The 56,388-nt window shown below is 67.2% G+C and carries 53 protein-coding genes (2 of these 53 running past the window's edge); 21 read left to right on the top strand and 32 right to left on the bottom strand.

The genetic code is table 11. The annotated features are described in order from the left end of the window. A protein-coding gene (locus tag ACFWAY_RS01845) for an MFS transporter (RefSeq protein ID WP_378451087.1) crosses the window boundary here: on the top strand, positions 1-1,345 show its 3' portion. 257 nt of this gene lie to the left of the window's left edge; only the last 1,345 of its 1,602 coding nucleotides appear in the window; the start codon falls outside the window, past its left edge; its stop codon occupies positions 1,343-1,345. 47 nt (positions 1,346-1,392) lie between these two features. On the opposite strand, the gene ACFWAY_RS01840 is transcribed toward ACFWAY_RS01845, so the two are convergent. Beyond that, positions 1,393-2,325, bottom strand: a complete 933-nt coding sequence (locus ACFWAY_RS01840; RefSeq protein WP_378451104.1) for a LysR family transcriptional regulator — start codon at positions 2,323-2,325, stop codon at positions 1,393-1,395. A 212-nt stretch (positions 2,326-2,537) separates the two neighbouring features. Here ACFWAY_RS01840 and ACFWAY_RS01835 point away from each other — a divergent pair, with 212 nt between their 5' ends. From ACFWAY_RS01835 to pyk, 4 genes are all read left to right on the top strand, one after another. Further along, positions 2,538-3,632: a tartrate dehydrogenase gene (locus ACFWAY_RS01835; protein ID WP_378451086.1), complete on the top strand. Its 1,095-nt coding sequence runs from the start codon at positions 2,538-2,540 to the stop codon at positions 3,630-3,632. 124 nt (positions 3,633-3,756) lie between these two features. Further along, complete coding sequence (dctA, locus tag ACFWAY_RS01830; RefSeq protein ID WP_378509660.1) at positions 3,757-5,187, top strand: C4-dicarboxylate transporter DctA; 1,431 nt, start codon at positions 3,757-3,759, stop codon at positions 5,185-5,187. Between the two features lie 35 nt (positions 5,188-5,222). Next, complete coding sequence (locus tag ACFWAY_RS01825; protein WP_378451084.1) at positions 5,223-6,353, top strand: glycerate kinase; 1,131 nt, start codon at positions 5,223-5,225, stop codon at positions 6,351-6,353. An 11-nt stretch (positions 6,354-6,364) separates the two neighbouring features. Beyond that, on the top strand, positions 6,365-7,888 hold the full coding sequence (pyk, locus tag ACFWAY_RS01820) for a pyruvate kinase (RefSeq protein ID WP_378509739.1): 1,524 nt from the start codon (positions 6,365-6,367) through the stop codon (positions 7,886-7,888). Here the strand turns inward: pyk and ACFWAY_RS01815 are convergent. From ACFWAY_RS01815 to ACFWAY_RS01800, 4 genes are all read right to left on the bottom strand, one after another. Beyond that, the gene (locus tag ACFWAY_RS01815) at positions 7,824-9,260 is read right to left on the bottom strand and encodes an amidase (RefSeq protein ID WP_378509659.1); all 1,437 of its coding nucleotides are present in this window, start codon (positions 9,258-9,260) and stop codon (positions 7,824-7,826) included. The two genes, pyk and ACFWAY_RS01815, sit on opposite strands and share 65 nt — an antisense overlap. After that, positions 9,257-10,729, bottom strand: a complete 1,473-nt coding sequence (locus ACFWAY_RS01810) for a sodium:solute symporter (RefSeq protein ID WP_378509658.1) — start codon at positions 10,727-10,729, stop codon at positions 9,257-9,259. Before ACFWAY_RS01810 ends, ACFWAY_RS01815 begins: the two co-directional genes overlap by 4 nt. Further along, positions 10,726-10,974 (bottom strand): hypothetical protein, encoded by a 249-nt coding sequence (locus ACFWAY_RS01805; protein WP_037230626.1) that lies wholly within the window; start codon positions 10,972-10,974, stop codon positions 10,726-10,728. The genes ACFWAY_RS01810 and ACFWAY_RS01805 overlap by 4 nt, the downstream gene beginning before the upstream one ends. A 151-nt stretch (positions 10,975-11,125) precedes the next feature. After that, complete coding sequence (locus ACFWAY_RS01800; RefSeq protein WP_378509657.1) at positions 11,126-12,076, bottom strand: Lrp/AsnC family transcriptional regulator; 951 nt, start codon at positions 12,074-12,076, stop codon at positions 11,126-11,128. 262 nt (positions 12,077-12,338) lie between these two features. Here ACFWAY_RS01800 and ACFWAY_RS01795 point away from each other — a divergent pair, with 262 nt between their 5' ends. Genes ACFWAY_RS01795 through ACFWAY_RS01785 form a run of 3 tightly spaced genes read left to right on the top strand, consistent with a single transcriptional unit; the run spans position 12,339 to position 15,936 of the window. Continuing rightward, the gene (locus ACFWAY_RS01795; RefSeq protein ID WP_378509656.1) at positions 12,339-13,481 is read left to right on the top strand and encodes an isochorismate synthase MenF; all 1,143 of its coding nucleotides are present in this window, start codon (positions 12,339-12,341) and stop codon (positions 13,479-13,481) included. Next, entirely contained in the window at positions 13,478-14,248 is a 771-nt protein-coding gene (locus tag ACFWAY_RS01790; RefSeq protein WP_378451079.1) for an SDR family oxidoreductase, read from the top strand. Before ACFWAY_RS01795 ends, ACFWAY_RS01790 begins: the two co-directional genes overlap by 4 nt. 35 nt (positions 14,249-14,283) lie before the next feature. Next, positions 14,284-15,936, top strand: coding sequence for a (2,3-dihydroxybenzoyl)adenylate synthase (locus ACFWAY_RS01785; protein ID WP_378509655.1), 1,653 nt, complete (start codon positions 14,284-14,286; stop codon positions 15,934-15,936). Positions 15,937-15,946: 10 nt separating this feature from the next. On the opposite strand, the gene ACFWAY_RS01780 is transcribed toward ACFWAY_RS01785, so the two are convergent. Genes ACFWAY_RS01780 through ACFWAY_RS01770 form a run of 3 tightly spaced genes read right to left on the bottom strand, consistent with a single transcriptional unit; the run spans position 15,947 to position 18,061 of the window. Beyond that, a complete protein-coding gene (locus ACFWAY_RS01780) occupies positions 15,947-16,765 on the bottom strand; it encodes an ABC transporter permease (RefSeq protein ID WP_378509654.1) in 819 nt (272 codons plus the stop codon). After that, a complete protein-coding gene (locus ACFWAY_RS01775; protein WP_378509653.1) occupies positions 16,725-17,570 on the bottom strand; it encodes an ABC transporter ATP-binding protein in 846 nt (281 codons plus the stop codon). The genes ACFWAY_RS01780 and ACFWAY_RS01775 overlap by 41 nt, the downstream gene beginning before the upstream one ends. Further along, positions 17,567-18,061 carry a MarR family winged helix-turn-helix transcriptional regulator gene (locus ACFWAY_RS01770; RefSeq protein WP_378451076.1) on the bottom strand — a complete coding sequence of 165 codons (495 nt, stop codon included), beginning with the start codon at positions 18,059-18,061 and terminating at the stop codon, positions 17,567-17,569. The genes ACFWAY_RS01775 and ACFWAY_RS01770 overlap by 4 nt, the downstream gene beginning before the upstream one ends. 99 nt (positions 18,062-18,160) lie before the next feature. On the opposite strand from ACFWAY_RS01770, the gene ACFWAY_RS01765 reads away from it, so the two are divergent. Further along, entirely contained in the window at positions 18,161-18,925 is a 765-nt protein-coding gene (locus ACFWAY_RS01765; RefSeq protein WP_378509738.1) for an NRDE family protein, read from the top strand. Between the two features lie 33 nt (positions 18,926-18,958). On the opposite strand, the gene ACFWAY_RS01760 is transcribed toward ACFWAY_RS01765, so the two are convergent. The 3 genes from ACFWAY_RS01760 to ACFWAY_RS01750 form a co-directional block, all read right to left on the bottom strand. Continuing rightward, positions 18,959-19,372 (bottom strand): HIT family protein, encoded by a 414-nt coding sequence (locus ACFWAY_RS01760; protein ID WP_378451075.1) that lies wholly within the window; start codon positions 19,370-19,372, stop codon positions 18,959-18,961. 75 nt (positions 19,373-19,447) lie between these two features. Further along, positions 19,448-20,869: an adenylosuccinate lyase gene (purB, locus tag ACFWAY_RS01755; protein ID WP_378509652.1), complete on the bottom strand. Its 1,422-nt coding sequence runs from the start codon at positions 20,867-20,869 to the stop codon at positions 19,448-19,450. Between the two features lie 22 nt (positions 20,870-20,891). Then, positions 20,892-21,521 carry a TetR/AcrR family transcriptional regulator gene (locus ACFWAY_RS01750; protein ID WP_005254889.1) on the bottom strand — a complete coding sequence of 210 codons (630 nt, stop codon included), beginning with the start codon at positions 21,519-21,521 and terminating at the stop codon, positions 20,892-20,894. Positions 21,522-21,620: 99 nt separating this feature from the next. Between ACFWAY_RS01750 and ACFWAY_RS01745 the strand changes: the two genes are divergently transcribed. Continuing rightward, positions 21,621-23,156, top strand: a complete 1,536-nt coding sequence (locus ACFWAY_RS01745; RefSeq protein ID WP_378509651.1) for an alpha/beta fold hydrolase — start codon at positions 21,621-21,623, stop codon at positions 23,154-23,156. Here ACFWAY_RS01745 and ACFWAY_RS01740 read toward each other — a convergent pair. From ACFWAY_RS01740 to ACFWAY_RS01715, 6 genes are all read right to left on the bottom strand, one after another. Then, positions 23,143-23,823 carry a DUF998 domain-containing protein gene (locus ACFWAY_RS01740; RefSeq protein ID WP_378509650.1) on the bottom strand — a complete coding sequence of 227 codons (681 nt, stop codon included), beginning with the start codon at positions 23,821-23,823 and terminating at the stop codon, positions 23,143-23,145. The genes ACFWAY_RS01745 and ACFWAY_RS01740 overlap by 14 nt on opposite strands. A gap of 89 nt (positions 23,824-23,912) precedes the next feature. Beyond that, positions 23,913-24,503, bottom strand: coding sequence for a PepSY domain-containing protein (locus ACFWAY_RS01735; RefSeq protein ID WP_378509649.1), 591 nt, complete (start codon positions 24,501-24,503; stop codon positions 23,913-23,915). 96 nt (positions 24,504-24,599) lie between these two features. Then, complete coding sequence (locus tag ACFWAY_RS01730; RefSeq protein WP_378451070.1) at positions 24,600-25,013, bottom strand: DUF1707 domain-containing protein; 414 nt, start codon at positions 25,011-25,013, stop codon at positions 24,600-24,602. 56 nt (positions 25,014-25,069) lie between these two features. Further along, positions 25,070-25,357, bottom strand: coding sequence for a PLDc N-terminal domain-containing protein (locus tag ACFWAY_RS01725; RefSeq protein WP_378451069.1), 288 nt, complete (start codon positions 25,355-25,357; stop codon positions 25,070-25,072). A 101-nt stretch (positions 25,358-25,458) separates the two neighbouring features. Continuing rightward, complete coding sequence (locus ACFWAY_RS01720) at positions 25,459-26,625, bottom strand: pyridoxal phosphate-dependent aminotransferase (protein WP_378509648.1); 1,167 nt, start codon at positions 26,623-26,625, stop codon at positions 25,459-25,461. 23 nt (positions 26,626-26,648) lie between these two features. Further along, positions 26,649-27,557 (bottom strand): LysR family transcriptional regulator, encoded by a 909-nt coding sequence (locus tag ACFWAY_RS01715; protein WP_378451067.1) that lies wholly within the window; start codon positions 27,555-27,557, stop codon positions 26,649-26,651. 130 nt (positions 27,558-27,687) lie between these two features. Here ACFWAY_RS01715 and ACFWAY_RS01710 point away from each other — a divergent pair, with 130 nt between their 5' ends. After that, the gene (locus ACFWAY_RS01710) at positions 27,688-29,076 is read left to right on the top strand and encodes an MFS transporter (RefSeq protein ID WP_378509647.1); all 1,389 of its coding nucleotides are present in this window, start codon (positions 27,688-27,690) and stop codon (positions 29,074-29,076) included. After that, positions 29,073-29,825, top strand: coding sequence for a 3-hydroxybutyrate dehydrogenase (locus ACFWAY_RS01705; protein WP_378509646.1), 753 nt, complete (start codon positions 29,073-29,075; stop codon positions 29,823-29,825). Before ACFWAY_RS01710 ends, ACFWAY_RS01705 begins: the two co-directional genes overlap by 4 nt. A gap of 80 nt (positions 29,826-29,905) precedes the next feature. On the opposite strand, the gene purD is transcribed toward ACFWAY_RS01705, so the two are convergent. Further along, on the bottom strand, positions 29,906-31,159 hold the full coding sequence (purD, locus tag ACFWAY_RS01700) for a phosphoribosylamine--glycine ligase (protein ID WP_378451064.1): 1,254 nt from the start codon (positions 31,157-31,159) through the stop codon (positions 29,906-29,908). A gap of 137 nt (positions 31,160-31,296) precedes the next feature. Between purD and ACFWAY_RS01695 the strand changes: the two genes are divergently transcribed. Further along, positions 31,297-32,385 carry a serine hydrolase gene (locus tag ACFWAY_RS01695; RefSeq protein WP_378509645.1) on the top strand — a complete coding sequence of 363 codons (1,089 nt, stop codon included), beginning with the start codon at positions 31,297-31,299 and terminating at the stop codon, positions 32,383-32,385. Next, complete coding sequence (locus ACFWAY_RS01690; RefSeq protein ID WP_378509644.1) at positions 32,382-32,855, top strand: ArsR/SmtB family transcription factor; 474 nt, start codon at positions 32,382-32,384, stop codon at positions 32,853-32,855. The genes ACFWAY_RS01695 and ACFWAY_RS01690 overlap by 4 nt, the downstream gene beginning before the upstream one ends. A 21-nt stretch (positions 32,856-32,876) precedes the next feature. Here ACFWAY_RS01690 and ACFWAY_RS01685 read toward each other — a convergent pair whose 3' ends face one another. Further along, positions 32,877-34,205, bottom strand: coding sequence for an FAD-binding protein (locus ACFWAY_RS01685; protein WP_378509643.1), 1,329 nt, complete (start codon positions 34,203-34,205; stop codon positions 32,877-32,879). A gap of 244 nt (positions 34,206-34,449) precedes the next feature. Here ACFWAY_RS01685 and ACFWAY_RS01680 point away from each other — a divergent pair, with 244 nt between their 5' ends. Next, positions 34,450-35,610, top strand: coding sequence for an ABC transporter substrate-binding protein (locus ACFWAY_RS01680; protein ID WP_378509642.1), 1,161 nt, complete (start codon positions 34,450-34,452; stop codon positions 35,608-35,610). Between the two features lie 84 nt (positions 35,611-35,694). Here the strand turns inward: ACFWAY_RS01680 and ACFWAY_RS01675 are convergent, their stop codons facing one another. From ACFWAY_RS01675 to ACFWAY_RS01660, 4 genes are all read right to left on the bottom strand, one after another. After that, the gene (locus ACFWAY_RS01675; protein WP_378509641.1) at positions 35,695-36,492 is read right to left on the bottom strand and encodes an SDR family NAD(P)-dependent oxidoreductase; all 798 of its coding nucleotides are present in this window, start codon (positions 36,490-36,492) and stop codon (positions 35,695-35,697) included. Positions 36,493-36,612: 120 nt separating this feature from the next. Further along, complete coding sequence (locus ACFWAY_RS01670) at positions 36,613-39,177, bottom strand: ATP-binding cassette domain-containing protein (protein ID WP_378509640.1); 2,565 nt, start codon at positions 39,175-39,177, stop codon at positions 36,613-36,615. A gap of 4 nt (positions 39,178-39,181) precedes the next feature. Then, the gene (locus tag ACFWAY_RS01665) at positions 39,182-40,051 is read right to left on the bottom strand and encodes a branched-chain amino acid ABC transporter permease (RefSeq protein WP_378451057.1); all 870 of its coding nucleotides are present in this window, start codon (positions 40,049-40,051) and stop codon (positions 39,182-39,184) included. 107 nt (positions 40,052-40,158) lie between these two features. Beyond that, on the bottom strand, positions 40,159-42,093 hold the full coding sequence (locus ACFWAY_RS01660) for an FAD-dependent oxidoreductase (protein WP_378509639.1): 1,935 nt from the start codon (positions 42,091-42,093) through the stop codon (positions 40,159-40,161). Between the two features lie 107 nt (positions 42,094-42,200). Here ACFWAY_RS01660 and ACFWAY_RS01655 point away from each other — a divergent pair, with 107 nt between their 5' ends. From ACFWAY_RS01655 to ACFWAY_RS01630, 6 genes are all read left to right on the top strand, one after another. Further along, positions 42,201-42,896: an alpha/beta fold hydrolase gene (locus tag ACFWAY_RS01655; protein WP_378509638.1), complete on the top strand. Its 696-nt coding sequence runs from the start codon at positions 42,201-42,203 to the stop codon at positions 42,894-42,896. A gap of 79 nt (positions 42,897-42,975) precedes the next feature. Further along, complete coding sequence (locus ACFWAY_RS01650) at positions 42,976-44,013, top strand: ABC transporter substrate-binding protein (RefSeq protein ID WP_378509637.1); 1,038 nt, start codon at positions 42,976-42,978, stop codon at positions 44,011-44,013. Further along, on the top strand, positions 44,010-44,789 hold the full coding sequence (locus ACFWAY_RS01645) for an SDR family NAD(P)-dependent oxidoreductase (protein ID WP_378509636.1): 780 nt from the start codon (positions 44,010-44,012) through the stop codon (positions 44,787-44,789). The genes ACFWAY_RS01650 and ACFWAY_RS01645 overlap by 4 nt, the downstream gene beginning before the upstream one ends. Positions 44,790-44,855: 66 nt before the next feature. Beyond that, a complete protein-coding gene (locus tag ACFWAY_RS01640) occupies positions 44,856-46,019 on the top strand; it encodes an ABC transporter ATP-binding protein (protein ID WP_378509635.1) in 1,164 nt (387 codons plus the stop codon). Continuing rightward, positions 46,019-47,719, top strand: a complete 1,701-nt coding sequence (locus ACFWAY_RS01635; protein WP_378509634.1) for an ABC transporter permease — start codon at positions 46,019-46,021, stop codon at positions 47,717-47,719. Before ACFWAY_RS01640 ends, ACFWAY_RS01635 begins: the two co-directional genes overlap by 1 nt. A gap of 45 nt (positions 47,720-47,764) precedes the next feature. Next, positions 47,765-48,529: an SDR family NAD(P)-dependent oxidoreductase gene (locus ACFWAY_RS01630; protein WP_378509633.1), complete on the top strand. Its 765-nt coding sequence runs from the start codon at positions 47,765-47,767 to the stop codon at positions 48,527-48,529. 67 nt (positions 48,530-48,596) lie between these two features. Here ACFWAY_RS01630 and ACFWAY_RS01625 read toward each other — a convergent pair whose 3' ends face one another. The 9 genes from ACFWAY_RS01625 to ACFWAY_RS01585 form a co-directional block, all read right to left on the bottom strand. Further along, positions 48,597-49,628 (bottom strand): NADP-dependent oxidoreductase, encoded by a 1,032-nt coding sequence (locus ACFWAY_RS01625; RefSeq protein ID WP_378509632.1) that lies wholly within the window; start codon positions 49,626-49,628, stop codon positions 48,597-48,599. Between the two features lie 16 nt (positions 49,629-49,644). Beyond that, on the bottom strand, positions 49,645-50,646 hold the full coding sequence (locus ACFWAY_RS01620; RefSeq protein WP_378509737.1) for an MBL fold metallo-hydrolase: 1,002 nt from the start codon (positions 50,644-50,646) through the stop codon (positions 49,645-49,647). Positions 50,647-50,657: 11 nt separating this feature from the next. Next, complete coding sequence (locus tag ACFWAY_RS01615) at positions 50,658-50,993, bottom strand: EthD family reductase (protein ID WP_378451100.1); 336 nt, start codon at positions 50,991-50,993, stop codon at positions 50,658-50,660. A gap of 74 nt (positions 50,994-51,067) precedes the next feature. Beyond that, positions 51,068-51,676 (bottom strand): TetR/AcrR family transcriptional regulator, encoded by a 609-nt coding sequence (locus ACFWAY_RS01610; RefSeq protein ID WP_378451099.1) that lies wholly within the window; start codon positions 51,674-51,676, stop codon positions 51,068-51,070. Positions 51,677-51,765: 89 nt separating this feature from the next. Continuing rightward, positions 51,766-53,268 carry a class I adenylate-forming enzyme family protein gene (locus ACFWAY_RS01605; protein WP_378509631.1) on the bottom strand — a complete coding sequence of 501 codons (1,503 nt, stop codon included), beginning with the start codon at positions 53,266-53,268 and terminating at the stop codon, positions 51,766-51,768. A gap of 73 nt (positions 53,269-53,341) precedes the next feature. After that, on the bottom strand, positions 53,342-54,409 hold the full coding sequence (locus ACFWAY_RS01600; RefSeq protein WP_378509630.1) for an NAD(P)-dependent alcohol dehydrogenase: 1,068 nt from the start codon (positions 54,407-54,409) through the stop codon (positions 53,342-53,344). Positions 54,410-54,424: 15 nt separating this feature from the next. Next, positions 54,425-55,186 carry an SDR family NAD(P)-dependent oxidoreductase gene (locus ACFWAY_RS01595; RefSeq protein ID WP_378451046.1) on the bottom strand — a complete coding sequence of 254 codons (762 nt, stop codon included), beginning with the start codon at positions 55,184-55,186 and terminating at the stop codon, positions 54,425-54,427. Positions 55,187-55,223: 37 nt separating this feature from the next. Then, the gene (locus ACFWAY_RS01590; protein ID WP_378451045.1) at positions 55,224-55,985 is read right to left on the bottom strand and encodes an SDR family NAD(P)-dependent oxidoreductase; all 762 of its coding nucleotides are present in this window, start codon (positions 55,983-55,985) and stop codon (positions 55,224-55,226) included. Then, a protein-coding gene (locus tag ACFWAY_RS01585; RefSeq protein ID WP_378451044.1) for an acyl-CoA dehydrogenase family protein crosses the window boundary here: on the bottom strand, positions 55,982-56,388 show its end. It continues 796 nt past the right edge of the window; only the last 407 of its 1,203 coding nucleotides appear in the window; its start codon lies beyond the right edge, outside the window; it ends in the stop codon at positions 55,982-55,984. Before ACFWAY_RS01585 ends, ACFWAY_RS01590 begins: the two co-directional genes overlap by 4 nt.

Here is a 56,388-nt window from a genome sequence, read left to right as displayed (position 1 = left end):
GTATGTGCTGGGTCTGCTCGGCTACGCAATCGGTGCGTCGGCGATGGCACTCGCACAAAGCCTCATCGCGATCGTCATCTTCTGGGCTGTGCTGGGTGGAATCGGCGCGTCACTCCTGTTGCCCGCGATGCAGTCCCTCATCCACGGCAACTTCGAAGGAGACGCTCAGAAGAAGGTCTACGCCCTGGTCGGGGCGGCGGCCGCGATCGCCGCTGCCGTCGGACCGCTACTCGGAGGTTTCATCACCACCTACCTCTCGTGGCGCATCGGATTCGTGCTCGAGGTCGTCATCATCGGGGTCGTGCTGTCCGGCATCAGACTCATCCGCGACGTCCCGTACACCGGACCGCGCGGCATCGACACGGTCGGTGCCGTCCTCTCCGTTCTGGGGATGGGCGGCATCGTGCTGGGAATCCTGGTGTGGCAGGAAGGGGGCGAATCCGTTGCCGCGCTCCTGGTGACCGGTGCGGTCGCGCTGGCCGGGCTGGCCTACTGGCTCGTGCGACGCAAACGTGGCGGGAAGCCGGCACTGCTGGACCCGGATCTGTTCCGCTCCAAGATCTTCCGGCTGGGCATCAGTGGGCAGATGCTCCAGCAGATCGCCCTGGGTGGCACGATGATCGCATTGCCGATCTACCTGCAGATGGTACTCGAGTACAACGCGATGCAGGCAGGCCTGTCCCTCGCACCCCTCTCCCTCAGCATGTTCGCAGTGGCGTTGCTCGCGGGCAAGAAGGCGGCCGATCGGCGCCCGAGCAGCATCATCCGGTGGGGATTCGTGCTTCTCACGATCGGGATAGCGGTGCTGATCCCGATCGTGCCCCGGGCCGAGTTCGGCTGGGGCCTCCTGATCCCCCTGATGGTTGCCGGATCGGGGTTGGGTTTGCTGGTGTCTCAACTCAACAACTACACGCTCGCCCCGATCGAGGAGGAGCGGATCAGCGAAGCCGCCAGCGTCAATTCTGCGGCGGGATCGTTCGGTCTGTCGTTCGGGCTGGCGTTCGCCGGCGCCATCATGCTGGCAACGCTGTCCCTCACCTTCACGGCGATGGCGGAATCGAGCACCGTGCTCCCGCCGGCAGAGCAGCAACAGGTCGCGCAGGTGCTCGAGGACGACGCCCAGGTCATGAGCAACACCCAACTCGAACAACTGCTGGTCGACCAACCCCCGGAGATTCAGGACGAGATCATCCGCATCAACACGGACGCACGACCCCTCGCCCTTCAGGTCGCACTGCTCATCCCCATCCTCGCCGGCCTCATCGGGGTGTTCAATTCGTTCCGCATGAGGCGCATACCGGATCCCAGCCCGCAGAATTCCGGTGAAGGGACAGACCTGGGCTGAGTCCCCCAACGCGTCGAAACCGCACGGGTCGTGGGCACGACCGTCGTTCAGGAGTCTTGCGGGTTCTCCGCTGCGGGTGCTTCCCAGGCGGCCACTGTGCGTCCTGCGTACTTTCGTGCCTCGTCCATGAGCGTCCGTGCCGGTGGCGTGAGGTGGGTTCGGCGGCAGACTGCGGCGACGTGCAGGTAGGACTCGGGGACGATGCGGTGCACGGTGGCGCCGGCCTGCCTGGCCGACGGCGCCCACGACGACGGCATGACGGCCTGCCCGAATCCGCTGAGCACCATCGGCAGGATCGACGTCCGGTGGGCGACCTCGGCGACGATGGTGGCTGCGACGCCGCTGGCGAGGACCTCGTCGACGAGGGTTCGCATCAACGATCCACGCTGCGAGACGATCAGGCGGAAGCCCGACAATTCCGATCTCCGAATCTCCGGGCGGGCCGGCGTTTCGGCGCCCGGCCCGGAGATGAGGATCAGCGGCTGGCTTTCGAGCGCGACGACGTCGAGTTCGGGGGCACGCACTGCGGCGGGTGAACCCAGGATCCCGACCTCGCAGACGCCGGTGCGCACGGCGTGCAGAACCTCTTCGGGAGTGAACGCCGCCTCGGCATTGACGGTGACCGACGGATAGGTGCGGCTGAAGCTCGTGAGGATCGTGGTGAGGGGTTCGATCCCGGGTGACGGCATCGTGATCAGGTCCACGCGACCGGAGCGCAGCCCTTTCAGCGCATCGACGGACGCCTTCGCGTCCTCGAGATCGCGCAGCACCACGCGGGCAGGACCGACGAGCGTTTCGCCGGCGTCGCTGAGCACCAGCCGGCGCCCGACGCGGTGGAAGAGCGGTACCCCGAGTTCCCGTTCGAGCGCGGATATCGACTGGGACAGCGAGGGCTGCGCGATCAGCAGTGTTTCCGCTGCGCGGTTGATGCCTCCCTGATCGACCACAGCCAGGAAGTACCGCAACTGACGCGCATCCATCCGAACCCCTTCATTTCCGTCGATCTGCGCCGAACCCTCGACTGTGACCTCGGCGGCCTATGCGTGGACACTCACTCTACCTGCGAAAACACAACTCGATTAGGTGAAACCTATAAGCCGGATCGACTCTTGGTCATGGACGCTGCGCGATTGTGACGGGTTAATGAATGCATCACACACTGTGACGAGCACAACACGATGGAGGCAACGACATGGCACCGCAGACGTTCAAGATTGCATCGATCCCCGCCGACGGCGTCGGCAAGGAGGTCGTCGCTGCCGGACGGCGCGTGCTCGACGTCCTCGCAGAACAGTCCGGTGGGCGTTTCGCCTTCGAGTGGGAAGAATTTCCCTGGGGATGCGGGTACTACGAGCAGACCGGGAAGATGATGGCCGACGACGGCCTCGACACCCTGAAGGCATTCGACGCCATCTACTTCGGAGCGGTCGGATGGGAGAACGTCCCCGATCACATCAGTCTCTGGGGGCTGCGGCTCAACATCACCCAGAACTTCGACCAGTGGGCCAACGTGCGGCCCGTGAAGTTCCTCCCCGGTGTGCAGTCGCCGCTGCGCAAGGCCGACGACACCGAACTCGACTGGGTCGTCGTCCGGGAGAACAGCGAGGGCGAGTACGCCGGCCTCGGTGGACGCAACCTCAGCGGCCGCGGACCGGGCAACGAGGTCGCGCTGCAGACCGCACTGTTCACCGAGAAGGGCTGCGAGCGCATCATGCGGTTCGCGTTCGACCTGGCCCGCACCCGCACGGTGAAGAAGGTGTCCAGCGTCACCAAGTCCAACGCCCAGCAGTACGGCATGGTCCTGTGGGACGAGGTCTTCAACCGCGTCGCCCTCGACTACCCCGACGTCGCGACCGAAAGCGTCCTCGTCGACGCCATGAGCGCGAAGTTCATCCTGCACCCGGAGGACCTGTCCGTGGTGGTGGCGTCGAATCTCAATGCCGACATCCTCTCGGACCTCGGCTCCGCGCTGGCGGGAAGCCTCGGCATCGCGGCAAGCGCGAACCTCAACCCGGAGCGCCGCTTCCCGAGCATGTTCGAACCCGTCCACGGTTCCGCACCCGACATCGCCGGCCAGGGCATCAGCAACCCGATCGGCGCGATCGCCAGCGCCGCCCTGATGCTCGACCACTTCGGGCTGCACGACGAGGCACGCCGCGTCGAAGCCGCCATCGAAGCCGCCACCGCAAGCGGAGCACTGACCCGCGACATCGGCGGCTCGTCGGACACCGACGCCGTCACCGAGGCGATCGTGCACGCTCTGCAGACCGCTCTGACCCCAGCCTGACCCCAGCCCGCCTGCGCAGCCGGCCCGACTCGGCAGGATCTGCCGGGTCGGGCCCCCTCGAACGGTCGGTAACTCTCGGCCACCCCGTCTTCACACCTGAACACTCTCACCCGAGGTGAATGTCATGGAAATACCCAGCAGCGCAGCGAGTTACCAACCGGCGACTGTGAAGAAACCGTGGTACAGGCAACTGTACTTCTGGGTTCTCATCGCGATCGTGCTCGGCATCCTGGTCGGGTGGCTCTGGCCGGACACCGGCGAGGCGATGGAGCCGATCGGCACCACCTTCATCACCGCGATGAAGATGCTGATCTGCCCGATCGTGTTCCTGACGATCGTCGGCGGGATCGCGAGTGTCGCGGACCTGAAGAAGGTCGGGCTGACCGGAATCAAGGCGCTGACCTACTTCCAGGTCGGAACGATCCTCGCACTGCTCACCGGCCTCGTCGCGATCAACCTCTTCCGCCTCGGGGACGGGGTGAATGCCGATGCCGCCTCGCTGGAAACGACCGACTCCGCCAACAAACTGATTCAGACCGGTGAAGAGAAACAGTGGTGGGAGTTCATCACCCACCTGGTCCCGGACAGCGTGTTCGGCCCGTTCGTCGAGGGCGACATCCTCCAGGTCATTTTCCTCGCCGTCATCTTCGGTGTCGCCATCAACGCGGTGGGACAGATCGCCGCCCCGATCCGGGACGCCGTCGAACGCCTCACCGCGGTGGTCTTCAAGGTCCTGAGCTTCATCATGAAGCTCGCACCCCTCGGTGCGTTCGGCGCCATGGCCTTCGCCATCGGCAAGTACGGTGTCTCCACCCTCACCAGCCTCGGCAGCCTCATCCTGCTGTTCTACGCCACGTCCGCGTTCTTCGTCTTCGTGGTCCTCGGATCGGTGATGGCGTACCTGCGGCTCAACATCTTCCGGATGCTCGGCTTCTTCAAGGAAGAACTCCTGCTCATTCTCGGTACCTCCACTGCCGAGCCCGCGCTGCCCGGTTTGATGCGGAAGCTCGAGTACGCCGGCGTCAAGAAGCCCACGGTGGGTCTCGTCGTGCCCACCGGCTACAGTTTCAACCTCGACGGGGCCGCCATCTACCTCTCCCTCGCGGCGCTGTACATCGCGCAGGCCACCAACACCGACCTGTCGATTCCGCAGCAACTCGGCCTCCTCGGCGTCATGCTGCTCACCTCCAAGGGCGCCGCGGGTGTCGCCGGAGGCGGATTCATCGCGCTGACAGCAACATTGAGCACCCTCGGCACCATCCCTGCGGCCGGCATCATGCTCATCTTCGGTATCGACAAGTTCATGTCCGAATGCCGCGCCCTGGTGAACTTCATCGGCAACGCCGTCGCCACCCTGTTCGTCGCCAAATGGAACCACGAACTCGACGTCGACCGCGCCCGCCGCGTCTTTTCCGGCGAGGTACTTCCCGCACCCGACGGTGACGTCGAGAACGACTTCGACATGGAGATCCTGGAACAGGAACCACGGCCTGAACGGATCGACCACGAGCGACTCGACGCCGCGACAACGCCCGCGCACTCCGCACAGCGATGACCGCACCCCGCACTGCACGCGAGAAAGGAAGGCCGATGAGGGTTCTGGTTGCCCCCGACAAGTTCAAGGGCTCCCTCTCCGCAGTCGATGTCGCCGAACATCTCTCGGCCGGACTCGCCTCGGCGGGAATCGAGAGCAGGCAACTTCCTCTCGCCGACGGTGGCGACGGCAGCGTCGACGCGGCGGTGGCAGTCGGGTTCACTCCGCACCCGGTCACCGTCGCCGGTGCCACGGGAACACCCCAGCGCGGACGCATCGCAGTCAACGGCACCACAGCGGTGGTCGAAGTCGCCAACACCTGCGGACTGGCCACCCTCCCCAGCGGGCGCACCGCTCCCCTCGACGCCTCCAGCCTCGGGGTGGGGCAGGCCATCGGGCACGCCCTCCGCCACCACCCGCGTCGCCTCGTCCTCGCCCTCGGCGGCAGCGCCGGCACCGACGGCGGGATGGGGATGCTCGCCGCCCTCGGGTTCACGTTCTCCGACACCACGGGACGACCCCTGCGGGCGTGCGGGCGAACTCTTCCCGACGTCGCGACGATCGACTCCTCCCGCGCGGTGAACCTGTCCGGAATCGAGATCGTGATCGCCGGCGACGTCACCAACCCGCTGACCGGACCGAACGGTGCCGCCGCCGTGTACGGCCCTCAGAAGGGCGCCGACCCCGCGGCCGTGCGCTACCTCGACGCCGGCCTCGACAACCTCGTCGAGGCGTTCACCCGCAGCGGCTACCCGCAGTCGCGTGCGGTGGCGAACTCCCCCGGCGCAGGCAGCGCCGGTGGGATCGGATTCGCCGCCATGATGCTCGGTGCACGTATGGTCTCGGGCGCCGAATACTTCCTCGACCTGCTCGATTTCGACGGCTACCTCGCGGGAATGGACCTGGTGATCACCGGCGAGGGAAGCATCGACGAGCAAACCGAACACGGCAAACTCCTCGCCGTCCTGGCCCGCCGCGCCCACCCGGTCCCGGTGATCGCCGTGGCCGGCCGCAACACTCTCGCCCGAAATCGTTGGGCACCTGCCGGTTTCGATCACATCCACGCCCTCGGCGACTACACCGACCGGAACACCGCCACCGACCCGGAGCTGACCGGCGAACTCCTCACCCACATCGGGCGCGACATCGGCCGCGGCTCACTTCTGCACACCGAAGGACCACTGTGACTCTCACCGACATCCATTCGCCACTCGCTGCCGATGTCGACGCGGCGTCGCTGCTGTCGCCGCGCCGGGCGAAGATCGTCTGCACCCTCGGGCCTGCCACCGCTACCGACGAACGCACCCGCACCCTCGTCGAAACCGGGATGGACATCGCCCGACTGAATTTCAGCCACGGCGACCACGCCGACCACGCAGCCAACTACCGGCGCGTCCGTGCCGCAGCCGACAGCACCGGCAGGGCCGTCGGAATCCTCGCGGACCTGCAGGGACCGAAGATCCGCCTCGGCCGCTTCGCCGACGGCGGGGCGGTGTGGGCGGCCGGGGAACAGGTCCGGATCACCGTCGAGCAGTGCGAGGGCACCCACGACCGGGTCTCGACCACCTACAACCAACTCGCCCAGGACGCCCGGCCCGGTGACCGCCTACTGGTCGACGACGGCAAGATCGCACTGACCGTGCTCGACGTCGACGGCAACGACGTGGTGTGCCGGGTGACCGAGGGCGGCCCGATCAGCAACAACAAGGGCGTCTGTCTGCCCGGGATGAACGTCTCCGTTCCCGCGCTGTCCGACAAGGACATCGACGACCTCGAATTCGCCCTGCGGCTCGGGGTGGACCTGGTCGCCCTGTCGTTCGTGCGCGCCCCGTCCGACATCGACCGCGTCCACGAGGTGATGGACCGGGTCGGCCGGCGGGTGCCGGTGATCGCGAAGATCGAGAAGCCCGAAGCCGTCGACGACATCGAGGCGATCGTGCGTGCCTTCGACGCGGTCATGGTCGCGCGCGGCGATCTCGGGGTGGAGGTCCCCCTCGAGCAGGTGCCGTTGATGCAGAAGCGCATCGTGCAGATCGCACGGGAGAACGCCCGACCGGTGATCGTGGCGACGCAGATGCTCGAGTCGATGATCGAGAATTCCCGTCCCACCCGGGCCGAGGCGTCCGATGTGGCCAACGCGGTCCTCGACGGCGCGGACGCGGTGATGCTGTCCGGTGAAACCTCCGTCGGTGCATACCCGATCGAGACGGTCGCGACGATGGCGCGGATCCTCTCCGCCGTCGAACGCGAGTCCACCACCGTTCCCGCCCTGACGCACATCCCTCGTACCCACGGCGGTGTGCTCTCGTTCGCCGCCCGGGACATCGGCGAGCGCCTGAACGCCACCGCGCTGGTGGCGTTCACCCAGTCCGGGGACACCGTGCGACGCCTCGCCCGGCTCCACACCCCGCTGCCACTGCTGGCGTTCACCCCGGTACCCCAGGTACGCAACGAACTCGCCCTCACCTGGGGCACCGAAACCTTCCTCGTCGACCCGGTCGAGTCGACCGACGAGATGATCCGCCAGGTCGACACCGCGCTCCTCCGGCTGGGCCGCTACCGGCGCGGCGACCTCGTCGTCATCGTCGCCGGCTCTCCCCCGCACACCGTCGGATCCACCAACCTCATCCACGTCCACCGGGTCGGCGAGGACGACTTCACGACGGGCGAGACGCTGCTGCCCCGTCGAGCAGATGCGGGCGTATGGCCCCGACGGGGTTGAGCCGCTCGTAGGCCCGCGCCACGTCGAGCAGGAACAGGTCGTTGCCCGGGGCGGCAACGATCTGCACACCGACCGGCAGACCGTCGGCGCTGAATCCGGCGGGAACGGAGATCGACGGGCATCCCAGGACCGTCACGGTCAACGCCGACGTCATCCAGTCGAGGTAGTCGTCGCAGCGACGACCGTCGACCGCTGCCGGGTACTCGAGTTCGGCGTCGAACGGGAGCACCTGCGACACCGGCATCACCAGGATGTCGTGGTGGGTGAAGAATTCGACGGCGCGATACTGGATCTCCGCCTGTGCCACCATGGCTTTCGCGACATCGTCGGCGGAAAGCCGGTCTGCCTGCCGGATGTTGTCGAGCAGCGACGGCTTCAGCAGGTCGGGGGTGGCGTCGGCGCGGTCACCGAGGTCGATCTTGAACCGCCACGCCCGCAGCGTGCGGAACACCCACTCGGCGTCGGGAATCGACGGTGCGTCCTCGGCCACCACCGCACCCGCGGCGGCGAAGATCGACGACTGCCGGTCGTGGATCTCGCGGACCGGCGGGTCCACGGGGAAGATGCCGTTCAGATCCGCGGACACCGCGACGCGCAGACCCTGCAGGCCGGCGACACCGAGGCGCGGCGCGAGGGCATCGGCGCTGAGCGAGCTGCGGATGCGCGCGTCGGGTCCGGAGATCACCGACAGCAGCAGTTCCAGGTCGTCGACGTTCCGGGCCATCGGCCCCTGCGTCACGAGTGAGTCCCACGGGGCGCTGTTGGGCCAGCACGGTACGCGGCCCGGCGTGGGGCGCAATCCGACGACGTTGCAGAACGACGCCGGGTTGCGCAGCGAACCGCCCATGTCGCTGCCGTCGGCGAGCGCGACCAGTCCCGCACCGAGCGCGGACGCGGCGCCGCCGCTCGAGCCACCCGCGCTCTTGGTGGGGTCGTACGGGTTGGTGGTGGTCCCGAAGACGGGGTTGAACGTGTGCGAGCCGGCGGCGAATTCGGGGACGTTGGTCTTGCCGATCGTGACGGCCCCGGCCGCGATGACACGTTCGGCGATCAGCTCACTGGTCTCGGGCACGTTGTCGACGAGGAGCGGTGAGCCCGCGACCGTGGGGAAACCGGCGACGTCGTGAGTGTCCTTGAACGCGAACGGCAGTCCGTGCAACGGACCCACCGGGCTTCCGGCGGCCGTCTGTGCGTCAGCGGTGGCAGCGGTGGCGTGCGCGCGGTCCAGGTCGAGGCTGACGAGCGCGTTGACCGTCGGATTCACCTGCGCGATCCGATCCGTGTGCAGGTCGAGCAGCTCGCGGGCCGAGATGTCCTTGCTACGGAGTGCGGCGAGCATCTCTCGCGCGGTCGAGTAGTGATCGATGGTCATTTCGAGGTCCCCAGGATCGAGGTGGTGGCGGGAAGGTCTTCCGACGGCGCGGGGGTCGGGGTGCGGGGACGGGTGGCGCGGACGACGGCCTCCACGACGGCGATCACCGCGAGGTTGAGGACCAGGCCGCAGATGCCGGCGTCGATGTTGGCGAGGTTCAGGTCGAAGACGGTCATCACGATGACGGTGAGCATTCCCACGACGAGACCGGCGAACACGGACTGCTTGGCGAGCAACGGCTTCTCGGGCAGGGCCAGCGCCAGACCGGGAGCCAGCTGGCTGAGCCCTCCGAACGTGAGCAGCAGCAGATTGGCCAGCAGATCGGGGCGCGTCAGGCCGAGCACCAGAGCCGTGGTGGCAGCCGCGATCACGACCAGGTGGTTGAACCGGAGCTTCGTGCGCTCGCTCTGAATCTTCACCAGGTTGTGCGACGCCAGCGTCGAGATGCCGATGCAGATGGCACCGGCAGGCAGCATCGCGGCGGAGGCGGCGGCGATCGCGATCAGTCCGAGCGCCCAGTTCGGCAGGGCTCCCCCAGCCAGCGTGAGGAGGACGGCGTTACTGCTGGTGTTGGGATTCAGCGCGAGGATCCCGACGAAGCCCAGCATGATCGGGAGAATCATGACCACCTGGTACATCGGCAGAAAAGTGTTGTTGGAGCGGATCACTCGACCGTTCTTGGCGGCCAGCAGCGGCGGCCACAGATGCGGGGTGGTGAGGAACCCGCAGCCGATCGCGGAGATCAGCAGGCTGGTGGTCCACCAGACCTTGTCGTAGTCGCCGGGGTTCACGGTCAGCATCTCGCTGTGGGTCTGGGCGATCTGGCCGAACACGTCGCCGATGCCACCGGCGAAGTGCAACGGGATCACGATCGACAGCACCACGACGGCGAGCAGGATCAGGACGTCCTTGACATAGGCGGTGCGCGCGAGGCCGTGGATGCCGGCCCACAGCACGAATCCGACGACGAGGACGGTCGCGACGATCATGCTCAGCGTGCCCGAACTCGCGCTGCCGGTGACGAGACGGACGATCAGACCGAGACCGGTGATCTGCAACTGCAGGTACGGCAGCAGGAAGATGATGCCGCACAGGGCGACGAGCCGCCCGAGGAGCGGGCTGCGGTACCGGTCCGCGAAGAAGTCGGCCTGGGTGATGTAGCCGCGGTCCTTGCTGAGCTTCCAGATCCGCGGTCCGATGAAATACAGGGCCACGTAGCCGAGCGGGATGTACGGGATGGCGTAGGTGGCGCCGATGCCCGCGGTGAATGCGATACCGGCGACACCGAGGAACGTGAACGTGGTGAACGATTCGCCGGCCTGCAGGAAGAAACTGGTGACCACACCGAAGTTCCGCGTGCCGACCGTCCACTCGCTCAGGTTCTGAGCCCGTTTCCGGCGCCCACCGACCGCGATCACGGCCAGACCGATCATGCCGGCCAGGGTGATCCACAGTGCCGAGTTCGTCATAGCGTCGCCTCCTCGTGCGGCCGGACGAGGCCGAACTCCACCGCCGCCAGCGCGGGCAGCAGGAGGAGCACCCAGGCCGAGCACCAGACGAGGAGCCGGGGCATCCCCAGCCACAGATCGGCCGTGTTCACAAACGGCAGCCACACGGCGGTGACGAGTGCGAGCACCGGGGCAACCGGGACGAGCAGCAGCCAGCGGCGCTGCGGCGAATCCTCGATCGCCCCGAGAATGGCGTCTCGTTGCATGCTGTTCCTTCTTCCATCCGGGGAGTAGAGGAAGCATGCGTGGTGCGGATCACAGCACTCAACAGCTGGACGAGGTTCGGCGAAATCGGCCACCAACCTGTCGGAGATCGCAATCAGGTGCGCCGGAGGAGCCGCCCGATGTCGAAATCCGTCACATCGCCCGGCCGCTGCGCTTGACCGCCTGCACCACCATGTTGGTTTCCAGCGCCGCCGCGTCCGCCACCCACGGCGCGGTGGTGATGTAGTCGTAGAGCACCGACTCGTCCGGGGCGGCGATGTTGGCGACCACCTGGTACTCGCCCGCCGTGCCGGCGGCGTACCGCACGTACGGCATCTCGAGCATCCCCCGGACGAGCGGTTCGATCCGGTTGCGCTGGGTCTTGATGAACAGCATCGCCTCGGCACGCAGCCCGAACAGGGCCGGATCCACCACCACCCGAAGGCTGATCGCGCCCTCGGTGAGCAGCGACTGGACCCGTCGCCGGGCCGTCGCCTCGGACACACCCGAGGTCCGGGCGAGCGCCGTGGTGCCCACCCGCCCGTTCTGCATCAGTTCGCGGATGATCGTCCGGTCGACGGGGTCGCGGGTGCCGCGTTCGAGGTCGGTGAGGAAGGACGCCGGAGGCGCCACCCCGCCGATCGCTTCCTTCTCGGCGGGGGTCAGCACCCCGGCCTCCCATTCACGGACCGTACGGAAGTACCGCAGCACGGGGTCGGTCCAGCTTCGGACGACGCCCATCGTCGCGGGCAGTTCGTCCATGACGAGCTTGGGGAGGCGGTCCCGGGACACGTGGATTTCGGCCACGCAGTCGGCGGTGCCGGTGAGGATGTACACGAAGATGCAGTCGCTGCGCTGAGCGAGGGCGCTCGCCGCCACCCGCACCGTTCCCGGGGAGCACTGGAGGCGGACGATCGCGGTGCCGCCGCTGTTCGCGACGGCGGTGACGGCCACCCGGCCGGACTCGAGGAGCGCGATGCCGTGCCGGGTCACGTTCCGTTCGGGTTCGCCGAGCGCCTGGGCGATTCGGCTCCAGGAACACCGCCCGTCGACCTGGAGGGCAGCGACGATCCGCTGATCGAGCGAGAACCTGCGTTCGGTCATTGCAGAGACCTGCCCTCCGTGCCACGTGTGCATGCGATGTTAGGCCAGTCGATGACGGTGAGAATCCCGATCCGGTTGCAGGCGATATTGCACCCTCGCGTCGAGACTCGAAACCACTGGCCTGCAGGGAGATACGCCTCGCTCTGGAACCACCGACCGAGAAGCGGACCCGCCAAAGGTTAGGCTAACCGTATATGGTCGATGCGTGAGGGTACGCATCGCCACGCGCACCGCAGTTGTCCGCTATGAGAGGTGAGCACACATGGAATCGACTGCCGTTGCCGAGTCCGCAGGGACTTCGGCGGACCTCCCGCCGGGCACGCCGTTCGTTCTGTCCCGCCCGCACGGCACCGTGATCGCCGACGGCGTCCGCACCGGTTACGACTCCGCCAGCGCCGCCGCCGCGGCCCTCCGGAGCGGCGCCGCGACCTCGGTGGTCGGCGCGCTCGCCTTCGACCCGTCACATCCCGCCGCGCTGATCGCACCACAGACGCTGCATCATCACCCGGGAAGCTGGACCCCTCGTCCGCAGGCCCTCCCGCACGTGCGCGCCGGCAAGTCGATTCCCCCGGAGGACGAGCACGTCGCCCGGGTCGCCGCCGCCATTCACGTGCTGCGGGAACCCGAGGCCACACTGCACAAGGTGGTGCTCGCCCGATCGGTAGTCCTGCACACCGACGAACCGCTGCATCCGCACGCTGTGCTCGCGCAACTTGTGGCGAACGACCTCGGCGGCAACGGCTTCAGCGTCGATCTCAGCGCCGCAGGCACCGGCTGGGCGGGACGGCACCTCGTCGGGTCGAGTCCCGAAGTGCTCATCCGTCGCCGCGGCGACACCGTGACCTGCCATCCTCTCGCCGGCTCCGCTCCCCGGCACACCGATCCGGAGATCGACCGGCTGACCGCGGAGAACCTCGCGTCGTCGGAGAAGAATCTGCGCGAGCACGCCCTCGTCGTCGAAGCACTGCGAGCGAGCCTCGAACCGTTCTGCACCGAACTCGACATCCCGGACCGGCCCACCCTCACCAGCACACCGCAACTGTGGCATCTCGGCACGCCCGTGTCGGGACGGCTGCGGGACCGCTCGGTGACCGCACTGGACCTCGCCGTCGCCGTGCACCCGACCCCCGCCGTGTGCGGCACCCCCACCGACGCCGCGCGGGCGCTGATCGGCGAACTCGAGGGCGACCGCGGCTTCTACGCCGGCGCCGTGGGCTGGGCCGACGCCGACGGTGACGGCGAATGGATGGTCACCATCCGGTGCGCGCGGATCGACGCCGACCGCACCACCGTCACGGCGTACGCCGGCGGCGGCATCGTCGCCGCATCCGAACCGGACGACGAACTCGCCGAGACCACAACCAAACTGGACACCGTCCTCACCGCACTGGGGCTCCCCCGATGAGCGGCACGACACTGGTCGTCGGGGCAGCCCAGGGCATCGGGCGGGCCACGGCCGTCACACTGTCGCGGTCCGGCCACCGCCTGGTGCTGCTCGACCGTGACGCCGACGGCCTCGCCGCCACCGCGGCACTGCTCGACACCCCGCCGCTCGGCATCGCCGTCACCGACATCCGCGACACCGTCGCCGTCACCGACACCGTCCGCCGGATCGAGGACGAGCACGGTCCCGTCACCGCACTCGCACACGTGGCAGGTGTACTCGAGACCGGCTCGGTTCTCGACGCCGATCCCGCGAGCTGGCAGCGCGTGTTCGACGTCAACGTCACCGGCCTCGTCAACGTGCTGCGGGCGGTCGGCACCGGAATGCGTGAGCGTGCAGCCGGTTCCATCGTCGTGGTCGGTTCCAACGCCGCGGGCGTCCCCCGTACCGGAATGGGCGCGTACGGCGCGTCCAAGGCCGCCGTCTCGATGATCGTCCGGGTGCTCGGCCTCGAACTGGCCGAATACGGGATCCGCGCCAACATCGTCGCCCCCGGCTCGACGGACACCGCAATGCAGCGTTCGCTGTGGTCGGACCCCGCCGACGACACCGGAGCGCGCGGAGCGATCGACGGAGACCTGGGCACGTTCAAGGTCGGTATCCCGCTGGGCCGCATCGCCGACGCCGCCGACATCGCGGACTCCGTCGAGTTCCTCCTGTCGGAGCGGGCGCGTCACATCACCATGCAGGCGCTCTACGTCGACGGCGGCGCTACCCTCCGAGCCTGACGACCCGAACAGCCATGCCCGTGAAAGGACTTTCGATGACCACGAGCGTTCGCGCTCCCCTGGAGAGCACCGTCGGCTATCCCGCCGACCTCGCCGCACGCTACCGTGACGCCGGGTACTGGACGGACGAGACGTTCCAGCAGTTCCTGGAGGTCCGCGCCGAGCAATTCGGGGACGCGATCGCCGTGACCGGACCGGATGCGTCCGGGGTCGACCGTGCCCTCACCTACCGGGAACTGTCCGACCGCGCCGACCGGCTCGCCGCCGGGCTGCAGTCGTCGGGGGTGCAGCCCGGCGACCGCGTGGTGGTGCAGCTGCCGAACATCGTCGAGTACGTCGAGGTGATCTTCGCGGTCTTCCGACTGGGCGCACTGCCGGTGTTCGCGCTGCCCGCGCACCGCGCCCAGGAGATCTCCTACTTCTGCAGCTTCACCGACGCCGCGACCTACGTCGTCACCGATACGCACGCCGGATTCGACTACCGCACACTCGCCCGCGACGTGGTGTCGTCCGCCGAGAATCCGCCGAGGATCATCGTGGCCGGGGACGCGGAGGAGTTCACGTCACTCGACGAACTGCGGGCGGCGGAACCGATCTCGGACGAGCCGGCGGTGGGTCCGGAATCCGTGGCGTTCCTGCAGCTCTCGGGCGGAACCACCGGGGTGTCGAAGCTGATCCCGCGTACGCACACCGACTACCTGTACTCGGTGCGCGAATCGGACCGCATCTGCGGCATCGACGAGAGCACCCGCATGCTCGTCGTTCTGCCTGCGGCGCACAATTTTCCGATGAGCTCACCGGGCATCCTCGGCGTACTGCACGCCGGCGGTCGCGTGGTGCTCGCGCCGGATCCGAGTCCCGACACCGCGTTCGCTCTCATCGAGCGGGAGGGCGTCACGCTTGCGTCGCTGGTGCCGCCGCTCGCGTTGGCGTGGCTGGCCGCCAGTGGTCGCACGGAACGGGACATCTCGAGCCTCGAGGTGCTGCAGGTGGGCGGTGCCAAGTTCAGCGCCGAGGCGGCGAAGCGGGTCCGCCCCGAACTCGGGTGCACGCTGCAGCAGGTCTTCGGGATGGCGGAGGGACTGGTCAACTACACCCGGCTCGACGACCCGGAAGACACGATCGTCACCACCCAGGGCAGACCGATCAGCCCCGACGACGAGGTCCGGGTGGTCGACGACCACGGCGAGCCCGTCCCGAACGGCACGTCCGGCCATCTGCTCACCCGCGGGCCGTACACCATCCGTGGGTATTACCGGGCTCCCGAACACAATTCGACGGCCTTCACCGAGGACGGCTTCTACCGCACCGGCGACATCGTCCGGCTCACGGACGACGGCTACCTCGTGGTCGAGGGCCGCGCGAAGGATCAGATCAACCGCGGTGGCGAGAAGGTGGCCGCGGAAGAGGTCGAGAACCATCTACTCGCACACCCCACCGTCGCCGACGTCGCGGTGGTGTCGATGCCCGACCCGTATCTCGGCGAGCGGAGTTGCGCGTTCGTCGTGGTCCAGGGTGAGCAGCCGAAGGCCGTCGAACTCAAGAAGTTCGTCCGCAGCCGGGGACTCGCCGAGTACAAGGTGCCGGACAAGGTGGTGTTCGTCGACGAGTTCCCGGTCACCGGCGTCGGCAAGATCAGCAAGTCCGACCTGCGCCGGGCACTGGAGAAGACGTTCGTGACTTCGTAACCCGACCCGGCTATCGGGACAGTCTCCCCAGCAGCGCGGACGCGACGGCGATCCCGAGCACCGCGGCTGCCACAAGGACCCCGAAGTCCAGCCAGTAGTTCGTCGGCTGGCCGATCAGCAGCCCCCTGAGTGCGGACACCTCGTAACTCAGGGGGTTGACGCGGCTGATCGCCTGGACCCACCCCGGCATGAGTTCCACCGGGTACAGCGCGTTCGACGCGAAGAACAGCGGCATCGTGATCGCCTGCCCGATCCCCATCAGCCGGTCACGTTTGAGCACCACCCCGGCGATGGCCACCGACAGGCACGAGAAGAACGCCGCTCCCAGCACCACGACCACGACGACACCCAGAAGGCGCACCGGATTCCACGTCATTCCGACGCCGAGCAGCGCAGCCACGACCACGACGACCACGGCCTGGGCCACCGCGCGGACACCGGCCGCGAACGCCTTACCCGTCACGAGAGCGGCACGCGGAGTGGGTGTCACGAGCAGTTTGGTCAGGACCCCGGCATCGCGTTCCCAGATGATCTGGATGCCGTAGAAGATCGCGACGAACAGCGCCGACTGGGCGATGATGCCCGGCGCCAGATAGTCCAGGTAGGGGACGTCGCCGGTCGGGATCGCGCGGATGCGGCTGAACGTCTCCCCGAAGATGACCAGCCACAGGATCGGCTGGATCGCACGGGTCACCAACTCCGTTCGATCGTGGCGGAGCTTCTGCAGCTCGACCAGGCAGAACGTGACGATCCGCGACAACAACCGGAGCACACCCCGGGTCGGCGCTTCAGCCCATACGGCGGGCAGTGCGGCGGGCGCTACGGACATCCCGGAGCCCTCCCTTCTCGTCGGCGGTGAGACTGTCACCGGTGAAGTGGCGGAAGACATCGTCGAGCGTCGCGTCGGGCCCCAGTTCGGCGACGAGTCCGGACGGGGAACCGACCGCCCGCAATTCGCCGCGGTGCATCAGTGCGACCCGATCACACAGCGCCTCGGCCTCTTCCATGTAGTGGGTGGTGAGCAGGACCGTCATCCCGTACTGCTTCTGCATCTCGGTGACGCGGGTCCACACCGAATCCCGCGCGACCGGATCGAGCCCGACCGTCGGTTCGTCGAGCACCAGCAACGACGGCCGGTTGACCAACGCCTGCGCGAGTTCGAGGCGCCGGACCATGCCGCCCGAGAAACTCGACGCCACCCGGTCGGCGACATCGGAGAGATCCACCATCTCCAGCACCTCGTCCACCCGGCGCCGGCGTTCGGACCGGGGTACGTCGTAGAGGCGGGCGAACCACGACACGTTCTCACGGGCGGTGACCGCGCCTTCGATCGACAACTGTTGCGGCACATACCCGAGCAGCCGTCGCACGGCCATGGCCTGGGTGCGCACGTCGAACCCGAAGATGCTCACGTCACCGCCCTGCAGCGGAAGAAGCGTGTTGAGCAGTCGGATCGTGGTGGTCTTCCCCGCCCCGTTGGGGCCGAGAAGGCCGAAGCACTCCCCCGCCTCGATCGCGAGGCTCAGGTCCTTCACCGCGGCGTAGTCCCCGAACGAGTACGTCACGTGCGACAGTTCCAGCGCGTCGTGGGACGGCCGCTGTCGTGCGGCGGTCTGCGCCTTGCGGAACATCATCTGACGACCTCCTGATCGCTCTGCCCGGCCTGATCCGGGTGGAGTGCTCCGGCGAGGCGGGTGATGGCGGGAATGGCGGATTCGATGGCCTGCCTGTCCGCGCGGCTCAGTCCGTCGAATGCGGCCGCGACCTCGATGTTGCGGCGGTCGCGCCAGCGCTCGACCTGCGACCGCGCCTCGTCGGTGAGCGCCAGGCGGGCAACGCGGCGGTCGGACTCGTCCCGCACCCGTTCGACCAGCCCGGCGTCGGTGAGTTGCCGCACAAGGGTGGAGACGGTGTTCGCCGCGAGGCCCAGGGCCGCCGCGGCCTCCGCGACGGACGTGCCGGGCCTGCGGCGGAGCAGGCGCACCAACTCCACCTGCGACCCCGTCAACGGTGTCTCCGGCCACGGCCGCCCGACCCGACGGCGCGTGTGCCGGCGCAGCAATCCGATTGCGGCGAAGAGCTGTTCGGCAGGCGCCGAGTGGTCGGGTGCCTCGTTCTGTGCCATACATTCAATATAGCTCTGTTTCAGAGGTATTACGAGGGCGGCTACGCTCGGGCGTGCAACCGAGTTCGGATGACCGAGGGTAACGAGGGAGACATCTGCATGTGCCTGGTCCTGTTCGCCTGGCATACCCGCCCCGATCTCCCCCTCGTCGTCGCGGCCAACCGCGACGAGTTCTACGCCCGCCCCGCCGAACCGCTGAGCAGGTGGGACGACGGGTTCGTCGCGGGCCGCGATCTGCTCGCCGGCGGCACCTGGATGGGCATCGCCGACTCCCTGCGATTCGCGGCCGTCACCAACGTCCGCGACGGCGCCCCCGCGACCGGGACACGGTCCCGCGGTGCCCTGCCCGTCGACTTCCTCCGCGGCGGGCTGTCACCCGCCGATCACGCCGAACAGGTGGCGGCGACGGGCGCCGAGTACGGCAGCTTCAACCTGCTCGTCGGCGACCCCACGGAACTGTGGTGGGCCACCAACCGGCCCCACGGCCGACGGCAGCGGGTGGAACCCGGCGTCCACGGCCTCTCCAACGCCGAACTCGACACGCCGTGGCCGAAGGTGACCGGCGGCAAGCAGGCGTTCGCCGCCGCCCTCGCCGCCGACGACGGCAGCCCCGAGGCAGATCCGGGGGCATACTTCGACGTGCTCGCCGACAGCGACCCCGCACCGTGGGAATCGCTGCCCGACACGGGCATCGAACCCGAACTCGAACGCGCCCTCTCGTCCCGGTTCATTCACTACGGCGAATATGGAACGCGGGCGTCCACGCTGCTGCGGGTCCGGCCGGACGGCACCTTCGACATCACCGAACGACGGTTCGACGAGAACGGCCCCACCGGCGAGGTCCGCTTCCCCGCACGTGAGTGACAAAGTGTGCTCCCGCACGCTTTGCCACTCACGTCAGGTGAGGGAGGAACGGATGACGCCCGCCGTCTGATCGAGCGCGATCCGGCTCGGCGACTTCGGCATTCCGCGCAGCCCGAACCCGTCACCAGCAGTCCGGGGAACCACATGCAGGTGGACGTGGAACACCTCCTGGCCGGCGGCGATCCCGTCGGCCAGGAACAGGTTGACGCCCTCAGCCCGCATCGGCCCGTGGCGCAGCGCGGTCGCGATGCGCTGCCCCACCGCGAACACCGCCGCGCCGTCGCCCGGGTCGAGGTCGGCGAGCCCGCTCGCGTGCCGCTTCGGGACCACCAGCAGGTGTCCGGACGTCCACGGCCGGATGTCCATGAACGCCATCACGTCGTCGTCCTCGTGCACGACACTGGCGTCGGATCGACCCGACACGATCTCGCAGAAAATGCAGTTCACGGGGTAGGCACCTCCGGTGCTTGTGCGCCTTTTCGGTAGTCCCCGCTACCAAAAAGGCGCACGGGCGCTACGCGCCTACAGGATCGGGGACGGCTGGTAGGCGGCTGCCTCGGGGTCGGAGTCGACGAGCTTCTGCACCTGCGCGACGACCGTGGCGGCCTGCGCTTCGGCGGCACCGATGAATGCCTTCTTGTCGGCGAGGGCCTCGTCGAGGGCGGCCCGGTCGAGGGGCAGGCGGTCGTCGGCGGCGAGGCGGTCGAGGAGGTCGGGCTCCCTGCCTTCCTCGCGCATCGCCAGCGCGACGGCGACGGCGTGTTCCTTGATGACCTCGTGCGCCGTCTCCCGGCCCACTCCGGCCCGCACCAGGGCCATCAGGACCTTGGTCGTGGCGAGGAACGGCAGGTACCGGGTGAGTTCCTTCTCGATGACGGCGGGGTAGGCGCCGAATTCGGCGAGCACCGTCAGGAACGTCTCGATCAGTCCGTCGATCGCGAAGAACGCGTCCGGCAGCGCGACGCGGCGCACCACCGAGCAGAACACGTCGCCCTCGTTCCATTGCGCGCCCGCGAGCTCGGCGCCCATGGACGCGTACCCGCGCAGCACGACCTGCAGTCCGTTGACGCGCTCGCAGGAACGGGTGTTCATCTTGTGCGGCATCGCGGACGACCCGACCTGGCCGGGCTGGAAGCCCTCGGTGACCAGTTCGTGGCCGGCCATCAGGCGGATGGTGTGCGCGAACGACGACGGCCCGGCCGCCACCTGTACCAGCGCGGACAGCACGTCGTGGTCCAGCGACCGCGGGTACACCTGGCCGACGCTCGTGAACACGTGGGAGAAGCCGAGGTGCTCGGCGACCTTCTGCTCCAGCGCCTCCAGCTTGGACGCGTCGCCGTCGAGGAGGTCGAGCATGTCCTGCGCGGTGCCCATGGGGCCCTTGATGCCGCGCAGCGGGTAGCGGTCGATCAGCTCGCGCAGCCGGGTGAGCGCGACGAGCAGTTCGTCGGCGGCGGACGCGAACCGCTTGCCCAGCGTGGTGGCCTGCGCCGCGACGTTGTGCGACCGGCCTGCCATGACGAGGCTGCCGTACTCGGCGGCCCGCTCGGCCAGCCGGGCCGCGACCGCGACTCCGTGCGCGTGCACGTGCTCGAGCGACCGCAGGATCTGCAACTGCTCGACGTTCTCGGTGAGGTCGCGGCTGGTCAGACCCTTGTGAACCTGCTCGTGCCCGGCGAGTGCGTTGAATTCCTCGATGCGGGCCTTCACGTCGTGGCGCGTGACGCGCTCACGGTCGGCGATCGAGTCGAGGTCCACCTGCTCGAGCACCCGCTCGTAGTCGGCGAGCGCCTCGGCCGGCACGTCGATCCCGAGTTCCGCCTGGGCACGCAGCACGGCGAGCCACAGCTGACGCTCGAGGACGATCTTGTGCTCGGGCGACCACAACTCGACGAGTTCGGGGCTGGCGTAACGGTTGGCAAGGACGTTCGGGATGCGGCTCACGAGTCCTCAGTTTACGGCGGTCCTACAGCTCGACGTGGTCCGGCCGGTCCAGGGCCGGCGCGACGACGTCGACGACGTCGAGCAGCATGGCCCGGGCGAGGGCCCGCAGGTCGGGGTCGTGTTCGCCGAGCGCGGTCACCAGGGCTCCGTCGACGACGGCGACGAGCCGCCGGAGTTGCTCCTGCCGGACGTCGCGGTCGGAGCGTCGCAGGGCCTCGGTGAGTACGTCGTCGAGTTGCGCGCGCAACCGCAACTGCACCTCGCGCAGTTCGGGGCGACGCGCGCAGGCCGTGAACCGCTCGTACCGGGAGATCAGCCTCTCGCGGCAGTCCTCACTGATCAGGGCCGGTCCGACGAGGAGATCGAGGAGGAGGTCGACGGTGGATTCGCGGCCGCGGCGCCGGTGCGTGACGTCGTCGACGCGACCGCGCATGACCGCGAGATCACGGTTGCCGTTGCATTCGACGGCCTTCGCGATCAGGTCGTCCAGCGACTCGAAGTAGTAGGTGGTCGACGCGAGCGGAAGGTCGGCCCGGGTGGCCACCGAGCGGTGCCGGACCGCGTCGAATCCGCCCTCGAGCAACAGATCGGCGGCGGCCTCGACCAGCGCCTGTCGGCGCCGTTCGCCCTTCGGAGTTGCCGCAGATGACACCAATTCATCCTGCCAGCCGCGGGCGCCGAACCAGGGCAAATTGGACGACAGACCGCGAAGTATATGGGCGGTCGAGACCACCCGCGTAGCGTCGGGACCATGCGGGTGTCGGTGCGGATGCTGGCCCTGGGATGTGCGGCGATCGCGCCGCTCGGACTGGTGTCGGCGTGCGGATCCCGGGGTGGCCCCGCACCGGATCCGGACACCTCGTCAGCGGCCACGTACACCGCCGCGGCGTGCCCGTCCCCGAACGTCTCCGGGGTGCCGCAGCTGGACCTCGGACCCGGCTTCAGCTGCGGCACCCTGACCGTGCCGGAGGACCGATCGCGTCCGGACGGCCGCCGGATCGAACTGGCCGTGACGCGACTGGCTGCCGCGTCTCCGACCCCGCGACCCGACCCGCTCGTCTATCTGACGGGAGGTCCGGGCGGGCCCGCGCTCGCGAGCGCCGCCCAGGTGGAGCCGCTCGGGCTGAACCGCGACCGCGACGTCCTGTTCCTCGCCCAGCGCGGCACCATGCACTCCGACCCGTTCCTGCCGTGCCCCGAGATCGACGAGTTCCAGTCGGCTCAGACGGGTCTGAGTCCGCTCGATCCGGCGACCGCGCCGCAGGGCGTCCAGGCCACCCGGTCGTGCCGCGACCGCGTGGCCGGCGGCGGCCACGACCTGGGCGCGTACGACACCACCGCGAACGCCGCCGACGTCGCGGATCTGCGGGTGGCGCTCGGCCTCGACGAGTGGAACGTCTACGGCGTCTCGTACGGCACCGACCTCGCGCTGACTCTGCTCCGCGACCACCCGGACGGCATCCGCAGCGTCGTACTGGACTCGGTGGTGCCGACGCAGAGCAACATCATCGAGGGCTTCTGGCCGGGCGCCGCCGAGGGATACCGCGCACTGTTCGACGCGTGCGCGGCTCAGCCGGCATGCGCCGCCGCCTACCCCGGACTGCAGGACGAATTCACCAGGACCGTGAACCGGTTGGCCGCCGCGCCGCTGACCGTCGAACTGTCCGGCAGGCGCGTCGTCCTCGACGGGTACACCTTCGCGAATCTGGTGATCCAGCAGAGCCTGGCGCCGGGGAACTACGCCGGACTACCCGCGCTCATCCACTCGACCGCCACCGGCGATGGCGTCCCGGCCGCCACCGCGCTGCTCGGCACGGTGACACCGCCGGGCCTCATCGGCTACGGGCTGACGTTCGGGGTGTTCTGCGGTGAGCAGACGTCGTTCACCGACAGTGAGCAGGTTGCCGCCACCGCGAAGCGGGCGCTCCCGGACTTCCCGGACCCCGTGCTGTCGCTGGTGCCGCAGGCGGCCCGGATCTTCGACGACTGCGACGTCTGGGACGTGCCCGCATCCGACGCCCGCGTGCACGAGCCCACGGCGAGCGACGTGCCGACGCTGCTCCTCACCGGGTCGCTCGACGCCGTCACCCCGCCGTCGCGGGCGCGCACCGCGGCCGAATCCCTGTCTCGGTCCGAGGTCCTCGAGTTCCCCGGACTGGGCCACGACGTGCTGCAGTCCTCGGACTGCGCCCCGGCCGTCACGGTCAGCTTCCTCGAGAAGCCGGCCGGCGGCTCCGACACGAGTTGCCTCGCGCGAGTACAGATGCCGGCCTTCACGACCGGATGAGCACCGGAGGCCGGCAGGCGAGGCGACGGAGCCGCAGGGCCATCGTCACCAGCGCCGGGAACGTCAAGATGAGCAGGGTGCCGCGCTGGAGAAGACCGGCGACGTCGTGCAGCGGGGCACCCTCCGGCATCGCGAACCGGCCCAGCATCACGAAGCATCCCAGGCCGAGCACCCCGGCGACCCCGACGTACCGTGCCAGGCCGCGCCATCGCGGATCGGCGGCGAACCGGCGCGACAGCACCACCAGTGCCAGGGCGCTGCAGGAGAAGAACGTGACCCCCGCGATCACATGGTTGCCGGGGTCGTACGCGTTCCCGGCCGCGTCCTCCCGCAACGGAAACATGGCGGCGAGAACCAGTCCCACCGCCGCGCCGCCGAGGAGAGCCGGTCCCGCCCAGCCGAACCGCGTCGCCGCGATGCCGCGGTGCAGTCCGACCGCGAAGATCGTCAGTAGGGCAGCGAACAGCACGAAGTTCGCCTGCTGGATCCACCCGCTCGGGTCGGCCTCGAGAGCACTGACGGGTTCGGCGATCGGGCTGTAGTCGTCTCGCAGGAACGTCTCCTGGAGGACGAACCCGACGGTGAAGACGAGCGGACCCGCCACGCCCGCACCGGCAGCCCACCGCTGGAAGCCGGGACGCGACATGAGAACTGACGTAGTGACCATGGCATCGACGCTAGAGCGGCGTCACCACAAGGACATCGGACAATTCACCCATCTCGCGCCGAGCGGACCATGGGTCGTTCTACCCACGCTCAGTTGTCGGGAAGGACGGCTCCGGTGGAGGCGTCGACGTTCACGTCGTAGTCCCAGCCCTTGGCGTCGCGGATGTGAATGTGCCACACCGTCTTACCGTCCCGGTGTTGCTCCTCGGCGTTCGCGACCGTGCCGCCCGGGACCGTCGCGACCGCGATCTGCTCCGCCTGCTCCTGGGTGACCGCCCCGCCGGCGGGAGGAGCGGGTGCGGGTGCAGGTGCCGCGGTGGTCCCCCCGTTCTGGTTCTCGGGCACCACCGCGCCGGTCGCCGCATCGACGTCGACGTCGTAGTCGTAGCCCCGTGTGTCGCGGATGTGGACGTGCCACACCGCCTTACCGTCCCGGAGTTGTTGCTCGGAGTTCGCGACCGTGCCGCCCGGGACTGCCCCGATCGCGATCTGCTCCGCCTGTTCCTTGGTGATCGCTGCTGCCGCCACCGTCCCGGTGGACGACGTCGTCGTTGCAGCAGCCGTCGTCACACTGGTGGTCGACGAGGTGTCACCGCTGTCGGAACCGCATCCGCCCAGCAGCAGCGCGGAGGCCGCGACAACTGGGATCAGGCTCGCGCATCGCACAATTCTGGTGGTCATCGTGGCTCCTCGATCGCTCGACGGCGTCAACCTGCCTGTCAGAGTACGGGAGCGACAACCGACCTCGCGGTAGTTTTCACTTCGGAGCCCAGGGCGTCACCACGCCCGGCACGACCGCCTGCCGAAGCCACGCCGGGCCAGCACCAGCCAGACGATGGGCAGGAAGACGAGCGGGGGGACGCGGACCAGGGCGACCCACAGGATCGCGGCGAGCACGGCCACCACGAACACGAGAACACGCAGTGCCGCCGCCTCCCGTCCCGGATCGCGGCGCACACGCTCGGGTTCGGCGCCGAAGCGCGGCTTCTGGGGCAAGTCCGCGAAGAGCGGCGCGAGGTCGGCGGCGGTCTTGGCGAGGTACGCCTGGCGCACCCTCGCGTCGAACTCGTCGGTCTCGAGCCGTCCGGCTGCGAAATGTTCCGCGAGTGCCGCCGCGGCTTGCTCCCGTTCCACGGTCCCGATGCGGACTCCGCCGGGAACGGGTGGCTGTGGATGACTGATGTCGCTCATGTCGTCGCCTCAGGGCCGGTGTGTAACACTGTAATCCTAGCCACAGTGTAGGCCTTCTACTCCTGGTCGTGCCCGTGGAAACCTTCCCGGCGCTGCTCCTCGGCCCGTTCCCGGCACCGCCGCACGAACTCCGCCTCCTCCGGGTCGGCGGGCAGCCGATCACCCTGGTCCTTCTGCGGCCGTCCGGCGACGAGCCACAACACCGAGCCGACGAGCGGAAGCAGCAGCACGATCACCAGCCAGCCCTCCTTCGAGAGGCTTCGGAACTGGTCGTCGTCGGTGGTGATGGCGTCGGCGAAGCACAGAACCCACAACACGAATGCGAACAACGCGATGTACAGCATCGCCGTTCTCCTTGCCTGGCACGCCCGAACACGCAGTGCGCCCAAGTCCATCGAACAACTGCTGCGGCGGCGCCGCAAGAGCCGTGGTCGGGCAACTCCGGCTACAGCCAGCGACCCAGGCGCACCAGTGATTCCCGGACCTCGGCGGTGGAGCCGGCGAACGACAGCCGGACCGTCCGGTCGCCGTGGACGGTGTCGAAATCGATGCCCGGGGCCAGTGCCAGACCGGTGTCCTGCAGCAGTCGTGAACACCATTCCGTCGACGTCGTGCCGTGGGATCCGCCGAGCAGGTGCCCGATGTCGGCGTACACGTAGAACGCGCCGTCGGCGGGCGCCAGGTCCGTGATGCCCAGTTCCGGGAGACCGGTGAGCAGCAGCTCCCGGTTGACGGCGTAGCGCTGGACGTGGCCGTCGAGCTCGGCCCTGGATTCCTCGGTGAACGCGGCGATCGCCGCGTACTGGGAGATGGCCGGCGGGCACACCGTCATGTTCGAGGCCAGGCGCTGCAACGGCCGGCGCAGTCCCTCGGGGACCAGCATCCAGCCCAGCCGCCAGCCCGTCATCGAGAAGTACTTGGACACCGATCCGACGACGACGGATTCGCGCGACGTCTCCCACGAGCTGGTCATCACCTGCTCGCCGTATCCGATGCCGTGGTAGATCTCGTCGGAGATCAGCAGCGTCCCGTGGTCGTCGCACCAGCGGGCGAGGGCGGCCAGTTCGTCGGGGTCGATGACCGTGCCGGTGGGGTTGGCGGGGCTGGCGACGATCAGTCCGGCCGGCGGTTCGGGCAGGGCGTCGAGCATCGCGACCGTCGGCTGGAAGCGGGTGTCTGCTCCGCAATCGATCTCGATGACGGTGCAACCGAGCGCGGCGAGCGTGTTCCGGTAGGCCGGGTAGCCGGGGCGGGCCACCACGACGGTGTCGCCGACGTCGAAGGCGGCGAGGAACAGCAGCGTGAACGCACCCGAGGATCCGGTGGTCACGACGACGTCCTCGGCGTCGACGTCGATACCGGACTTGGACGAGTGGTACCCGGCGATCGCCTCCCGCAGCGGCAGGATCCCGAACGTCTCCGTGTAGCCGAGCAGGTGCCCGTCGAGCACTTCCCGCGTGGCGCGGAGTACCGGCTGCGGCGCGGGCGTGGACGGCTGCCCCGCCGCGAGCGTCAGCACGTCACCGTGGGTGCGCTGACGTTCGGTGGCCGCCTTCCACACGTCCATCACGTGGAAGGTTTGGATGTTGGACCGCTGGGATTCGGGACGCACCCCTTGACGCTAGCGTGACGCGCTCACTGCCCCGCCAACGCGTCCCGCTGCGACTCCACCGTCTCCCGGATCGCCCCCACCACCGCCGCGACCTCCGGTCGGCGCAACGACTCGGGTCGCGCCACGAGCCAGTAGGCCAGCGTGGCCTCGACCTGCCCGGGTAGCACCCGCACGAGGTCGTCGTGGCGGTCGGCCATGAAGCATGGCAGCAACCCGATACCCGCCGACGCCCGGGTTGCCTCGACGTGTACGAACACGTTGGTCGACGTCACCGATTCGCGCATGGACACGGTGAGGCGGCGTGCGAGGTCGAGTTCGTCGACCTGCAGCATCGAGTCGATGAAGTAGACGAGTGAATGATCGGCCAGATCTCCCACCTGCCTCGGGGTGCCGTGTTCGGACAGGTACGACTTCGCGCCGTACAGGCCGAGGGTGTAGTCGGCCAGCCACAGCGCCTCCGCACGGTGCACCTGTGGCTTGCCCACGACGATCTCGATGTCGAGCCCAGAGCGATGTTGCGAGGCCCGGCGGGTGATCGCGACGATCTCCACGGACACCTCGGGGTGTCTGCTGCGGATCAGCGCGCCGGCGGGTGCCGCGATGTAGGCGCTGAACCCGTCGGTCGCCGATACCCGGACCACGCCCTTCAGGTGGTCGGCGCGGCCGGGTTCGGCGACGAGTCCGTGGACGGCGGCCTCCACGCGTTCGGCCGCGGTCAGCGCCTGCCGCCCGAGGTCGGTGAGTTCCCACCCGCCGGCGGCCTTCACGAGTACCCGGCCGCCGAGGCTTTTCTCCAGACTCGCGATCCGACGCGAGATGGTCGTGTGGTTGACACCCAGGTCGTCGGCGGCGGTGTTGAAGCGGCCGGTCCGCCCCACTGCCAGCAGTACGAGCAGGTCGTCGGCGCTGGGCATGGCTGTTCCGGAGGTCATTTCTGCATATTTGCACATGCCGACTGCAGGTTGCGTCATTGTGTGCGCACAAATATGCATCAATACTCGGCAGGACAACGAACTGTGTCCCCAATCACAACGGGGTACGGAGTGTAACGAGGAGCGACAGATGAGCGTCGACGAAACACCGCACGTGAAGGAAGCCCCGCCATCCGGGCTGAAGAAGGTGGTCGGCGCCTCGATGGCCGGCACCGTGGTCGAGTGGTACGAGTTCTTCCTCTACGGGACCGCGGCGACTCTCGTGTTCAGCAAGGTCTTCTTCGCGGCCGGAGGCAATGAACTCGACGGGATCATCGCGGCGTTCGTGACCTACGCCGTGGGCTTCGTCGCCCGGCCTCTCGGCGGCATCGTGTTCGGTCACTTCGGCGACAAGTTCGGCCGCAAGCAACTGCTTCAGTTCAGCCTCGTCCTCGTCGGCGCGGCCACGTTCCTGATGGGCTGCCTGCCCACCTACGGCCAGATCGGCTACTGGGCTCCCGCCCTGCTCGTCACCCTCCGTTTCATCCAGGGATTCGCCGTCGGCGGCGAGTGGGGTGGCGCGGTGCTGCTGGTGGCCGAGCACAGCCCGAACCGCTCCCGCGGCTTCTGGGCGTCGTGGCCGCAGGCCGGTGTACCCGCGGGCAATCTCGTCGCGACCGTCGTCCTGCTGATCCTGACGACGACGCTGTCCGATGCGGCGTTCCTCAGCTGGGGCTGGCGCGTGGCGTTCTGGCTGTCGGCCGTGATCGTCCTCGTCGGCTACTACATCCGCACGAAGGTCACGGACGCTCCGATCTTCATCCAGGCGCAGAAGGAAGCGGAGCACATCAAGGAGACGTCGTTCAGCGTCTTCGAGGTGCTCAAGCGCTACCCCCGCGGCGTGCTGACGGCAATGGGCCTGCGTTTCGGTGAGAACGTCATGTACTACCTGGTGGTCACGTTCTCGATCACCTACCTCAAGGTCGTCGTCCACACGGACACCGCGCAGATCCTGTGGTGGATGCTGATCGCACATGCCGTGCACTTTGCCGTGATCCCTCTCGTCGGGCGGCTCTCCGACACCATCGGCCGGCGTCCCGTCTACATGATCGGCGCCCTGACCGCGGGCACGTGGGGCTTCTTCGCCTTCCCGATGATGAACAGCGGGCACAACGCCGTCATCCTCGGAGCGATCATCATCGGCCTGGTGTTCCACGCCTTCATGTACGCCGGCCAGCCGGCGATCATGGCCGAGATGTTCCCGACGCGCATGCGGTACTCGGGTGTCTCCCTCGGCTACCAGGTGACGTCGATCGTGGCCGGTTCGCTGGCGCCGATCATCGCGGCCAGCCTGCTCAGCAAGTACGACTCGCCTGTTCCGATCGCGATCTACCTGGCGATCGCGTGCCTCGTCACCGTCGTCGCCGTCATCGTCGCCCGGGAGACCAAGGGCATCTCGCTCGAATCGGTCGACGAGGCGGACGCCCAGATCCTGGCGGACGAGAAGGCTGCCGGCGCGAAGGACGGGGTCCCCGCATGACCGAGCAGAACCTGAGCGGACGCACGGCGCTCGTCACCGGCGGTGCCAGCGGGATCGGCGCAGCCTGCGCCCGGACGCTCGCGGCACGCGGAGCCCACGTCACGGTCGCCGACCTCGACGACGTGGCCGCGAAGAGCCTCGCCGACGAAATCGACGGAACCGCGTGGCACGTCGACCTCCTCGACACCGATCCGCTCACCGAGCTGCGGCTCGAGACCGACATCCTCGTCAACAACGCCGGGATCCAAACCATCAGTCCCATCGAGGAATTCCGCCCCGAAGACTTCCGGCGCATCCAGACGCTCATGGTCGAGGCGCCGTTCCTGCTGATCCGTGCCGCCCTGCCGCACATGTATTCCACCGGATTCGGGCGCATCATCAATGTGTCGTCCGTGCACGGACTCCGCGCGTCGGCGTTCAAGGCCGCGTACGTCACCGCCAAGCACGGACTCGAGGGACTGTCGAAGGTGACGGCGCTCGAGGGCGGCCCGCACGGCGTCACCAGCAACTGCGTCAACCCCGGTTACGTACTGACACCGTTGGTGCAGAAGCAGATCGCGGACCAGGCACAGGTGCACGGCATCAGCGAGGCCGACGTGATCGAGAAGGTGATGCTCACCGAGAGCGCGATCAAGCGACTGGTGGAACCGTCGGAGGTGGCGTCACTCGTCGCGTGGCTCGCGTCCGCCGACGCAGGCATGGTCACCGGCGCCTCCTACACGATCGACGGAGGATGGACGGCCCGGTGACGTGACGAAAAGGCGTGCACCCCTGGAATATCCGGGGGTGCACGCCTGTCAGTCGTTTCCGGCGCCGAAGCGCTCGGAACTCAGGGAATGGCGATGCGTCCCTCGACCGCGGCCAGGCCGATGTCCTTGCGGAAGTGGCTTCCCGGCAGCTTGATCGCGGATATCTTGGAGTACGCATCCGCGCGCGCCGCCTCGAGGTCGGCTCCGACTCCGACCACGCTGAGCACACGTCCGCCGGCGGAGACAACCTGATCGTCGACGAGCTTGGTGCCTGCGTGCAGGACGCCGTCACCGTCGGCGCCCGTGATCACGTCGCCGGTGCGCGGAGTGGCCGGGTAGTGCTCGGCCGCGACCACGACAGTCACCGCCGAGCCGTCCTGCCATTCGAGCGGCGCGACCTGATCGAGCGTGCCGGAGGCCGCCGCGTTCAGCAGTTCGCCGAGCGGGCTCTTCAGCAGCGCGAGGACCGCCTGCGTCTCGGGATCGCCGAAGCGGCAGTTGAACTCGACCACGGCGGGGCCGTCCTTGCCGATCGCCAGCCCGGCATACAGCAGGCCACTGAAGGCGCTGCCCCGGGCGACGAGCTCGGCCGCGACCGGCTTCACGACGTCGTCGACGATCTGGGTCACGGTCTGCTCGGGCAGCCACGGCAGCGGCGTGTAGGCGCCCATGCCGCCGGTGTTGGGTCCGGTGTCGCCGTCGCCGACGCGCTTGTGGTCCTGGGCGGGCAGCAGCGGCACGACGGTCTCGCCGTCCACGACGCAGAACAGCGACACCTCGGGACCGTCGAGGAAGGATTCGAGGAGAACGGGGTGACCGTTCTCGAGCAGTTCGGCAGCGTGATCGCGGGCGGCGTCCCGATCGGTGGTGACAACGACGCCCTTGCCTGCCGCGAGGCCGTCGTCCTTGACCACCCAGTTGGGCCCGAAGCGGTCGAGTGCCTCGTCCAGCTTGGCGGGCGAGTCGACGATCTCGCTGTGCGCGGTCTTCACACCGGCGGCGGCCATGACGTCCTTGGCGAACGCCTTGGAACCCTCGATGCGCGCGGCGTCGGCCGACGGGCCGAAGCAGGCGATGCCCGCCGCGCGGACGGCGTCCGCGACACCCAGCACCAGCGGGACCTCGGGACCCACCACGACGAGGTCTGCGTCGAGCTTCTTCGCGAGGGCTGCCACCGCCTCCCCGGACGCGATGTCGACGGAGTGCTGCTCGGCGATCTTGCCGATCCCGGCATTGCCGGGCGCGCACATCAGGGCACTGACACCCGGGTCGCGAGCGAGGGCGAGAAGGAGGGCATGTTCACGGGCTCCGGAGCCGATAACGAGTACGCGCACGGGTGTCAGCCTACGGGCCGCGCCGAACGGGATGTTCGGAGCGTGCGGTCTCGACAGTCCCCCCGCTCCCGGTTACCCTACTTCTAGAATTCCGTAATTCCGAATTATCGAATATCACAGGTTAAGGGATCTTCACGATGACCAGGATGCTGGGCACGGTCACAGCAGCAGTCGCGGTCGCGGTGAGCCTGGGCGCATGCAGCACCGACGGCACCGCCGCCGCCTCGGACGAGCAGGCTGCGCCGCCGGCCGTATGCGCACCACTGCCCCCCGCCGACATCACGACCGCCGCGGGATGGGTCGGGTACGTCGGCTCCCACCCCGACGACGTCGCCTTCGTCGTCGACGACGGTCGCGGCCGAACAGTCGAGCACCGCGCCGGCGACACCGTTCCGCTGGCGTCCGCGATCAAGGTGGTGCACCTGGCCGCCTACGCCCGGGCCGTCGCATCGGGTGAACTCGACCCGGCCGAGCCGGTACCGCTGTCCGAGTGGGAACGGTGGTACCTCCCGAACACCGACGGCGGCGCCCACCCGACGGCCCTGCAGCGGCTCGGCGTCACCGAACCGGACGCCACGGTCCCGCTAGAGCAGATGGTGACCGCGATGATCCAGGAGAGCGACAACGCCGTCCCCGACTATCTGCGCGACCGACTCGGCGACGCCGCCCTCGCCGACGCCGCCGCTCAGGGCGGCTGGGACGACCTGGAGGTGCCGACCCTGCTGGGCTCGACCATCGCCCTCCTCGATCCGGCGATGTCGCGAGATGCCCGGTGGGACGCCGCCCAGCGTTACGCACACGACAGCGCCTACCGCGAACAGGTGATGCGGATGTCGCCCGGCGACGACTTCCCGGCGGTCACGGCCCGGGTGCAGGAGTCGGGGGTGGCGGGTACGGCCGCGGGCCTGGCGTCGCTGCACCGCGCGATCGCGAGCGGCGACTTCGGCCCCGGCTCCGATATCGCGCGCCGAACACTCGAATGGCAGCCCGCCCCGCCCGGGCTGGACGGGCTGGGTTTCAAGGGCGGCAACCTTCCAGGAGTGATCACCGAGGCGATGACGATCCGTCGTCCCGACGGCACCGTCGCCACCGCGGTGCTGTTGACGTCGAACCTGTCGAGCGAGGACTACCTGAACGTCATCGGCGGGAACTACGCGCACCAGCAACTGCTTCTCGAGGCGATGACCGATCCCGACACGACGTCACAGCTGAGTTGTGCCGCGTGAACGACGAGTGCGACGCCCGGCTCGCCGACCTCGAGGCGCGCGTCCACGCCCTCGAATCGGCCCGGCCCGCCGAACCCCCGACAGCCGACGTCGGCGAGAGCATCGGGCAGATCGGGTATCAGGGCACCGTCGACCTGGGCGGCGAGATCCAGTGGACGATCCGATACGACGCCGGCGCCACCCTCGACCTGTCCCCCACGGCCGTGTCGAACGTGCTCGCCGCCCTGGGACATCCGACCCGCCTCGAGATCGTCCGCACGCTGCTGCGCGGTCCCGCCGGCGCAGCAGAGCTGCAGACCGCGGTCGGGCTGTCCTCGCCCGGTCAGCTCTACCACCACCTGCGCACCCTCGGCGGGGCGCGCATCGTCGAGCAGGAGTCGAGGAACCACTACCGCATCCCGGCGGCGAAGGTGGTGCCGTTGCTGGTCATCACCCTCGCCGCCGCGGATGTCGGGGAACACCCCCTGTGAGTACTTGTCAACCGCGGGCGGTTAACAAGTACTCACAGGGGCGGTGAAGTCCGCGGCGGCCAGACCGAATACCAGTGCAGGTGCAATACCGCCGGTGTACGCGCGGTCGTAGAGGCCGCCGGTGTCCGACCCGGCCGCGAACAGTCCACTGATCGTCCCGCCCTTGGCATTCAGTACACGGCCGTGCTCGTCGATGCGGATGCCGTGGAAGGGGAATGTCAGTGCCGGGCATGCCTCGACGATGTAGTAGGGCCCCTCACCAAGTGGCTTCGAGTCGTAGCGACGCGGCGGCTGAGCGTCCGGACCGGCCGCATCGAGTGCCCGGATCTGATCCGCGATCGCGGCACCGTCGTAGCCCCACTCCTCGGGAAGATAGGCGAACTCGTCGAGGTTCTCGGCGATTCCGCACCGCCCACCCCGGCGCTGCGCGAGGTCGAACTTGTCGATCGCGGCGGCGCCCTCGACGTAGCTGCCGGTGATCCACTCGCGGTACACCCGTGCGTCGGCGACGAGCAATCCGCGCGACTCGGGCTGCTCCAGCAGGTCCATCGTGGTCAGATGGTCACCGACGGTCTCGTCGGTGAAACGCCGGTTGTCGAGGTTGAACAGCAGCGCATGCTCGCTGTAGTAGAGGGACAGCGCGACGAAGTCGGACGGGTCGCGGAAACGCACCCCGGTCGGGATGAGATGGCCGTAGAAGCCGGACCGGTCCGTGCCGGAGGCAGCGCCGACGGCCTCGGCCAGGCGTAGTCCGTCACCCGCGCTCGTGGGATTCGAGCGCAGCTGCATCTCGGTCGCGGCGGGATGGATGTGTTCACCGGACAGTTCAGGGTTCGCCTGAAATCCCCCGGTGGCGAGAATCGTCGCGTGGGAACGTATTTCACATTCGGTGTCGTCCGAGAGTCGCACACGAGCACCTACGACTCCGCCGTCCAGTGTGATCAGGGAGAGCGTCTCGGCGTTCGTGTGCAACTCACCGCCGTGACTGCGGATTCGCCGACGACACTCGTCGATGTATCGGTTGGTGTCGAACTGGTGGCCCGTGCCGTAGCGGAGAACTGTCACCGCGTCAGCGCACTCGACGCCGAGTGAGCGGATCCAGGCGATTCCGTCCGAAAATCCGTCGACGAGCGCCCGACGTAACGCGGGGTCGCCGTTCGGATTGACCTCGTCCATCACCTCGTGTGAGGGCGCAGTCCACGCGTATCCCGCGAACTGGGCGGACCCGCCGATCGTTGCAGACTTCTCGACGACGACAACCGACCGTCCTCCGGCCACCGCCCGAGCCGCCGCGGTCAACCCGGCCATGCCGGCGCCGATGACGAGTAGATCGGTGTCGATTCGTGGCATCTGGTGCTCCTCATCCTCCGAACAGTTGCATTGTCCCCAACACCGTAGTTCCTCAACTGAAATCAGTTCAAGTAAATCGCACACATTAGCGTCGAACAACCGCCCTCGCCGGGCGTCGCCGCACAATGCCCTCGCGACCACTTCGACGGCTGGCAGGAATCCACATTCGGTCCACGAATGTGATTGCCGACACAGCATTTCCTCTATAGCATCTATTGAACTGAACTTGATTCAAGGAGTGGATGTGCGGAAAATTCTTCTCACCGTCGGTGTAGTCCTCGCCACGGCGTTGACGGCGTGCGGAACGCAAGCCGGCGACGGCGATGCGGGCGGGCCGATCAAACTCGGCGCATGGCTTCCCCTTTCGGGGCCACAGGCTTCGGGGGGTCTTCCCCAGGAAGCCGGTACCCAGGCGTTCTTCGATCAGCTCAACGCGGCAGGAGGGATCCACGGTCGCCCCGTCGAGTGGACTCCGGTCGACAACGCGTTCGACCCGCAGCAGACGATTCAGGTGGCGCGACAGCTGGTCTCTCGCGACCGGGTTGTCGCGATCGTCGGCGCAAACGGCACGGCAACCACGGAGGCGACGTTTCCATTCGTTCTCGAACAGAACGACATACCCATCTTCGGAACCTATGGCGGCTCCACCGCCTGGTACGACCCGCCGCGGGACGGTTTGTTCGGCAGCCAGACGCTCTACGAGAACCAGGCGCGCGCCGCCGCGCAGTGGGCGCTCGACGAGGGTGCCAAGAAGGTCACGATCATCCGCAACGATCCGGCCGCGTTCGTGAATGTGGGCGCAGTCGCCACGACCGAACTCGAGAAGGCCGGGGCGGAGGTCTCGACCGTGGAGGTCAAGCTCGGTACCACGGACTACAGCCCGTTCGTGTCCCAGATCCGTTCGGCTGCACCCGATGCAGTCCTGACGATCCTGCCGATCCAGGAGGCCGCTGCGTACCTCAACGAGATGGCCCTGCAGGGTGTCAAGATCCCCAGTTACGGCTACTCCCCTACGGTCGGCAACAGCCTGCTCGACCTCGCAGGTGCGAACGCGGAAGGGTTCCGCGCCGTGTCACTGACGCTGCCGCCCACCGCCGACAACCCCGAGGTCGAGGAGTACCGACAAGCGCTTGCGAAGTACAAGCCTGGCGATAAGCCCGATTTCTACTCGCTGGCAACCTATGGCTCGGCGAAAGCGTTCGCTCAGGTCCTCGCGAGCATCGACGGCGAGATCACGTCCAAGTCCGTCACCGACGCGATAATCACGAGCGGCACCCTCGACACCGGCGTGATGCCTCCACTCACGTTCAGCGCGGATGAGCACCTCGGTACCGACAGCGTGGTCCGGGTCCAGGTCGAGGGCGACAAGTTCGTTCCCATCGGAGACTTCGTGTCACCGCAGTAGCACCTCGAGCGCATCCAGGTTGGCGAGTCCAACCTGGATGCGCTCGTAGCGAATACCGTGTTTCTGTTCCGCTCGGATGAGCTGTCAGACGGTGAATCGTCCACGGTTGCTGAGTAGCACCGCACCCACCACGTTTCTGGCCTGCTCCGAAGCGAGGAACAGCACGTTGTCCGCGATCTCGTCCGGTGTCGCGTAGGGCACCGGCGTGTTGTTGACCCACTGCACTTTGAGTTCTTCCGGTGTGCGAGCGGCCATGCCGGTCTCCGTCGGGCCGGGAGCGACAAGGTTGAGTCGGATGCCGAACGCCACCACCTCCTTGGCGACGGCCTGGCAGAAGGCATGGACGGCAGCTTTCGATGCCGCGTAGTGCGGGTATCCCGTCAAGGTATCGAACGCTGAGGACGAGCCGATCACGACGATCGCGCCGCCTTTCGGCTTCATCGCCCGTACGGCGGCGCGCACCACGTGAAATGTGCCGTCCAGGTTGACCGACATCACTCGGCGCCATTGCGCATCGGTGAGGTTCGCCGTCAGGTCGATCGGTGCGCCGGCGGCGGTCGCCTCCGTGATGATCTTCTTGGACTCCGGGTCGTCCACACCGGCGGCGTGGACGACGACGTCGAGCCGCCCTTCGGCGTCGAGGACCTCCGCCATGGCGGCATCGACGGCGTCCGGGTCCGAGACGTCGACCCCTCGTGCGATCGTCGTGGGGTCGTCACCGTACCGTCGGCGCAATTTCTCGACCACGATATCGGCCACGTAGACGCGGGCAGCTCCCTCACCGACGAGTTGCGCGACGACGGCCGCTCCGATTCCTGATCCGCCACCCGTCACCAGGGCGACCGAGCCCTCGAACCTGCCTTGTCCTGCTGTTCTGTCCATCTTCGTCGGTAGTCCCTTCGTCAGAGTCTGATCAAGCGCATGTGCAAGCCGGGTGTCTTCGGCGACAGCGAAAAGCAGGTCGGGTATCTCCAGGCCCCGGCGGTCCGCCGCATACGGCAGTCACTGGTGAACCTCGACGACACCTGCAGGGACGTCTGTACCGAAGTAGGCTGCCTCGGCGATGCGGCCGAAGCCCGGAGTACTGCTGTTGCCGCGCGCGACGGCCTCACCTTGACGAAGAACGATGACCTCGCTGCAGGCTTCGAGCGCGCGGGCGAGTGACTGGTCGAGCAGGATGGTCGTAATGCCCCGGCGCGCCATATCGTTCACCTGTGAATACACTTCCTCGACCATCGCCGGGGAGAGGCCCAGCGCCGGTTCGTCGAGGATCAGAACTTCGGGGTCGGCCATCAGCGCCCGGGCGATGGCGACAAGCTGTTGTTCGCCGCCGGACAGCGAGCCTGCCGGTATGTCCATGCGGGTGCGGACCCGTTCGGGGAGCCCTTGCCGCAACTCTTCGAGCCGGGTCCGCAGCTTACGGCCGGAGATTCCTGCGGCGTACGCCGCGACCTCCAGGTTCTCGCGCACCGACAGGGTGCGGAACAAGGCGCGCCCCTCGGGAACCAGGCTGAGGCGTAATGCGTCGGTGCCATTGACCGTCCGGGTGCCGCCGGTCGACTGCAGATCGCCGTGCAGGATCCGCCCCAGAGTGCTCTTGCCGGCGCCGTTCGCGCCCACGATGCCGAGGATTCCGCCTGCATGGACGTCGAGATCGATGCCGGACAATGCCTGCACACCCTCGTAGTGGTGCTCGATCCCCCGCACGGAGATCAATGGGGCCGCCGTTCGGTCGATGTCGGGTGCGATCAGTGCGGTGTCGATTTTTCCCAGATACGAGTCGCGGACCTGTTGGTTCTGCAGGACGGTGTCCGGGGTCCCATCGGCGATCAGCTCGCCGAAGTCGAACGCCACCACCCGATCTGCGACGGCGAACAAGTCGTCGAGGACGTGGTCGATGATGACCACGGAGGTACCGGAATGCGAGAGCCGGCGGATGTGGTCGGCGAGAGTGTGACGTTCATCGGCGTCGAGGCCACCGAACGGTTCGTCGAGCACGATCAGTCGCGGGTTGTCGGCGAGCGCCGCGATCGCACGGGCCAGATCGACTCGCTTCTGCAGCCCGAACGGCAGTTCTGTGGGGAGCCGGTGCACGTGGTCGGCCAACCCGACACTCGCGAGGACCTGCAACGCCGTGTCGCGATCGGCGCGGCGCCCCCAACGGTTGACGACACTGACATTTTCGAGGACGGTCAGTTCCGCGAAAAGTTCAGCATGCTGAAAAGTCCGGCCGAGGCCGAGCGAGCGCCGACGAGTCGCCCGCACCCCGTGCAGAGGCCGGCCACCGAGTTCCATTGTCCCCACGAGTTCACCGCCGCCGATCAGGCCGCACAGGGCGTTGACGAAGGTGGTCTTGCCGGCGCCGTTCGGCCCGATGATCGCGAGCACCTCACCTGCATCTACGCGGAGATCGATGTTGTGGACGGCCTGAAGGCCACCGAATCGAACACCGAGTGCCTCCGTCTTCAGCACGGCCGCCGCCGCGGTATCGGCCAGCGTATTCGGAACCGATCCCGCAGTGTCGAGAAGGCTGGGTTGGGAGGTGGACAGCGTGGGGCGGCCGAGTGCACGCGTGAGCGGGACGAATCGGCGCAACAACCTCCCGGCCGTCGGGACGATTCCATCGGCGAGAAACAGCAGGGTGAGAATCAGGACACCCCCGATCAGGTAGGGCTGGTCGATCGACAGCGACGACGCCAGCGTCGGTGCGGATGCGAGGAACGCACCACCGACAACGGCGCCGATCACGCTGCCGGTCCCGCCGAGGACGGTCGCGGCAATCAGGTTGACCGCGAAGACCATCGAGAATCCCTCCGGGCTGATGAAGCCCGACAGCAAGGCGAGTAGCACACCGGACAGACCTGCGACACCCGCGCTGATCGCGAACCCGAGGCCCGACTGCAGTTCGGGAGCGATACCGATCGATCTGCCCGCCAGTGGGTGTGTCTTGGCCGCAACCATGCGCATACGTATGGTCGTGCGGCGCAGGAACACCGACACTGCGACAGCGAGACCGAGGACTCCGACGGCCAGGTAGGTGACTGCGTCGGACGACGGAACGAGTTCGCCGAACGCGGTGTCGAATGTGTCGACCGGCACTCCTTGGTCGCCGCCGGTGACGCTCTTCCACGCACCGATGATTTCGAGAGTCACCAATGTGAACGCCAACGTGAGAAGCGCGACGTACAGCACGGAGAAGCGAGAGCCGGCGAACCCGAGGAAGCCTCCCAGCATTGCGCACAAAGCAACGGCGACAACGGACGTGAAGGCCAGTCCCCAACCGCTACTGCTGCCGTAGGCGGTCACATACGCACCGATCGCGACCATCGCGGGATGCCCGATCGACCAGATCCCCGTCCACCCCGCCAGTAGCGAGATGGACAAGACGATCAGTCCGTACACCGCAGCAAGTCCGACCGTGTAAATCTGGTAGCCCGGCACGAGTCCGGCAGACAGCACCATTATCGTCAGGATCGCCGCAGCCGGTCCGCCGAGAAGCTGACCGGCGCTGTACAGCCGCTGGGCGGAGCGTCCGGCACGCTGCGCCGAGCCATCTTTTGTGACCATGGATTCAGACCCTCTCGAAGGTTTGGCGGCCGAAGATGCCCTGGGGACGGATGAGCAGCACGAGCACCGCCACGCAGAAGACGAACGTGTCGCGGAAGCTGGCGGAGATATAGGCTGCAGCGAGGTTGTCCAGGACACCGATGATGAGCCCACCGATGACCGCGCCGTACATGCTGGTGAGGCCACCGAGCAGGATGCCTGCGAAGGCACGGAACAACACGGGGGCGAGGATCACCGGCGAAACCCCGGTTTTCGGGGCGTACAAGAAGACTCCCAGCACCGCCAGCGCCATGCCGAGAGCCCAGGCGATCCGCGCGACCTTGTGCGCGTTGATGCCCAGGATCTCCGCGGTCTCAGCAGATTCGGCGACCGCGCGCATCGCGGATCCGACCGGCGTACGCGTGAACAGATACGCAATGGCCGACACGGCCACCGCGGCGAGGAGAATCGTGGCGATGTCCTGCAGCAACAGATTCGAGTTGCCGATCGAGATCGTGCCGTCGACGAGCTGCGGGAATCGTCGCGGCTGCTCTCCCCAATAGTGACCGATCAGATGCTCGACAATGATCGACAGCCCCATCGTGACGACGAGCGCAGCGAAGAGCTTGCCTTGCCCCAGCGGACGAATCAGCGCTTCCCGCACCACGACTCCGCTGAGAGCTCCGAAGACCACTGCGACCACCAGGGCGACAGCAATGCCCACGCCGGCCCCATACGCGCTGAGGGCAACGTAGATGGCGAGGGTCGACAATGACGCCATTGCGAAATTCATGACGTCGGTGGATCGGAAGATGATGACCAATCCGAGTCCGATGAGACCGTACACGGCACCGTTGGCGATGCCGGTGGTCAAAGTGATGAACAACTGGTCCACGATGCCTCCGAGGGCGGCCGGATTTCGAATTGAGTTGACTTCAGTTCACGTAACTTAAATGACCCGGGGTGTGAGCGCAACCACACTGCCGCCCCCGTGAGTACTTGTTAACCGCCCGCGGTTGATAAGTACTCACGGGCGACAGCACGGCCTTCGGAGACGGCGTGTGCGACCTTGCGGGGTACGAGCGCGTCGCCGATGACGTGCACGCGTGCGCTGTCCGGTGCGAGCTGCGACCAGTCGCGCGGGCGCCGCTCACCGGCCACGACCACCCGGTCGACGTCGAGACGAGTCTTCTCCCCCGACAGGGCGCTCTCGAACTCGACAGAGCCGTCGGCGACCGCGACGAGCGGCGACAGCACGCGCACGTCGACCGGCGCCCCCGACAGCCGACGCAGATACTGCACCCGGCCCTCCGCAGGAAGACCCGACGCGAAGGCCGCAGCGGGTGTCAGGACGGTTACGCGGCCGGCACCCGCGGCGAGTGCCGCTTCGATCGTGCTCGCTGCGGGCCAGAGCCCGAATCCGTCGTCGACCACGACGACGTGGCCGGCGCCGCGAAGAGCTTCTCCCCCACCCAGCAACGCCTGAGAGGTAAGCACGGACGCCGTTCCCGCCAACCTCGGGGGAAGCTCTTCCACGGCACCGACGGCCAGGACGACTTCGTCGTAGTCCTCCAGGTCGATGGCGCTCACGGTGTGGGCCAGACGGAGTGCGACCTTCGGCATGTTGTCGGAGTAATAGTCGAGGAGGCGACGCCAGCCGCTCCGGTAAGGGGCGTCGGCGGCTATCGCAATCTGGCCTCCGATCCGCTCTCGCTGTTCGAAGAGCGTGACGTCGTGGTCGGGTCCGAGCCGCATCGCGCACTCGAGCCCGGCGGGGCCTGCACCGACGACGGCGATCCGTCGCCGGTCTCTCGATCCGCGCGTGGGCCCCAGGGTCAGCGGGTGCGCCGGACGTGCGGAAGAACCCGGGGGAGCGAGGTCGGGATTGACCGAGCACAGCAGGACGGGGTCGAACGCCCTGCAGTCCTCGTTGCACGACACGCACGGGCGGATCGACGCCTCGCGCCCGGTCAGTATTTTCCTCGGGAAGTTCGGGTCCGCGATCAGCGGTCGTGCCACGCCGACGAGGTCGGCTCCCGATTGCAACGCGGTTTCGATGGACGCACCGGTGCGGAAGGACTGTGACACCAGCAGCGGGGTCACTGCGGCGGCGCGCAACTGTCCGACCGAATCGAGCAGCGGCGGGTCGGTGACGGCCATATCTCGGACGTAGGTGGTGCGTACGCCGACCGTGACGTTGACGTAGTCGAAATCGGAGAGGTGCGGAAGCACGTCGCAGAGACCGTCCATGCTCAGGCCTGCCTCTTCGCCGCCTTCAGCAGACACACGGACACCGAGGACGACACCGGGGCAGGCGTCACGAACCGCAGACGCAATGCGGTCGAGGATCTGCACACGCTGAGCAACCGTCGCAGCGTCTCGCCCGAAGTTGGTGATCGGTGAGAGGAATTGCGCAAGGAGATATCCGTGCGCTGCGTGCAGTTCGACTACCGGAAATCCCGCCGACCACGCGTGGACCGCGGATGTGCGGAATGCGTCGACTATCCCGTCGACGTCGGCGCCGGAGAGGGCGCGCGGACGCGTCGGTTCGCGGGGCGAGCGGACCGCGGACGGCGCGACGGGATGACTCCACATCTCGGCGCCGAGAGTTTCGCGTCCGAGGTGCACCAGCTGGCAGGCTGCGATGGCTCCTTCCTCGGTGATCGCCCGGGCGCGAGCCTCCAGGCCGGCGAGGACTTCGGGACGCCAGGCCTCGGTGATGTTGCCGTTGCGATTGGTCGAACCGGGCGACACCACGGTGCCGCCGACGATGAGCATCGCGGCACCACCGGCCGCGCAGCGCCGCCAGTAGTCTTCGTCACCGGGCATCGGGATACCGCCGGCGACGGCGCCCGAGGCGTGCGGCGTACCGACGAGACGGTTTGCCAACCGAAGCGCGCCGAGCTGCAGCGGCTGCGCTGCACGTGGAGTTCTCATACCGGCTCCTAACTGAACTGGATTCACTTCACGCTAGCAGGTGATTGACATCACAAGGTCATTTCCCTAGATTCAAACTGATATCAGTTCAATTTAGTGAGGGCATCATGTCGTTCGTTCTCGTCCATGGCGCAGGAATGGGTGCCTCCTGCTGGGAGCCTCTCATTCCTTTGCTCGAAGGTGACACTCTCGCAGTCGATCTCCCGGGACGGGGGCGACGGCGCTCCGTCGATCCACGGTCCGTCACCCTCGACGACTGTGCTGCCGCCGTCATCGATGACGTGGAGGCGGCGAACCTCGAGGACGTCGTCCTCGTCGCACACTCTTTCGCGGGAGTGACGGCCCCTCGGGTCATGCAGGCACTCGCGCACCGACTACGGCACGTCGTCTTCCTCTCCGCCGTCGTCCCGCCCGACGGGACGCGAGTGATCGACCAGATCGACCCGGACGTCCGCACCGCGGTGGAGGCCTCGATAGAAGATGGCGTGTACCGCCAGGATCCGATGGGCGCTGCCGCGATGCTCTGCAACGACATGGACGCGGAGCAGACGGACTGGATGATCGACCAGTTGGTCGACGACTGCGGCGCGCTACTCACCGAGTCCGTCGATCTGTCCGGTCTCCGCGCGGACCTACCCCGTACATACGTACGTTTGACCAAGGACACCTGCTATCCACCCGACCTCCAGGAAAGATCGGCTGCCATCGTCGGCGGCGACACCGTCTTCCTCGAATCCGGCCATATGGCCATGGTCACGATTCCCGATCGCATTGCCACACTGCTCAACGGTGTCGCGTCGTAGGACTCGTTCGACTCCTCCATCCGTCACCGAATACACGGGTTCGCATTCGTCGAACCGATACCGAAAGGGCTTTCATGCCATGAGAAGTATGCCGATAAAGCTGATGGCCGTCGCAGTGGTCGCCGCTTTCGCCTCCGCCGCTTGCGGATCCGGTGGCTCCGGACCCACTGGGCCAGTGTCCGGCAGTTGGGACGACGTCGTCGCCGCGGCCAAGGGCGAAGGCAGTGTGCTGCTGTACTCGAGCCAGAACCCCGCCAATCTAGAAGCACTCAAAGTGGCGTTCGAGCAGGAGTACCCCGAGATCTCCCTCGAATACGTCCGGGGAACCGACGCCGACATCAACCCGAAGGTCGAGGTCGAGAATCAGACGAAGCGCGGAACGGCTGACGTGCACATGCTGACGGACGCCGCGTGGATCGAGACTGCCGCCGAGTCGGGCACCTACTCGACCGATCTCGTCGGCCCGGCATTCGATGCGCCGGAGTACGAACCACCGAAGAGCATCATTTCCGACAAGTTCTTCTTGACCAGCGCGGCGGTGTTCTCTCTCGGATGGAACACGACAGCACTTCCGGGAGGTCTGCAGAAGCCGGCAGACCTGCTCGACCCGGCGTTGAAGGGCAAGATCGGAATCGTCAACCCGTCCGGCATCGCCTCTTACGTCGACTTCTACCGGTTCTTCGAAAAGAACTTCGGCGCCGACTATCTCCAGAAACTCGCCGAACTGAAACCGCGCATCTACCCGAGCGCACTGGGCGTCGCTCAGGCCCTGACCTCCGGCGAGATCGTCGCAACCCCGGTGGTGCAACCCCTGGTGCGGGAAAAGGCATCGGGTGCACCGGTGGACTGGGCATTGCCCTCACCCCCGTGGGGTACCCCGTGGTTCACGCACGCACTGTCCGCGGCGCCGCACCCGAATGCGGCCCAGGTGCTGGCGAACTTCATGGTCACTCCCGCCGGCCAGAAGGCGTTGTCCCTCGGCTACGCGAGCGCCCTCCCCGACATCGAAGGAAGCGTCGCACGAGCCCAGGACATCGCGCTGCCCAACCCGTCCGATCTGACGCCCGAATCGCTCACCGAATACCAGTCCGACTGGGAAAAGAGATTCATCCAGTGACAACCAACGACGGGCGACTGCGTGACACCTGCGCTCTCGTCACCGGCGCTGCACGAGGGATAGGCGCCGCGACCGCAGAACTCTTCCACGCCCACGGGGCCACGGTTTACCTCGGTGACGTCGACGACGAGCTGGGGGAAAGCGTCGCGGCGAAAATCGGTGCGAGAGCCCACTACCGGCACCTCGACGTCACCGACGAATCGCAGTGGACGCGCGTTACCAGCGAGATGGCGGATCGCGGGCATTCGATGCGTGTTCTGGTCAACTCTGCAGGCGCCGCATCCAAAGCGTCCATCATGCAGACGTCGCTCGCAGACCTACGACGCATGATCGACCTCAATCTGGTGGGCACGTTCCTCGGCCTGCAAGCCGCAGGCACCGCGATGACCACCGGCGGTTCCGTCGTCAACTTGTCCTCGCTGCGTGGTGTCCTCGCGACGGCCGAGCTCGGTGCGTACGGCGCGTCGAAGTTCGGTGTCCGCGCCTTGACACGCGTTGCGGCGTTGGAGTTCGCGGAATCGAATATCCGGGTCAACGCGGTCTGCCCGGGCAGCATCGAGACGGCAATCACCGCCGGCTCCGACTTCGCCGACGACGACATGGACGCGTACGTGAAAAGTATTCCGCTGCAACGCCGGGGCCTGCCGCTCGAGGTGGCGAAGGCCATCCTGTTCCTCGCGTGCGAGGACAGCAGCTACATCACCGGCTCCGATCTCATGCTCGACGGCGGAACCTCCGCGGGCGCCAGGACTCCGAAGCGCCCGACGTCCGCGTAAGATGAACTGAATTCACTTTATTTTTTCTTTCCTCGACAAACCACTCGCAACCAAGCAGGTGCCAAGGTGACATCGCAATTCAGGGTTTCCAACCTGACCAAGACCTTCGGGTCCAACACCATCGTCGATCAACTCGACCTCGACATTCAGGACGGTGAATTTCTCGTCCTGCTCGGTCCCAGCGGTTGCGGGAAAACGACCACGTTACGATGCATCGCCGGTCTCGAGACACCCGAGGGTGGGTCGATCACGTTCAAGGACCACACCGTCTTCGATGCGTCGACCCGTATCAACGTTCCGGCCTACAAGCGCAACATCGGCATGGTCTTCCAGTCCTACGCGCTGTGGCCCAACATGACTGTACGAGAGAACATCCGGTACCCCTTGAAGGTTCGACGGATGAAGAACGCGATCGCCGCCGGACAGGTAGAGACCGCGGCAGGCATGGTGGACTGCGGAGCCCTGCTCGACCGGTATCCGTCCCAACTCAGCGGTGGCCAGCAGCAGCGAGTAGCAGTGGCCCGCGGCTTGGTCGCCCAACCCGACCTGGTGCTGTTCGACGAACCCCTGAGCAATCTCGATGCACGGCTGCGCGATCAGGTGCGGTCCCAGATTCATCAACTACACCAACGACTGGGCTTCACTGCCGTATTCGTCACCCACGATCAGGCCGAGGCATTTGCGCTCGGTGACCGACTCGCCATCATGAAGGCGGGCAAGATCGAACAGTACGACACCCCGGAGCGGGTATACGAGTCTCCTTCCTCCGACTATGTCGCCGCGTTCATCGGGATGGCGAACCGACTCGAACTCGTCCGCCGGCACGAGGGGTGGACGACGCGAGCGGGGGCTCCCGTCGATCTCGACGCGGCCGGCATCCAGGGCGACTACATGAGCGGCGATACGGCGCTGGGACGACTTCGGCCCGAGGACCTCGCACTTCATCGTTCACTCGACGAGGTCCCCGCGGGTGACGTCGGCTTCACCGGCGAACTCGTCACCTCGGAGTACGGAGGCCGCTATTTCGACGTGACAGTCGATGCCGGAGGTGAGCAGTTGTACGTTCGCGCAGATGCGGAGCGGCACGGACGCTGGTTGCGTGGTGCCACCATCGGATCTCCTCTGGTGGTCAGCTTCTCCCCCACCAAGCTGCGGGTGTTTCCGCACCCGGACGGTCACGTGAATCTACAGGTTCCCGTGCTCGCCCAGGCCGCCCGATCGGAGGCGTGATGGCTACGGTTGCCGTGAGCCGCGGCGCACGTCCGTTCGTCGTCAGTACGGTATGGCGTACCCGACTCGGGTACGGCGCGCTACTGGCGGTTCTGGCGTATCTCGTCGTGCTTCCGCTCTTCCGATTGCAGTCGCTGGCGTTCGAGGACGGCGGTCGCGGATATCAAGCCCAGTACGGCCGGTACGACATCGGCCAAACCATCCGGACGACCATCGCCCTCGCTGTCTCGTCACTCGCTATCGCAATGGTCCTGGGAACGATTCTCGCCTTCGCGGCGACCAGGCTGCCACGCCGGCTGAGCTTTCTCAGGATCGTCCCCATCCTGCCCATCGTGATGCCCGCGGTAGCCAATGTGGTCGGGTGGGCCTTTCTCCTCTCCCCCGGACCCGGGTACCTGAACGCACTCCTGCGCAAGCTTCCCTGGTGGAGCAACGTGGACTCCGGACCGATCGATGTCTACAGCACACCGTGGATCATCATTCTCACGGGTTTCGGACTCACATCCTTCGTCTACCTTTTCGTCAGCGCGGGAATGCAGAACATCAGTTCCGAGCACCTCGAGGCAGCACAGATCAGCGGTTCGTCGACGCTCGGGGTATTCTTCCGTGTAGTTCTCCCTCTGCTTCGCCCGTCCCTGGTGTACGGCGGTGGAATTGCGCTGCTTCTCGGATTGGGCCAGTTCACCGGACCGCTCCTGCTGGGGCAGAACACCGGCGTGAAGGTCCTCACCACCGAGATGTATCGACGGGTATCCGAGTCGCCGGCTGACTTCGCCGCTGCAGCCGCGGCGGGCTCGCCGCTCGTCATCTTCGGTGTCGTCGTCGTGCTGGCGCAGAAGATGCTTCTCGGTAATCAGTCACGCTTCGTCACTCACGGAGGAAAAGCGTTCGCGCCGAATACCGGCCGCTCGGCCTGGGCCGCCGTCTGCATCTCGGCATACGCGATGCTCGCACTCGTGGTTCCGCTGATCGGACTCGCCATCGTGGCCGTGTCTCCCTATTGGTCGGAGACCCTGTCCTGGAACCTCTTCACACTCGACAACTTCCGGGCGCTCTTCCGGACGGCGAGCATCGTCGACTCGGTGTACACGAGTCTCCTCACCTCCGTGGTGGCCGTTGCTGTCTGCGTGCCGATCGGTTACCTCACCGCCACGCTGCTCGTGCGAGGCCGCAAACACCGGGTACTGGGAACCATCGGTGACGTCATCACCGCGCTCCCCCTGGGTATTCCAGCGGTGATCTTCGGCGTCGGGTTCCTGCTCACCTACACCCAGCCTCCGCTGATCCTCTACGGGACCAAAGCGGTCATCATCCTCGTCTACATCGTGCTGATGGTGCCCTTCTCCACCCGAATGCAGATGACGGCGATGCTGTCGCTCGGGGAGACCTACGCCGAGGCGTCGGCGACGAGCGGTGCGAGCCCCTTCGTCACCAACATCCGGGTGATTCTGCCGCTGATGAGGCCGACCGTGCTCAGTTCCGTCGCCTTGATGTTCATCCTGCTGACCCACGAGTTCGCCGCCTCACTGCTCGTCCGTGCCGCCACGACACAGGTGATGGGTACGCTGCTGTTCGACCTGTGGGAAAACGGCTCCTACCCGCTGGTGGCCGCGATGGCCCTTCTCATGACGGCGGTGACCAGCATCGGTGTCGTGATCGCGATGCTCGTCGGTGGCCGAAACGTGTTGAGCAATCTCTGATGTCGATCTGCCCTGCCCGATTCGAACGAGTGACAAGGAGTCAAGATGACTGTCGGCCCTGACCGACTTCGCGACAAGGTCGTCCTGCTGACGGGGGCGACCGGTGGTATCGGCGCCGAGATCGTCCGACGGCTCGCCGACGAGGGCGCTCACATCGTCGTCACCGATCTCGAGAAATCGGCCTGCCAAGACTTGCTCGATACTCTCACCCATCCCGAGCGACATGCGGCGCTGGCCCTCGACGTCTCCTCCGAGAAGCAGTGGGAAGACGTCGTGGCAGCAACCGAGAGCACGTTCGGCGCGCTGCATGCCTTGGTCAACAACGCTGCCATCGGCAGCGTCGCAACGGTCGACGAGGAAACCCGATCACAGTGGGATCGGGTGATCGGGGTCGGCCAGACCGGCACGTGGCTGGGCATGAAACATGCCGGCCCGCTGATCGAGCGGAGCGGCGGCGGTTCGATCGTGAACATGTGCTCGATACTGGGAACCGTGGGCGGCCTGGGCAACAGCGTTGCCTATGCAGCCGCCAAAGGTGCAGTCCGCACGATGACCAAGAACGCAGCCCTGCATTGGGCGAAGGCAGGAGTGCGCGTCAACTCTCTGCACCCGGGATTCATCGGTACGCCCCCTCTGCTCGAGCGCTGGGAGGGCAGCGAGCGTCACCGCGAGATGCTGGCCGGCACTCCGATGGGTCGCCTCGGGCGGGGTGAGGAGATCGCGGCCGCAGTTGCCTTCCTGGCCGGCGACGACTCCACCTTCGTCACCGGCTCGGAGATCTACGCCGACGGTGGGTGGACGGCGGCCTGAGCGAGGCAGAAGAACATGGCCTCCGCGTGACGCGGAGGCCATGTTCTTCTGTGTAGCCGGTGAAGCGTCAGCGCAAACGGCAGAGCGTCTTTCCCACGGTGCGGCCGTGCAGCATCGCGACGATGGCGTCGGGCGCCGACGCGAGGCCGTCGAACACGGTCTCCTCGACGACGAGACGACCGTCGCGGAGGTAGCTCCCGACCTCGGCCCGCATGTCGCCGAGCAGATGGTCGTAGGCGCCGGCCCGGAAACCCCGCACCGTGAGGTTCTTTGCCACGATCTGAAACAGATTGCTCGGACTTGCCGCAGCCGTGTCCGCGTCATAGGAGGCGACAGCGCCCGCCATGGCCACCCGGCCTCCTGGTCTGAGGTGATACAGGGCGGCCTCGAGATGCGTTCCACCCACGTTGTCGAAATACAGGTCGATGCCGTTCGGTGCCGCGCTTGAGAGAGCTCCGGCCAGGTCCGGGCTGTGGTAGTCGAATGCGGCATCGAGTTTCAGTTCGTCCAGCAGGAAGCTCACCTTCTCGCCGGAACCGGTGCTGCCGACCACGTAGTGACCTCTGAGCTTCGCAATCTGTGCGGCGAGACTGCCCACCGCACCCGCGGCCGACGAGATCCACACGACGTCTCCGCTCGTGAGTCCGCCGATGCACTGTAAACCGACATACGCCGTGAGCCCGGAGCTGCCCAGCGCCCCGAGATACGATTGCGGCGGGTGCACGCTCGTGTCGAGTCGTGTCACGCCACCGGCCCCGGCCAAGGTTTCGCTGCCCTGCCGGACCACCGCGAACTCGCGAAAACCCTTGATGTGCAGAACCGTATCGCCCGGTTCGAAGCCGGGGTCACGGGACTCGAGTACCTCGCCGACAGCCAACCCGGTCAGCGTCTCCCCGATGCGGAACGGTGGTAAGTAGCCTGCCGGGCCGGTGGGGCCGAGACGTATCCTCACAGACGGGTCGATCGACAACCACGAGTTGCGAACGAGAATCTCACCGGGCGCCAGTTCTTCGGGAACCGTCACCACGTCGAGGTGGAAGTCCGACGGCCGAACCTTCCCCTGGGGATGGCGCGCCAGTTTCAGCTCATGACTCTGCACGGGAATCCTTCCGCGCTCAGACGACGGAGAAGACGTCGGAGCTGTCTCGTCTTCGGACTGCGAGCCGGCCGCGATCGACCAAAGTGTCGAGGTGCGCGAGGGTCTCACAGGTGGCGATCATTTGATTGAACGGGTCGAGAGTGGAGAACGGCCTTTCGCGACGGGTCCACGTGACCGCCTCTGCGACGGCAGACGCGGTCGCCGGCCCGAGCGAGACCAGTGCGTTGCACATGGCCATGAATCGCCGGTCATGATGCGCGAGAAGTTCTTCGACGCGCAGGTGCACGCTCGGCGTCGGATCTCCGTGCGCCGGCAGCAGTTGCGAGTCGGGGCGTTCGAGCAGTCGGGTCAGCGACTCGAGGTAGCGCCCCAACGGCAGATCCCACTCGCCGAGTTCGAAACCGATCGACGGTGTGATCGTGGGAAGGACGTGATCGCCACTGAAGAGTAGACCTTGCTGTTCGTCGTGAAAGACCATGTGCCCCTTCGTGTGGCCCGGCGTGTGCACGACGTCGAGTGTGTGCCGTCCGATCCGGATCGTCCCCGCGGTGAGCCAGTGATCGGGTTCTTCCCAGTCCGAGGGGTAGAACGGCTCCGCGGCGGTCATGACCTCGACCGTGTCTGCCAGGAGGGGGGCACCGGCGCGGCGGAGTTCGTGCAGAGAATCCGTCGGCACGTTACTGCCGAGTGCACTGACGGCTGCCAATCCGTCAGCCTCGGCGACACCGAGGTGGACGCGAGAGCCGTGACGACGGCGGAGTTCGATCGCGAACGTATAGTGATCGCGATGCACGTGGGTGACATAGATGTCGTGAATCTGCTTGGTGCTGTGACCGATCCGAAGCAGTGCGTGTTCCATCTCGTCGAAAGTCGTGTCGACTCGCCAGCCACCGTCGATAAGGGCCAGGCCGTCCTCGGTCTCGAGGGCATAGACGTTCACTGCTCCGAGGCCGTCGTCAGGCATCTGGAGGGGCACTCGATGCACACCGGGCGCCACCTCGTAGCAGCCCGGCTCCATCCAGTGCGCTCTCATGATTCACCGCTGCCCACTTCGACCATCGTCTTCTCCTCACCCATGACGAGGATGCGCTTTCCACGCATCTGGCCGACGTTGTCCACTGCGGCTTGCCATTCCGGGCTGGCGAGCGCGGCGTCGAGGTCCTCGCGGGAGTCGAAGCTCAGAATCGAGACGCCGTCCCATTCCCGGGACCTGTCGTCCATCGCGTCGAGCACCTCGGTGTGCTGCCATCGCCGCAGGCCCGGGAGTGGGTAGGTCACGTCGGCATGTTCCCCGCGCCACCACTGGATGAACTGCTCATGGCTCCAGTCGTGCGGACGGGCGGCCAAGACGATCAAGTTGTACATCATCACTCCATTACTGACCTGAATTAAGTTCAATTACTGAGAGCAAGCGAACGCCCCTGCGCGGACACCGCGGGCTATGCGCGGACGATACGCAGGGTGGTGTCGCGAACGTGCTGGTTGAGCTGATCGAGGCTCATGTCCCCGCCGGGTCGATACCACCGCCACACACTGACGACGAGTCCGAGGACCAGCCGGGCCATCAATCGCGGATCACCGTCGGCGAATACACCCGCGCCCATTCCCCGCGCAATGAGAAGCGACCACTCTTCTTCGATCGAGTTCACCAGCGCGCGTGAGGTCTGGCGCTCGGCCTCTTCCTTCTCCGATTGGCGCGGAGTGGCAAGAAGATCCATGTGGCTTTGGAGGATGCGCCGCTGCAGCGCGTCCCGCGGGGTCGCTTCCAGAGCGCTGGTGACGGCGGCACTCAACGCCTCGACCGGGTCGTCGACGCCCTCGATCGCGGCAGTGAATCGCTCGAGTGACTGCGCCAGTTCGAGACGCATGATGGTCAGCAGGCAGTGACCCTTCGACTCGAAATAGTGATACAGCGCCGTCTGGCCGATTCCGACCTCGTCGGCAATCGACGCCCACTTCGTGTGCTCGAAGCCGACCTCCCCGAACCGTTCGATCGCGGCCGTCAGGATGAGCCCGCGCTTCGAACGCGGACCATCGCGGAGCGTCATGGCTTCTACGGACACGGGTCCCCCATCCATCTGTTTGTTCGGGCCGGTACCTGACAGACTACCTGAACTGAGGTGAAGTCAGGTCAATATCAGCGGCTGTCGGTACCGTCGAGCAGGCGTGTTGCAAGGTCCACCGCGTCGGGTCGGGACAGCTTCCCCACCCGGTTCTGCGGCAGATCGTCGATCGTGAAGACGAACTCCGGCCATTTGAACTTCGGGAACTCGACGTCTCCGAGATATGCAACGACCTCGTCGAGGGTAATCGGATCGCCGGTACTCACGACCAGCGCCGCGGCACGTTCACCGAGTAGCTCGTCCGGCACCGGCACCACGCACACCTGGGACACGGTCGGGATGCGTGCGATCGCGGCCTCGACCTCGTTGATGTCGATGTTGCGGCCCCCGCGAATGATGATCTGCTTCTGGCGCCCCATGACCCGGATGCTGCCGTCCTCGGCGACTTCGACGAGGTCGCCGGTGGGCAGAAATCCGTCCGCGGTGAGTTCCGGGGGTGCGGGAACACCTGCCCGTGCATAACCGACGAAGAGGGAGGGACCCTTGACCTGGGCATCGCCCACCCGGCCCGGTGGCAGGGGGGCGCCGTGTGCGTCGACCGCGCGGACGACGGTCCCCGGGAAGGGACGGCCGTCCCGCCCCAGCCGGACGCCCGGTTCGTCCGCGGGCAGCGGGGTCGTGTGTCCGAGACACTCGGACATACCGAACACACGCAGGAACGTGGTGCCGAGGGTCTGTTCGGCGCGACCGAGCGCGCCGGAATCCATCGGACCGCCGCCGACGGTCATGGCACGCAGCGACGTGAGCGCTCCCGCAGCGTCCGGTGCGACGGCCAGCTGAAGAGCCATGGTCGGGACGAGCATCGTCCACGCAACCCGGTGTTCCCGGACGGTGTGGAGGGCTGTCGCCGGCTTCCAGCCGTCCATGCAGACCATCGGCGCGGCCAGCATCGTGGGGAGGTAGAGCCCGAAGCAGAATGCGGCCACCGACGAGAGCGGCACGAACGCGGCGACCGGATCTCCGGGTTGGAGACCGACCGCCTCGATCGTGCAACGGCAGGCGTACCGGATTGCGGATTCCGACTGCACCACGCACTTGGGATGTCCGGTCGACCCGGACGTCATCGCGATCGCGATCCCGCCGTTCCACCGCTCGACGTCGCTGACCGGTGATCGCGACCAGCGCATCACCCAGCCGGCCGGCGCGGCCGCTTCCTCGCAGAAGCGGTCCTCCGGTACACCCCAGTGCGAGAGCGACTGCCGGTCGGCGATCACCACGTCGGGTGCGATGTCGTTCAGGGCCACGGCGAACTCCGACGGGGTGGCATGTCGGCTGAACACCGCGATCAGGCCGCCGCGCAGTCCGACGGCGATTGCCGCGGCGAGTGTGCGCCACGTGTTGTCGGCCTGCACCAGCACCGTCGGCGAGCCACCCGTCGCGGCGTCCAGCTGGGCGGCGAGCCCGGTTGCCGCCGCGACAACCTCCGCCATCGTGTGCTCCCCCGTTGCATCGACGACTGCGATGTCATCCGGAGAATTCGCTGCGCGAGCAACGAATTCGCGTGCCAGCTCCCACATTCCGCCGACCTTCCATTGAAGTGAACTAGTTTCATTATTGACTATGACACGCACCGTACCCAGCTTTCGTCCGTCACGGAATCACGACGGCCCTCCCCGTGATCTCGCCGCGCCGCAACTTCGAATACACGTCGAGGACATCGTCCAACGGGTACGCAGTCGCCTCGACTGCCAGCAGACCTCGGTTTGCGAGGTCGACCACGGCTTCGAGATCTGCGCGCGTACCCCAGAACGGCGCAGTCACCTGCCAGCCCGTCGCGAGTCCGACGTCTTTGCCCACCGTGAGCCGACCGCCGGCGCTGCCGACGGTGACCAGCCGGCCCCCGGGGGCGAGCAACTGTGCCGCCGATTCCATCGTGTCCGGCGCTCCCACGAAATCGAAGACCACGTCAGCGCAGTGACGTCGGGCGATGCCGGGCCGAGATGTCGCAACCTCCGCGATGTCCGAAACCGCCACGTCCGCCCCCAGCCGACGTGCAAGGTCGCGTGAGCTCTCACGCGGATCGACCGCAATGATCGTTCCCGCGCCCAGTGCGCGAAGAACCTGGACCGCGATGTGGCCCAGTCCCCCGACACCGACGACCACGGAAACAGAGTCGGCGCCCAGGAGGTCCCGGTTGGTACGGATTGCGTGATACGCCGTCAGGGCGGCATCGGCGAGTGGGGCGGCGCTCTCGGGGGCGAGCCCGTGGGTGCGGACCAGACACCGCCCCGATGGAACGATCATGGTTTCGGCCAGACCACCGTCGTAGCCGATGCCGTTGCCGATCGCGGTGAGACGACCGTCGTCGCGTGGGCCCAGTTCGAAGCAATAGTTCTCGCGGCCTCGGCGGCAGTTGCGGCATCGCCCGCACGACCAGACACCATGGACGACGACGGACTCACCGATCCAGGACTCGTCGGCCTCCGGGCCTGCACCGACGACCGTTCCCGCCACCTCGTGCCCGAGCGTGAACGGGAGGGGATAGTCGAATACTCCCGCGGGTGCGTCCATCACATGCAGATCGGATCTGCACAGCCCGGCGGCCTCGACCCGGAGGAGCAGCTGATGCCCCTGCGGTTCGGGAACCGGGATGCGCACAACCCGCGCTCCGTCACCCCAGCCGGTCAGGCGTACTGCCTGCATTGTCGGAACTGCCATGAGTGTCACCTTTGCCTACCGGGCGGTCCAGCCGCCATCGACCACCAGGGTCTGGCCGGTGACGTAGGACGACGCGTCCGACGCCAGGAAGAGGACAGCGCCGTCCACTTCGCCGGGGCGTCCACCGCGGGCGAGCATCGTGTTGCGGCGCACCCAGTCCGCCGAGCGCTGGTTGCTGAACAATCCATCGGTCATTTCCGTGTCGAACCAGCCCGGCACGATGGCGTTCACGCGGATGCCACGCCTGCCCCACTGCCCGGCGAGTTCGCGGGTCAGCCCGAGCACGCCGGCTTTCGACGCCGCATAGCTCGCGCCGCCGATGGGTGCCGTCGACACGAGCCCGACGACGGAGGAGATGTTGATGATCGACGCTGCCTCGCCCGCCGGTGTGGCCGAGGCGACGCACGTGGCGAGGTGAAATCCCGCGGCCAGATTGACGTCGAGAATCGAGGAGAATTCCTCCGGGCTCTCGTCCTCGGCGTTCGGCCGGCCGGGTCTGCCCGCGTTGTTGACGAGGACGTCGATTCGTCCGGCCTCCGCGAGTACCCGATCGACCAGCGAGCGCCGGTCCGAGTCCACGGTGATGTCGCACTCGACGGGGACGACCCCCTCGACCTCGTCGGCCAGTGCCGCGAGGCGCTCGACACGGCGGGCGGCCGCGAAGACCGTCGCGCCCGCTGACGCCAGCGTCCGCGCGAATCCCGTTCCCAACCCGGAGGATGCACCCGTGACGACGGCGACGCGACCGCTCAGCTGGAACAGGTCGGGTACCTGCATGTAATTGGCTCCTACTCGTGTTTATGGCACGCGCGCGTCAGTAGACGGCGGTGCGCCCGCCGTCGACGGGGATGACGGCGCCCGTGGTGTAGCCGGCACGGTCGCCGGCCAGATGCACTACGAGGCCCGCAATTTCATCAGGGCGCCCCAGGCGGCCGGCGGGGAGTCGGTCGACGATCTTGCCGACGAACTCGTCGTCCCAGTCCGCCGCCATGTCGGTCGCGAATCCGCCCGGCATGATGCAGTTCACCCGCACCCGGGGCGCGTATTCCTGAGCGAAGGCCATCGTCAGCGCGTTGAGGCCGTTCTTCGATGCCGCATACATCGCTTCCGGCGGGCTGGGCCGCAGCGCGCCGATGCTCGAGATGTTGATGATCGAGCCGCCTCCGGCCGCGCTCATCCTGGCACCGGCCACCGCCATGAGCCGGAACGGGCCCTTCAGGTTGACCTCGATCGTCTTGTCGAAGAGCGACTCGGACACCGACTCGAGGTTCGGTGACAGGGGCGCGATACCGGCGTTGTTGACGACGATGTCGAGGCTGCCGAACTGCGTGAGAATGTGGTCGACCGCGAGTTCGATCGCTTCCCACTTCCCGACGTGCAGTGCGAGCGGTTCGGCGATGCCACCGGTCTCACGGGTGATCGCAAGGGCTGCGGAGATGCACGCGTCCTCCTTGCGGCTCGACACGATCACGGTGGCACCCGCGGCGGCCAGCCCGCTGGCGATGGCGTATCCGAGCCCTCGGGTGGCCCCCGTGACGAGTGCGACCTTGCCTGTCAGTTCTCGCGTCGCGTTCATGCGTACTTCTTCAGTTCGAGGCGCGCAATGGTGCGCAGATGGACTTCGTTGGGGCCGTCGGCGATCTGCAGAGCCCGGGTGATCGCATACAGCCGGGCGAGGATCGTGTCGTCACTCACCCCTGCCGCGCCGTAGGTCTGGACGGCGTGGTCGACCACTCGATGAGCGACTTCCATGGCCGCAACCTTGATCGCGGCGACTTCCGAGCGGGCCGCGGCGTTGCCGCGGGTGTCCATCAGCCACGACGACTGAAGAACCAGCAGCCGGATCTGGTCGATCTCCATCCGGCTGCGCGCGATCCACTCCCGTACCACACCGCGATCGGCGAGCGGCGCGCCGAAGGCATTGCGCTGCAGAGCTCGTCGGCACATCATCTCGAGGGCGCGCTCGGCCATGCCGATCG

This window comes from Rhodococcus sp. NPDC059968, from assembly GCF_042738615.1.
Taxonomy (GTDB): Bacteria; Actinomycetota; Actinomycetes; order Mycobacteriales; family Mycobacteriaceae; genus Rhodococcus_F.
The sequence above is the reverse complement of the archived record's forward strand: the minus strand, read 5'-3'. Positions and strand labels throughout refer to the sequence as shown.

What these genes read in the sequence shown, in the direction of transcription:
- ACFWAY_RS01840 (WP_378451104.1), bottom strand. Translation starts at nt 2,325, where the DNA reads ATGGATGCGCGTCAGTTGCGGTACTTCCTGGCTGTGGTCGATCAGGGA.
- ACFWAY_RS01835 (WP_378451086.1), top strand. Translation starts at nt 2,538, where the DNA reads ATGGCACCGCAGACGTTCAAGATTGCATCGATCCCCGCCGACGGCGTC.
- dctA (WP_378509660.1), top strand. Translation starts at nt 3,757, where the DNA reads ATGGAAATACCCAGCAGCGCAGCGAGTTACCAACCGGCGACTGTGAAG.
- ACFWAY_RS01825 (WP_378451084.1), top strand. Translation starts at nt 5,223, where the DNA reads ATGAGGGTTCTGGTTGCCCCCGACAAGTTCAAGGGCTCCCTCTCCGCA.
- ACFWAY_RS01815 (WP_378509659.1), bottom strand. Translation starts at nt 9,260, where the DNA reads ATGACCATCGATCACTACTCGACCGCGCGAGAGATGCTCGCCGCACTC.
- ACFWAY_RS01810 (WP_378509658.1), bottom strand. Translation starts at nt 10,729, where the DNA reads ATGACGAACTCGGCACTGTGGATCACCCTGGCCGGCATGATCGGTCTG.
- ACFWAY_RS01805 (WP_037230626.1), bottom strand. Translation starts at nt 10,974, where the DNA reads ATGCAACGAGACGCCATTCTCGGGGCGATCGAGGATTCGCCGCAGCGC.
- ACFWAY_RS01800 (WP_378509657.1), bottom strand. Translation starts at nt 12,076, where the DNA reads ATGACCGAACGCAGGTTCTCGCTCGATCAGCGGATCGTCGCTGCCCTC.
- ACFWAY_RS01795 (WP_378509656.1), top strand. Translation starts at nt 12,339, where the DNA reads ATGGAATCGACTGCCGTTGCCGAGTCCGCAGGGACTTCGGCGGACCTC.
- ACFWAY_RS01790 (WP_378451079.1), top strand. Translation starts at nt 13,478, where the DNA reads ATGAGCGGCACGACACTGGTCGTCGGGGCAGCCCAGGGCATCGGGCGG.
- ACFWAY_RS01785 (WP_378509655.1), top strand. Translation starts at nt 14,284, where the DNA reads ATGACCACGAGCGTTCGCGCTCCCCTGGAGAGCACCGTCGGCTATCCC.
- ACFWAY_RS01780 (WP_378509654.1), bottom strand. Translation starts at nt 16,765, where the DNA reads ATGTCCGTAGCGCCCGCCGCACTGCCCGCCGTATGGGCTGAAGCGCCG.
- ACFWAY_RS01775 (WP_378509653.1), bottom strand. Translation starts at nt 17,570, where the DNA reads ATGATGTTCCGCAAGGCGCAGACCGCCGCACGACAGCGGCCGTCCCAC.
- ACFWAY_RS01770 (WP_378451076.1), bottom strand. Translation starts at nt 18,061, where the DNA reads ATGGCACAGAACGAGGCACCCGACCACTCGGCGCCTGCCGAACAGCTC.
- ACFWAY_RS01765 (WP_378509738.1), top strand. Translation starts at nt 18,161, where the DNA reads ATGTGCCTGGTCCTGTTCGCCTGGCATACCCGCCCCGATCTCCCCCTC.
- ACFWAY_RS01745 (WP_378509651.1), top strand. Translation starts at nt 21,621, where the DNA reads ATGCGGGTGTCGGTGCGGATGCTGGCCCTGGGATGTGCGGCGATCGCG.
- ACFWAY_RS01740 (WP_378509650.1), bottom strand. Translation starts at nt 23,823, where the DNA reads ATGGTCACTACGTCAGTTCTCATGTCGCGTCCCGGCTTCCAGCGGTGG.
- ACFWAY_RS01735 (WP_378509649.1), bottom strand. Translation starts at nt 24,503, where the DNA reads ATGACCACCAGAATTGTGCGATGCGCGAGCCTGATCCCAGTTGTCGCG.
- ACFWAY_RS01730 (WP_378451070.1), bottom strand. Translation starts at nt 25,013, where the DNA reads ATGAGCGACATCAGTCATCCACAGCCACCCGTTCCCGGCGGAGTCCGC.
- ACFWAY_RS01725 (WP_378451069.1), bottom strand. Translation starts at nt 25,357, where the DNA reads ATGCTGTACATCGCGTTGTTCGCATTCGTGTTGTGGGTTCTGTGCTTC.
- ACFWAY_RS01715 (WP_378451067.1), bottom strand. Translation starts at nt 27,557, where the DNA reads ATGACCTCCGGAACAGCCATGCCCAGCGCCGACGACCTGCTCGTACTG.
- ACFWAY_RS01710 (WP_378509647.1), top strand. Translation starts at nt 27,688, where the DNA reads ATGAGCGTCGACGAAACACCGCACGTGAAGGAAGCCCCGCCATCCGGG.
- ACFWAY_RS01705 (WP_378509646.1), top strand. Translation starts at nt 29,073, where the DNA reads ATGACCGAGCAGAACCTGAGCGGACGCACGGCGCTCGTCACCGGCGGT.
- ACFWAY_RS01695 (WP_378509645.1), top strand. Translation starts at nt 31,297, where the DNA reads ATGACCAGGATGCTGGGCACGGTCACAGCAGCAGTCGCGGTCGCGGTG.
- ACFWAY_RS01685 (WP_378509643.1), bottom strand. Translation starts at nt 34,205, where the DNA reads ATGCCACGAATCGACACCGATCTACTCGTCATCGGCGCCGGCATGGCC.
- ACFWAY_RS01675 (WP_378509641.1), bottom strand. Translation starts at nt 36,492, where the DNA reads ATGGACAGAACAGCAGGACAAGGCAGGTTCGAGGGCTCGGTCGCCCTG.
- ACFWAY_RS01670 (WP_378509640.1), bottom strand. Translation starts at nt 39,177, where the DNA reads ATGGTCACAAAAGATGGCTCGGCGCAGCGTGCCGGACGCTCCGCCCAG.
- ACFWAY_RS01660 (WP_378509639.1), bottom strand. Translation starts at nt 42,093, where the DNA reads ATGAGAACTCCACGTGCAGCGCAGCCGCTGCAGCTCGGCGCGCTTCGG.
- ACFWAY_RS01655 (WP_378509638.1), top strand. Translation starts at nt 42,201, where the DNA reads ATGTCGTTCGTTCTCGTCCATGGCGCAGGAATGGGTGCCTCCTGCTGG.
- ACFWAY_RS01650 (WP_378509637.1), top strand. Translation starts at nt 42,976, where the DNA reads ATGAGAAGTATGCCGATAAAGCTGATGGCCGTCGCAGTGGTCGCCGCT.
- ACFWAY_RS01635 (WP_378509634.1), top strand. Translation starts at nt 46,019, where the DNA reads ATGGCTACGGTTGCCGTGAGCCGCGGCGCACGTCCGTTCGTCGTCAGT.
- ACFWAY_RS01630 (WP_378509633.1), top strand. Translation starts at nt 47,765, where the DNA reads ATGACTGTCGGCCCTGACCGACTTCGCGACAAGGTCGTCCTGCTGACG.
- ACFWAY_RS01620 (WP_378509737.1), bottom strand. Translation starts at nt 50,646, where the DNA reads ATGGAGCCGGGCTGCTACGAGGTGGCGCCCGGTGTGCATCGAGTGCCC.
- ACFWAY_RS01615 (WP_378451100.1), bottom strand. Translation starts at nt 50,993, where the DNA reads ATGTACAACTTGATCGTCTTGGCCGCCCGTCCGCACGACTGGAGCCAT.
- ACFWAY_RS01610 (WP_378451099.1), bottom strand. Translation starts at nt 51,676, where the DNA reads ATGACGCTCCGCGATGGTCCGCGTTCGAAGCGCGGGCTCATCCTGACG.
- ACFWAY_RS01605 (WP_378509631.1), bottom strand. Translation starts at nt 53,268, where the DNA reads ATGTGGGAGCTGGCACGCGAATTCGTTGCTCGCGCAGCGAATTCTCCG.
- ACFWAY_RS01600 (WP_378509630.1), bottom strand. Translation starts at nt 54,409, where the DNA reads ATGGCAGTTCCGACAATGCAGGCAGTACGCCTGACCGGCTGGGGTGAC.
- ACFWAY_RS01595 (WP_378451046.1), bottom strand. Translation starts at nt 55,186, where the DNA reads ATGCAGGTACCCGACCTGTTCCAGCTGAGCGGTCGCGTCGCCGTCGTC.
- ACFWAY_RS01590 (WP_378451045.1), bottom strand. Translation starts at nt 55,985, where the DNA reads ATGAACGCGACGCGAGAACTGACAGGCAAGGTCGCACTCGTCACGGGG.